Here is a 43,232-nt window from a genome sequence, read left to right on the forward strand (position 1 = left end):
GCTCAACCCGGCGCATTTCGCGCTGCATCTGGAGTTCTGAGCATGGCGGCCGACGCGATCGACCGGGCGATGGGCGCGCTGATCGGCGGCGCGCTTGGCGATGCGATGGGCATGCCGACACAGCTTCTGTCGCCCGCCCGCATCGCCGAGCTCTATGGCCATGTCGAGGGTTTCGTCGCGCCCGCCGTCGACCATCCGGTGTCGAAGGGGCTGCCGGCAGGTGCCATCACCGACGACACCGAGCAGGCCCTGCTGCTCGGCCGCATCCTGGTCAGCTCCGGCAATCGCTTCGACCATGCGCGATGGGTCAACGCGCTGCTCGACTGGGAGCGCGACGTCAAGGCGCGTGGCAGTTACGACCTGCTTGGACCGTCGACCAAGCGGGCCATCGACGCCATCAATAACGGCGTGCCGGCGGAAGAAGCGGGGCGAGGCGGCGACACCAACGGCGCCGCGATGCGGATTGCGCCGGTCGGCATTATGATCCGCCCGGAGCCGCTCGATGCCCTGGTTGCGAAAGTCGCGGAAACCTGCCGGGCTACGCACAATACGTCGATTGCGATTGCCTCCGCTGCCGCGGTTGCTGCCGCGGTCAGTCTCGGTGTTTCGGGCGCCGACTGGCGCGCTGCTTCCGGCCATGCCGTCGCGGCGGCAAAGCTTGGTGCCGCGCTCGGTCACTGGGTCACCGGCGGCGACATCGCCGAACGCGTCCTCTGGGCGAAGGAACTTGTGCGCGGGAAGGGCGACAAAGAGGCGATCCGGTTGATCGTTGACCTGATCGGCACGGGGGTCGCCAGCCAGGAGTCGATTCCTGCAGCATTCGCCGTGCTGGAGGTTGCCAACGGGGATGCGTGGCGAGCGGCAGTGATCAGCGCCAATCTCGGTGGCGACACCGATACTATAGGCGCCATCGCCGCCGGCATGGCGGGCGCCTGTTCGGGCCTGTCGGGCCTGCCGCAAGATCAAATCGCGGGACTGAAGGGCATCGATCTCGCGGAGGTCAAGGCGTTGGCCAATGATCTTGTTGCGGCGCGCATGCCGAAGGCCCGTGGCGGCAAGGAGGACGCCGCATGAGCGGGCGCCTCGTTCATGTCGGCAGCGCGGTGGTCGACTATGTCTATCGCATCGACGCTCTTCCGGCGGCGGGCAGCGAAAAGACCGCGACGAGCTATTCGCGCGTCGCCGGCGGCGGCTTCAACATGATGGTCGCGGCAAGCCGCACCGGCATGAAGGTGGTGTTCGGCGGACAGCTTGGCATCGGGGCAGACGGCGACTTCCTGCGCGCGGCTTTCGCCGCTGAAGGCATCGAGACGCTGACGCCGCCGTCAGCCTTGATGGACAGCGGCAATTGCGTCGCCATGATCAGCAGCGATGCGGAACGTACCTTCGTCTCATGGCCGGGCGCAGAGAGCGTGCTGACACCGGACATGATGGCGCCCGTCCAAGTCATTCCGGGCGATTGGGTTTTCACCTCCGGCTATACGTTGAGCTACCCTGGCAGCCGCGAAGCGCTCGTCGACTGGATCGAGGCGCTGCCGGAGGAAGTTCCCGTGGTCTTCGATCCGACGCCTGTGATCGCGGAGATTCCGCGCCCGATCCTGGAAAGGGTGCTTGCCCGCACCGACTGGCTGAGCTGCAACGCCGACGAAGCCGCCGCAATAGCCGGCCGTGGCGACGCGCAGACCGTCGCGATCCGGCTTCTGGCCGAACACTGCCCGAAAGCCGCGGGCGTCGTGATCCGCGCCGGCGCGCATGGCTGCCTTGTGCGGCTGGCAGAAGGCGGCACGCACGCGATCCCCGGCTTCGCGGTCAGCGCCGTCGACACCAATGGTGCCGGCGATACGCATATCGGCGCCTTCGTCAGCGCATTGTCGCGCGGCCTGTCGCCCTGCGAAGCGGCGCGCTACGCGAACGCCGCGGCGGCCGTTTCCGTCACCCGTCATGGCGGCTCGTCCGCGCCGACCGACAGTGAGATCCAGGAATTCCTAAGTCATCGCGATCAAGGAACGATAGCGCATGGCCGGGAGGACGCGACTGTAACTTAACAAGCCCATCAACCGGGCCAACAATGAGAGGAAAAAACATGCGCATGCCCAGACTCACCGCTTTTCTGACGGCGACCGCCGTCTTCGTCTCAGCATTCACGTTTGCCGCCCAGGCCGCCGAAGAAGTGCATGTGCTCAACTGGAAGGGCTACGGCGCCGACGAGCCATGGGCGGTCGCCAACTTCGAGAAGGCGACCGGCTACAAGGTCGTCAATGATTTCTTCAACTCCGAACAGGAGATGCTGACCAAGCTGAGGACCAATCCCGGCCTCTACGACGTCGTCATGATCAATGCCGCCTTCAACGATCAGGCGATGGCCGGCAAGCTGATCCAGCCGATCGATACGTCGAAGCTCTCCAACTATGCCGATATCGCCAAGGACAAGGCCGGCTCGCCGATGCTGAACCATGACGGCAAGGTCTATGGCGTGCCGTGGGTATGGGGCCTGACCGCTCTAGCCATCAACGAGAAGTCGTTCGACAAGCCGCCGACGAGCATCGCCGAGATGTGGGATCCGGCCCATAAGGGCCGCGTCATCATCCGCGACGACGCCGTCGAGGCTGTGCAGTTCGGCGCCATCGCATCGGGGCAGAACATCAACGACATCAAGGATATGGGCGCGGTCAAGGCGAAGCTCACCTCGCTGATGCCGCAGATCAAGACCTTCTGGAGTTCGGAGAACGACTGGAACCAGATGGTTGCCTCCAACCAGATCGATATCGGCACCTACTGGAGCGGCTCCGCCGACCGCGCCAAGACGCATTTCAAGCTGCCGGTCTCGCTGGTCATCCCGCAGGAAGGCGCCGTCGCCTGGCTGGACGCCTTCTCCATCCCGGCCGGTTCCAAGAATGTCGCCGGCGCCGAGGCCTTCATAAACTACATGATCGACCCGAAATTCTATGTCGAATGGGTCACCAAGGTCGGCGCGCCGGTTTCGGCCAACACCAAGGCGGTCGAGGCGCTGCCCGAGGACGCATTCAACCGAAAGGTCATGGGCAGCCCAGAGGTCGCCAAACGTATCCAGTTCCAGGCGCCGGTCACGGATGAGCAGCGCGAGAAATACCTGGCACTTTGGCAGGAGCTGAAGGTCAACGTGAAATAGTTGGCGTCTTACGGGGAGGAGAGGCATCATGGCAGAGCAGCTCGCGACCGGTTCGCGCCGCGGACTGCGGCCAGCCCTGCCGCTTCTGCTTCCCGCTTATCTGTGGTTGACGGTGGCGATCTTTCTGCCGCTGTCGGCCATGGTGTTCTTCTCCTTCATGACCGATCTGCCGCTGGCCGGGAAAGAGTGGTGGTTCACGCTTGGCAACTACGCCGCCTTCTTCTCGCAAAGCCTTTATCTGACACTTCTTCTGGCTTCGCTGCGGCTCGGCCTCGAGGTCACGCTTTGGTGCGTCGTCATCGGATATCCGGCGGCTTACGTGCTGGCGAAGGTTCTTAAAGGCCGCAGCCGCGAGGCGATCTTTCTGCTGGTCATCCTGCCTTTCTGGTCGAACGGGCTGGTGCGAATCTTCTCCTGGGCCATGGTGCTGCGTGAGGGCGGCATTCTCGACACCACGCTCAATGCCGTCTTGCCGTTCAAGATCAATATCGATCTCATGTATTCCTACCCGGCGGTCATCATCGGTCTGGTGCACTCCTACGTGCCCTATATGGTGCTGACCTGTTACCTCACGCTGCAGGCGATCGACGACTCGCTGATCGAGGCGGGCCGCTCGCTCGGGGCTTCGCGGCTGCAGGTGCTCAAGCGGGTGATCATCCCGCTGTCGATGCCCGGCCTGATCGCGGGTGCGGCGCTGATCTTCGTGCCGGTCGTGGGTTCTTTCATGGAGCCGCGCATCCTCGGCGGCCGCACCGGCACTTTCTACGGCACCGTCATAGAGGACCAGTTTGTTGCCGTCTTCAACTGGCCGCTGGGCGCGGCGCTCTCCTTCATCCTGCTTGCCGTAGTGCTGGTCATCCTGGCGCTCGCGGCACCGGTCTTGCGGAGGGCCGGCTGATGGCGACGACGCGCATTCTGGAGTGGGTCGGGCGCTTTTACATCTTCCTGTTGCTCGGCTTCCTTTATGTGCCGATCATCATCATGGCGCTGATGTCGTTCAACGCCTCGCCTTTTTACCAGCTGCCGTTCGAGTGGACGACGGACTGGTATGCTTCGCTCTGGCAAAACGACCAGCTGATCGCGGCGACCTGGAACAGCATCGAGATCGCGATCATCACCACCGTCATCTCGACGGTGCTCGGGTCAGCCGCCTCGCTGGCGCTCTACCGCTACGAGTTCCGCGGCAAGAAATTCCTGCAGGCGCTGCTCTTCCCGCCGATCGCCATTCCGTGGCTGATCACCGGCACCGCGATGCTGATCTTCTTCTTCGGCATCGGCATCGGTCGCGGGCTCATCGCCATCCTGCTCGGCCATGTCGCGCTGGCGCTGCCCTACGTCATCGTGGTCGTGTCCGCCCGCCTGCAAACCTTCGCGCCGGAGCTGGAAGAAGCGGCGCGTTCGCTCGGCGCCAATCAGTGGCAGGTTACCGTGCGCGTAACTTTGCCCTGGATCATGCCTGGCGTGATCGCCGGCGGGCTGTTCGCATTCGCTGTCTCCTTCGACCAGTTCGTGGTCTCGTATTTCCTGTCGACGCCAGGCCAGACGACGCTGCCGGTCGAAATCTACGCCGCGATCCGCAAGGGATTCACGCCCGAGATCAACGCGGTGTCGACCATCATCATCGTGGTGTCGATGGCGCTCATGCTGCTGACGGCGCGCTTCTTCAAATTCGGCGGAGAGAAATAATGGCCGGCGTCCAGGTATCGAACGTCTCCCGCAGTTTCGGCGCGCACAAGGCGCTGGACCATGTCTCGATCGACTTTCCCGACGGTGGCTTCTATGCGCTGCTCGGGCCTTCGGGCAGCGGCAAGACCACGCTGCTCAGGCAGATCGCCGGCTTCGACTTTCCGGATACCGGACGCATCGCCATCGGCGGCGAAAGCGTCGAGCGCGTGCCGGTAGAAAAGCGCCGCATCGGCATGGTGTTCCAGAACTATGCGCTGTTTCCCAATATGAGCGTCGCCGACAATGTCGCTTTCGGCCTTTCGGTGCGCGGCGAGCCGAAGGCGACCATCGCAACGGAAGTGCAGCGGGCGCTGGATCTTGTGCAGCTCGGCAAGCTCGGCGGCCGCCGGCCGCACCAGCTCTCGGGCGGCCAGCGGCAGCGTGTGGCGCTGGCGCGCGCCATCGTCACCAAGCCGCGCGTGCTTTTGCTCGACGAGCCGCTCGGCGCGCTTGACAAGGCGCTGCGCGTCGACATGCAGATCGAGCTGAAGCGCATCCAGCGCGAGATCGGCATCACCACCATCTTCGTCACCCACGACCAGGAAGAGGCGCTGACGATGAGCGACCACATCGGCATATTGCGCGACGGCCGACTGGTGCAGGAGGGGCCGCCCGAGGAGATCTACGACAGGCCGCAAAGCGAGTTCGCCGCGACCTTCCTCGGCGACGCCAACATCTTTCGCGGCGATGCGACCGGCAACGGCATCAGGCTGCCCGACGGTACAGCAATCGCCGCTGCGTCGGGTGCGTCTCTCTCGGCCGGCGCCAAGGCGAGCTGCGCCGTGCGGCCCGAGCGCATCCAGATTTCAACCGGCTCTGCAACGTCCGAGGCGGGATATGCCAACACGGTCAGGGGCCAGGTTTCAAAACGCATCTTCGCCGGCAACAACAGCATCTATTTCGTCGACCGCGATGGACAGACGCTGAAGGTCATTGTCCAGAACACCGGCGCCGAGCGGCTGGCCGAAGGCCAAGAAGTGATGCTCAGCTGGTCGCCGGAGAGCACGGTGCTGATCGCCGCGTAAGCCGGATCCCCGGTCCCTGATGGGAAATGATGGCGCGGCCCTTGGCTGACCGCCTGATCCTGGCGTTAAATCCAGTCCTCGACGGGAGGAATGGATGGCGAGCATGGATTTCGAACCGGACGTGAAAGTCCGGGTCAAGGAGTATCGGATCGGCTGCATCGGCGCCGGCATGATCATGGCCGAGTGCCATCTCGCCGCCTACGCGCAAGCCGGCTTTCCGGTGGTGGCGATCGCCTCACGAACCAGGACGAATGCCGAAAAGGTCGCCGGCCGCTGGGGCATTCCGACCGTCTGCGATACGCCGGAGCGGCTGATCGAAGACAGCCGCGTCGAGATCGTCGACCTTGCCTTCCCGCCGGACCAGCAGCCCGCGCTGATCCGCCATGCACTGAAGCAGCCGCATATCAAGGCGATCCTGGCGCAGAAGCCGCTGGCGCTCTCGGTCGAGGATGCGGTGGAGCTGCGCGACGAGGCGGCGGCCTCCGGCAAGATCCTCTCGGTCAACCAGAACATGCGCTACGACCAGTCGATGCGCGTCTTGAAGCAGATCATCGATAGCGGCGCGCTGGGCGAGATCGTCTTCGCCGAGATCGACATGCATGCCATCCCGCACTGGCAGACCTTCCTCGCCGGATATGACCGGCTGACGCTCGCCAATATGAGTGTGCACCACCTCGACGTGCTGCGCTTCCTGTTCGGCGACCCTGACGAAATCACGACGCTGACGCGCAAAGATCCGCGCACCAAGTTCGAACATTCCGACGGCATCACCGTTTCGACGCTGCGCTTTCCCTCCGGCGTGCTCGCGGTGTCGCTGGAGGACGTCTGGTCCGGCCCGCGTCAGGAAGGCTATTCCGACGACCAGCACATCGACTGGCGCGTCGATGGCACCAAGGGTGTCGCCAAGGGTACGATCGGTTGGCCGAAGGGCGTCGCCTCGACGCTGACCTACGCCTCGACAGAGACGACCGGCGGCAAATGGGTCAGCCCGAGCTGGGAGACGATGTGGTTTCCGCATGCCTTCATCGGCGTCATGGAGCAGCTGCAATATGCGCTCAAGACCGGCACGCCGCCGGCGCTTTCCGTTGCCGACAACGTCAACACCATGGCGCTGGTGGAGGCCGGTTACCGGTCGATGGCGGAGGGTCGCACCATCAGGCTGTCCGAAATCCCTGTCGACCGGGCGACTAAGAAACAGGGCAATTGAATCGCTTATCGGGAGGACTTCACCTCATGATGCAGGCAGGTATCTTCACAGGCTATTTTCCGTATGAGCTCGAGGAGGTCGCCAGGCGCATCCGGGCGCTCGATTTCAACACCGTGCAGCTCGACCTGCATTTCAAGGATATCGACCTCTCGGCCGGACAGATCACCAGGGACAAGGCGAGGCGGGTGCGCGATACGTTCCGCGACCACAATCTGCCGGTTTGCTGCGTGTCCGGCTACACGAACATCATCCACCCGGACAGGGCCGAGCGCGAGCGGCGGCTTGCCTTCCTGAAGGAGGTCATCCGGAACGCACGCGATTTCGGCTCGCCTTACGTGATCTCGGAAACCGGCACCTACAACACCGAATCCGACTGGGTGCATCATCCGAAGAACAAGACCGAGGAGGGTTTTGAGGAGTGCCGCAAGGTGATCTCGGATCTTGCCCAGACCGCCTACGACCACGGCGCGGTGTTCCTGCTTGAAACCTACGTCAACAACGTTGTCGGCTCGGTCGAGGAGACGGTCAGGATGTTCGCTCAGGTCGACCATCCCGGCCTCGGCCTGTTGATGGACCCGACGAACTATTTCGAGGCGCACAACATCGACCGCATGGATCAGGTGCTGAACCAGGTGTTCGACACGCTGACGGACAAGATCAAAATCGCGCATGCCAAGGACGTGAAGCGTTCGGGCGGCGACAAGACGGAGAAGCATGCCGATATCGGGGACGCGGAGGCGCATGAGGGGCTGACCTTCCGCGGCGTCGGCGAGATCGAACTGCCGGCGCCGGGGCTCGGCGCGCTGAATTACGATCTCTATCTCAAGCGTCTCAGCGAAAAGCACCCGAACATCCCGGTGATCATCGAGCATCTCGACGAGGAGGACGTGCCGCGCGCCAAGAAATTCCTCGACGGGAAATTCCGCGCCAACGGGCTTTAATGACGATGACGACCACCGGGACGAAGCGCGACTACAGCCTTGTCGGCGAGAGCACGCGGCTTGCGATAGAGACCGGACTTGCATCGGCCGAGTGGTACCACACCGACGTGCCGCGCAAGGTGATGAAGGAGCTGATGCAGCGTTGCGACGGGCCGGCGATCCGCGATAGCGTCATCTGGATCTCGGCGATCCTGGGCTCAGCCGCCGGCATTATCTGGTTCTGGGGCACGTGGTGGGTCGTGCCATTCATGTTCGTCTATGGCGTGCTCTATGGCTCGTCGAGCGACTCGCGCTGGCACGAATGCGGGCACGGCACCGCGTTTCGCACGCGCTGGATGAACGATGTCGTTTATCACATCGCCTCGTTCATGCTGATGCGAAACCCGGTGCAGTGGCGCTGGAGCCATGCCCGTCACCACACCGACACGATCATTGTCGGCCGCGATGCCGAGATCGCCGTTATGCGGCCCCCGGACCTCATCAAGGCTGCGCTCGCCTTCACGGGCATTCTCGACTTCCGCTATTCGCTGCCCACGCTGGTGCGCCAGGCCTTCGGCAAGCTGTCGGACGACGAGAAGAGCTACATTCCGGAGATGGAGCAGCACAAGGCGGTGATCGCGGCGCGCTGGCACATCGCGGTATACGTCGCGACGATCGCTGTCGCGATCGCGCTTAGGTCATGGATACCGCTGGTGCTGATCGGCCTGCCGCGGCTCTACGGCACCTGGCACATGGTAACGACCGGCCTGCTGCAGCATATCGGGCTGGCCGACAACGTCACCGACCATCGGCTCAACACGCGCACGGTCCATATGAACCCGATCAGCCGGTTCATCTACTGGAACATGAACTACCATGTGGAGCACCACATGTTCCCGATGGTGCCCTACCACGCGCTGCCCAGGCTGCATGAGCTGGTCAAGCACGATTTGCCGGAGCCGAACCCGTCGATGTGGCATGCCTATCGCGAGGTCTGGCCGGTGCTGCTCAGGCAGCTGAAACACGAGGACTACTTCCTCAAGCGCGAATTGCCGCCGACGGCCAAGCCCTACCGCGGCGAATTCCACGATCTCGACGTAACGGCTGCGGCTGCCGAATAAGGTCGGTGCGCGCGGCAGTTGCGCGAACCCAATCAGGAGAACACAAGATGGCGGAGTGGGTCGAAGCGTGCGCGGTCGACGACGTGGATGAGGAGGACGTGATCCGCTTCGACCATGGCGGCCGCACCTTCGCGATCTACCGCTCGCCTGACGACGAGTTCTTCGCCACCGACGGTTTCTGCACGCATGAAAAGGCGCATCTGGCCGACGGGCTGGTGATGGACGACATCATCGAATGCCCGAAGCATAATGGCCGCTTCAACTATAAGACCGGCCAGGCCAAGGGCGCGCCGGTCTGCGTCAACCTCAAAACCTATCCAGTCAAGGTCGAGGCCGGCAAGGTGATGATCGATATCGGCTGAAGGCAAGCGGAGCGCATCGCGGCGTTCTCGGAAAATGTCGGCGACGTCAACAGCGGCGCCTATCCGGAAGACCGGCACATCGTGCATATGGATCCAGACGAGCTCAGGCGTTTCATGAAGAAAGTGGACGCAAGAGTCTGAACGGGCACTGCGATGGGTCTGCCTGGTTCGCCGCCAAGTGCGGCAGGTATTGGGCCGGCCTCGCGGCCCGAGCCGGTAAGCTTTCGTCGAGAGATCGGCGCCTATTTCCGTGCCTTGACCACGCCCATCAGGACCTCCGGATAGGTTGCGGCCATCATCCCCTGGTCGGCCTGCGCGGCAAAGATGGCGGTGCACCGTTCGGCGTTGAAGCGGAAACGGCGTCTGTATTTTTCCTTATTGAGAATAATCCCGGAGAGGCCGTCGAATTTGCGGAGCAATCGCTTGCGCAGACCTCTCGTCCAGAGCGGACGCTTGAACCGATCGAGCCAGGGCGTATCTTTCGCCAGGTTGCGATAGATCGCCATCGCGGCGAGTTCCACTCCTTCAGGGCTTGGCCACCACGGCTTTCCGAAGGTGAAATGACGCGCGAAGGCTCTACTGAAGGGTATCTGGCTGGAATAGTTGGTCTGCAGATTCCAGAGCGGATGCATCGTTTGCCAGCGTCCGGCAAACGCTATGTTGAGCGCTCCCTGATCGAGCTTCGGTACGCGCCGCAGCGCCAGTTCGCGCGCCCGCTCCAAGAGCCCCTCGGCGCGGATCATTGGCATGTTCAGCACCAGTATGCCGGCGTTGAAATGCGATGAGCCGGGCTCCATCTCAAGAGACACACGGCAGCTCGGATCGAAATAGGTCTGTTCGTCATGGGCCGCCAAGAGTGGGGCATTCAGTTCAACATCGGCCAAGTCGGTGATCGACCGGTTGAAGATAACATCGGTGTCCACATAGACGAGCCTGTCGTAGGGCTCGAATACCGCCAGCTTGTCGGCAAGCAGGCGAATGTAGGTTGCTACGCTGAGGTGACCGGGATCGAAATCGAATTCCTTCATGAGATCGGACACGTCGACGATCTTGACGGCAGCGCCGAGCAATCGGTCCGCGACCGGCAAATCCTCAGTTCCGGCGCCGATATGAAGGATGAAACCGTCGATAGGCGCAGATACGTCCAGTATGCGCCGCGCGCCCAGAACGGCGTATGGGAAATTTTTTGCGTCTGCCGCCAAGACGAAGCAGGAACGATGCAATTGAGCCACCCCTTATATGCCCTTGGCTCTTCATATCCGAACTCATCGTGCAACCCAAGAGGGTGCCGAGGGGCGCGGCCAGCGGGCCCATAAGCGGCGGAGCCCGGCCATCCGATTCGGGGCGAGCGGCCAGTTGGCCTGAGGGTTGGCTTGGGCGGGTGGTGATCTCGATCTGTCGTTGGTGGTCCGCAACGATGCGGTGCCCTGATCTCGTCTAATCGAGCAGTATTTGGTGCACCGCAGGGAGCCAATACCCGTCGGCGAGCACCGCGTGGAGCGCATCGGCATGGGATCCGAGCGGCCGGTCTTCCTTAAGCGTCGGCACATGGGCGCGGACGGCCGCGTGGATCGCGCTGGTGGCCGGTGCAAGAATGAGCCCTTCGCGAAGATCGACGGCCTGTGCGGCGGCCATAAGCTCCAGGGCGATCAGCCGCCGCCACAGCACGATCATCTCGGCGCATTTGGCGACGGCGAGGAGAGTCTGCGTCGCATGATCCTCGACGCCCTCGGACACGGGCAGGAAGTCGAGCATCACCGGATTGGCCTTGTGGCGGATGGCGGCCAGGATCGCCGTCACCGTCTTCTGCAGCGGCACGAAGCCGGCGGACGCGCCGCCGATTGGCGACAGATATTTCGGCAAGCCGTGGCGAGTTGAGCCGGTGAGCTGGATGAAGCGCGCGGCCGACGCCGCCGCGCATTGCGCAATCGCCAGACCTAGCGTCTCGAAGGCCAGCGACAGCGAGGCGGTGTGGAAATTGCCGGTCGACAGCACGAGTGAGTCGTTGGCGAGCACCAGCGGGTTGTCGGCGGACGCGTTGAGCTCGATCTCGACCGCGAGCCGGGCATGGTCGATCGCCTGGATGAGCGCGCCGTGGATCGAGGGCATGCAGCGGATCGACAGCGGATCCTGAAGGGTGGTCGGCGCGGGCGTCCCGTCGCGGGTGAGCAGGTCGCGCAACGCCTTTGCCGCCACCTGCTGGCAGGCGGCTGGACGCGCCAGATGCAGGCGCGGGTCAAGGATGGTGCGGTTGGCCCCGAACGCTTCCATGGTGAGCGCGCCGGCCTGCTCCTGCTGTTCGAGTGCCGACAGCGCGTCGAGGAGCGCCAGCGCGCCGGCGCCGGTGGAAACCGCGGAAGCGTTGATCAGCGACAGACCATCCTTCGGTGCCAGGCTGACCGGCGCAAGCCGCGCCATCATCAGCGCCTTTGCCGAAGGCATGCGCCTGCCCTGATAGTCTGCATCGCCTTCGCCGATCAGCGTGTGGGCTATCGCGGTCATCAGCACCAGGTCGCCGGCGCCGATCGAACCCAGCGACGGCATCACCGGATGGATGCCGGCGTTGAGCAGATCGACAAGCGCGGTGAGGACATGCGGCGACAGGCCGGAGCCGCCGGCGGAAAGCATGGCGATGCGGGCAAACATTGCGGCGCGCACGAGCTGGGCGGGCAATGGGTTTCCCACCGCAGCTCCGCGTCCGTCGAGAAGCTGGCGCTGGAAGGCACCGGCATCGCCTTCGACAGCCGTGCCGAGATTGGCGCCCAGCCCGGTGTTCAGCCCATAGATCTGCTGGCCGCCGGCGGCGGCGTCATCGAGGACCTGGCGGGCCTTGCCGAGTTTCTCGATGACCGCCGGCGTGATCTCGACCTTGCCTGCACTGCGCGCCACGGCGGCCACGTCCTCGATGCTGACGCCGGCGCCGGTGAGAACGAGCGGGGTCATGCGAAACGCAGCCTCTGGCCGATGCCTTGTTCCGCGGCTTTGGCCAGCATCGCCTTGCCGAGCGCGATGTCGGAGAGCGACAGACCCCGATGCCAGAACAGGATCGTCTCGCCGTCGCTTTGCCGGCCCGCTTTGTGCCCGGCAGCGATCTGGCCGAGCTCGGCATGCAGCGTCGCCTCGCTCAGCCGTCCCGTCTCGACATGGGCGCGTAGCGAGCCGAACTTGCCGGCCTTGCACTGACCCCAGTCGTCGACGACGATCTTTTGCATGATGTCGGTAAGCGAAAGCTCCACCGCGCTCATTGTGCCGTAGGGCACGACCAGCGCGCCGCGCTTGATCCAGGCGGTCTTGAGCAGGGGTTGCGGTTCCGGCAGCCGCGAGGCCTCGACAACGATGTCGGCGCCTTCCACGCAGCTCTTCCAGTCGGCAACGGCGATAACCGGCTTGCCGAGGTCGGCGGCAAGCTTCGCGGCGAAAGCGTCGCGGCTTTCGGGGCGGCGCGAATGGACGCGGATCTCGTCGAAGTCGAACAGGTGATCGAGCAGTCGCACGTTCCAATAGGCGGTGCCGCGCGCGCCGATGTGACCGAGCACCCTGGATGATTTCTTTGCCAGATGCTTGGCGCCGATGGCGGTGACCGCGCCGGTGCGCATATCGGTGATGACGGTGGCGTCGAGGATGGCGCGTGGCGCGCCGGTGCGCGGGTCGAACAGGTTGAGTATGCCGAATTCGGACGGCAGGGCGTGCAGGTAGTTGTCGACATAGTCGCCGACGATCTTGACGCCAGCCGCATCGAGCGGCGCCACATAGCCGCGCAGCACGTTGAAATGACCGCGGAAGGACGGATCCGGCTCAAGATGGACGCGCGGCTCGATCACCGTCTGGCCCTTGCCCTGGGCGACGAGCCCGGCTTCGACGGCGCCGATGATCTCGGCATCGCTCAGGGCAAGGGCTTCAATGTCGAGAGCATTGAGGTAGTCGATATAGATCGGCTTCATGCATTTCCCTCGTCCGGCCCGCGCTCATCCATAACAGGCGGCGGGGCGACACGAAAGTTTGTTGGATAAGCTCTGGACTGGTTCAGCCTTATGCTGTTCAACCGGCGCGTCATGACCAGCATCCCCGACAATGAGGCCGTATCCCAGCTCGTGCCGACGGCGGCGCGCCAGGCGCGGCGCGTCGCGCTGATCGTTGCCGTCGCCTTTTTCATGCAGTTGCTGGATTCGACGATCATCTCGACGTCGCTGCCGCAGATGGGGCAGTCTTTCGGCGTGCCGGCAGTGGCGATGAGCATCGGGATCACCGCTTACATGTTGACCATGGCGGTGTTCGTGCCGTTGTCGGCCTGGCTTGCCGACCGGTTTGGCGCGCGCAACATTTTCCTCGTCGCGATCGGGCTGTTCACGCTGGCGTCGATCGCCTGCGGCTACTCACAGAGCCTGACGCAATTCGTTGCCGCCCGCATCGTTCAGGGCCTCGGCAGCGCCTTGATGACGCCGGTCGGCCGCATCCTGGTGCTGCGCAACGCCGCCAAGTCCGAATTGCTCGCCGCCACGGCGCTGATCACCTGGCCGGCCTTGTTCGCGCCGGTGATCGGGCCGATGCTCGGCGGCTTCATCACCACCTATCTGTCCTGGCACTGGAACTTCTTCATCAACGTTCCGCTCGGCCTCGCCGGGCTGCTGCTTGTCGCGCGCTTCGTTCCGGGCGATCGCGAATCCGAGACCAGGCCGCTCGACGGGCCGGGATTCTTCCTCACCGCGCTCGGCCTCGCCGCGATGCTCTATGGGCTGGAACGGCTTGCGCATCCCGAGGATGGCATGCTGCCGACAGTGGGCCTGGTTGCCGCCGGCGTCGCGGTCGGCTGGTTCGCCGTGCGGCACTTGCGGCGGGTGACGCATCCGCTGCTCGACCTGTCCCCCTTCAAAGTGCCGACCTTCGCCATCTCGACGCTCTCGGCGGGCACGATCTTCCGCGTCGCCATCAACGCCACGCCTTTCCTGCTGCCGCTGCTCTTCCAGGTCGGCTTCGGCATGCGGCCGGTGGACGCCGGCCTGCTGATCCTGGCCTACTTCCTCGGCAACCTCGGGATGAAAGCGGTGACCACGCCGACGCTCAGGCTTTTTGGCTTCCGCCGGGTGCTGGTGGTCAACGGGGTGATTGCCTCGGTTGCAATCGCGGCGTGCGGCGTGATTTCGCCGCAGACGCCGCTGGCACTTGTCGTGGCGTTGATGCTGGTCGCCGGTCTGACGCGCTCGATGCAGTTCACGGCGCTCAACACGCTTGCCTTCGCGGATATCGGCGCGCCGCAGCGCAGCTCGGCCGCGACTTTGTCCAGCATGCTGCAGCAGGTAGCGATGCTGTTTGGCGTGGCCGTGGCCGCGGCGATCCTCAACCTGTCGCAGATCGTGCGCAGCGGCGCGGCGCCCAACCTAATAGACTTCAGGATCGCCTTTTTGGCGATCGGCCTGCTCGGGCTGGTGGCAGCGATGCGTTTCCTGACCCTGCCGGCCAGTGCGGGTGCAGAGGTCTCAGGCCATACCGGGCGGGACTGAAATGGGCTTGGAAGGCCGGCCTGCGCACGCCCGCGGCGGCACCGAAACTGTCGGGGCTCGGCACTTTTGTGCATCGCAATGACCGGAGCTCATCGCCTCTGGCCCCGTCAAGGCGTGGAGGAATGACGGCCGCTCCGCACCGACCAGCTGGGCGGATTTTCAGACTGAGCGGGGTCTCCCCTTCTCCATAAGAAGGGAGAAGGGAAGGTTTGCTCTCTAATCGCTGCGCCTAAAATTACGGATGCGGTCGAACAGCACCGCCAGGATGATCGCGCCCCCGATGAAAGTGCCTTGCCAAAAGGCATTGATGCCGAGCAGGCCGAGGCTGTTGCGGATGACCTCGATCAGGGCGGCGCCGACGATGGCGCCGAACGCGGTGCCGACGCCGCCGGCGAGGTCGGCGCCGCCGATGACGGTCGCGGCAATCACCTGCAGCTCCATACCGTTGCCGAGATTGGTGGTGACGGCGCCTAGCCAGCCGGTCTGGATGATGCCGGCCAGACCCGCCGAGAGCGCCGAGATCATGTAGACTGCGACCTTGATCTGGCGCACCGGAACACCGGTCAGCGTGGCCGCATGCTCATTGCCGCCGATGGCGAAGATATGCCGGCCGAACTTGGTCCAGCGCAGGATGAAGCCGGTGATCAACGCCAAAAGGATCATGTAAAGCACCGGATTGGCGATGCCGAACACCCAGGCGCCGCCGCCCAGCGCCAGAAGCTTGTCGTGGTCCGGCCCGAACTGGAAGACGACGGTGTTGTTGGAGGCGACCATGGCGAGGCTGCGCGCCACCGACAGCATGCCGAGCGTCACCACGAAGGGTGGGAAACCGAGATAGGCGATGAGCACCCCGTTGAAGGCGCCGATGGCTAAAGCGGTGACGATCGAGGCCAGGATGCCGATTTCGATCGAATAGCCGGCATGCATGGTGACGGCCAGCACCATCGAGCACAGGCACAGCACCGAGCCGACCGACAGGTCGATGCCGCCGGTGATGATGACAAAAGTCATGCCGAGCGCCACGATGGCGACGAAGGTGATGTTGCGGGTGATGTTGAAGAGGTTCTTCTGCGTGGCGAAAGCGTCGGTCGCGAAGGACAGGAACAGGCAGGCGAGGATAACCGCGATCACCACCCAGAAGGTCTGGTTGGCAAAGAGCCGTGAGAAGAATGTGTGCTGCTTCTGCGCGATCGTCTGGTCAAGGGTGACTGCCATTATCGACCTTTCCTGAGGCGTTGGACGCCCGATCCACGCGATTACGCAACCTGTTCGATGGCGCCGGTGATCAGCCCGGTGACTTCTTCCGGCGAGCTCGAGGCGATCTTCTTGTCGGCGACTTTCCTGCCGCGCCGCATAACGATGACGCGGTCGGCGACATCGAAGACGTCGGGCATGCGGTGGCTGATCAGCACGACGGCGATGCCCTGGTCGCGCAAGTGGCGGATCAGGTTCAGTACCTCCGCGACCTGCCTGACCGAGATCGCCGCCGTCGGCTCGTCCATCAGCACGATCTTGGCTTGCGACAGCATGGTGCGGGCGATCGCCACCGCCTGGCGCTGGCCGCCGGACATCTGCTTGACGAGGTCGCGCGGCCGCGTCTCGGATTTCAGTTCGGCAAAGAGCTGGCCGGCGCGCTTGTACATCGCGGCGTAGTCGAGAATGCGGAAGGGGCCGATGCCGCGGCGCAGTTCCCGGCCGAGATAGACATTGGCGGCGGCCGTCAGATTGTTGCAAAGCGCCAGGTCCTGATGGACGATCTCGATGCCGTGCTGGCGGGCCTCGGCCGGCTTGTGCAGAATCAGCTCCTTGCCGTCCATGTGCATCGTGCCGTGACTGGGGCGGAAATTGCCGGCGATCATCTTGACCAGCGTCGACTTGCCGGCGCCGTTGTCGCCCATCAGGCCGACGACCTCGCCGGCCTCGAGCGTGAACGAGACGTCGTTCACCGCCTGGATGGCGCCGAAATGCTTCGAGATGTTGGCGAGTTCGAGAACCGACACCAGCCTTAAGCCTCCCCGTTTTCGTCCCTCGACTGCCTTGCCATAATTGCCGGCGCCGCAGGGGCCTCGCGCCTCCAACTCCTCCCGAGCAGGTGCGATAGACTCATTTAGGCAAATGCGGCCGTGGGCGTCAATCAATTGTCGGGCGATTAATTTCGAGTCCCGTCGAAAAATCGGTTTTGTAGGACAAATAGCAATTGACGTTGGCAGCGAGCCGTTATTAGCTAGCTTTGGAGGAAGAATTTTTCCGTCGCGAAATCGCTGCTCGGCGTGACGCGATGGGCAAGATTCAGGATCCGGCCGGCGCCCATTCGAGCTGGAACGGATCGGCAAATGCTTGTCGGCCCGGCTTGAGACACGAACTTTCGAGCCTATTCCGCGTGTTGCTTGCATCCGGGCCGATCGGTGTGGCGGGCACGTCGTGTCCGTCTGTTTTCAAGGGAGGACTGATATGAGGAAATCACTTTTGCTCGCCGCCGTCGCCGCCATGGCGCTGGGCGCCGGGCCGGCTTTGGCCAAGAAACAGCTCGTCATTGTCGTAAAGGGCCTCGACAACCCGTTCTTCGAAGCCATCCATCAGGGCTGCGAGAAGTGGAACAAGGAGAACGCGAGCTCCGAGTATGAATGCTTCTACACCGGCCCGGCATCGACATCGGACGAGGCCGGCGAAGCACAGATCGTGCAGGACATGCTGAGCAAGCCGGACACGGCCGCGATGGCGATCTCGCCGTCCAACGCGCCGCTGATCGCGCAGACGATCAAGAGCGCCAATCCATCGATCCCGATCATGACGGTCGATGCCGATCTCGCCAAGGAAGACGCCGCGCTTCGCAAGACCTATCTCGGCACCGACAACTATCTGATGGGCAAGCGGATCGGCGAATACATCAAGAAGGCCAAGCCGAATGGCGGCACGATCTGCACGATCGAGGGCAATCCGGCCGCCGACAACATCCTGCGCCGTGCGCAGGGCATGCGCGATGCGCTGTCGGGCAAGGAAGGCCTGCCGGCGCTCGCCGGCGAAGGCGGCTGGACGGAAGTGGCGGGCTGCCCGGTGTTCACCAATGACGACGGCGCCAAAGGCGTGCAGGCGATGACCGACATCCTGGCCGCCAATCCGAAGCTCGACGCTTTCGGCATCATGGGCGGCTGGCCGCTGTTCGGCGCTCCGCAGCCCTATCGCGACCTGTTCAAGCCGATGGCCGACAAGATCGCCAAGAACGAGTTCGTCATCGGCGCCGCCGACACGATCGGCGACGAGGTGGCGATCGCCAGGGAAGGCCTTGTGACCGCACTGGTCGGCCAGCGGCCGTTCGAAATGGGCTACAAGGCGCCATCGGTGATGCTCGACCTCATCCAGGGCAAGAAGGTCGACGATCCGGTCTTCACCGGCCTCGACGAATGCACCAAGGATACGGTCGACACCTGCATCCAGAAGTAGGCTTCGATCCCGGGGCGCCCTTCGAAGGGCGCCCCTCCACCTTTCGCCAGGACTATGGACGCGGCCTTGCCGGGGCAGCGGAGCCAAGAGTTTTGCGCCCAGAATCTTCTTATGCGGCAGAGTTTTTGCGGGCGTCTTGGAGCCCGCGACAGGAGGCACCGGAACGCGGATGCCACGGGAAAAGTCTGGGAAGCGCTTAGCCGAGCCTGCACAGGCGGCCACGATACGACGACCCGAGGCGACGCGGATCGCCGGCCTCAGCGTGCACGCGTCGCTCGCCGGCGAGATCGGCCTCAGGATCGTGCGCGGCGACTATCCGCCCGGAACTGTCCTGCCCAACGAAGCCAAATGGTCGGAAACGTTCAATGTCAGCCGCTCGGCGGTGCGCGAGGCCATCAAAATGCTGATGGCCAAGAGCCTGCTCGCGTCCCGCCCCAAGATCGGCAGTTGGGTCGAGCCGAGGGAGCGCTGGAACCTGCTCGACCGCGACGTGCTCGCCTGGTACGCGACCTCGCCTGACCGCGAGGTGTTTCTCAGAACGGTGCAGGAGTTCCGCCATATCATCGAGCCTGAGGCGGCCGCCTTCGCGGCGCTGCGGCGCTCCGACGAGCAGATGGTCGAAATCAGCCAGGCATGCCGCGAAATGGGAGAGGCGGCGCATATCCAGGAGCGCACGCGCGCCGATACGCGGTTCCATCTCGCCATACTGCGCGCTTCGGGCAATGAGCTGCTGGTGCCGCTTGGCGTACTGATCGAATCGGCGCTCGATCATCTCTTCGTCTTCGTCACGCGCGAGCACAGCGACCAGCGGCGGGCCCAGTCCCTGCACGAGGCGATCGAGCGGAACATCCGCCTGCAGCGCCCGGCCGCGGCGAGAAGCGCGGTGCACAGGCTTCTGGCCAATACCGACGAGGTGATCGAGCTCTCAAGACGCTGAGAGGCTTGGTCGCGGCTTTCAGATCGTCTGCTTTTTGCCGTCCTTCGACGGCATCAGGTCGACGCCGTTGAGCTTGCCGATATGGGTGGCCAGCATCGGCACATACTGCTCGGCCGGCCCCGCCGCGAAGGCGGTCGCGAACGAATTCTTGGTGGCGTTGCCAAGCGGATTGGCGATGCCGGCAGCGCCGGCCATCGATTCCAGATAGGTCAAATCCTTGAAGGCATTGGCGATGGAGAATTTGTGGGCGTCGCGGTCGCCTTCCAGCGTCCAGCGCATGAAGGTCTGGTAGAAGCCGCAATCCATGCGGCCGTTGCGGATCACGCTGTCGAAGCGGGGCGGCGAGATGCCGACCTTCTGCGCCAGCGCCAAGGCTTCCGAATAGATCGCCGCGTAGCCGAGCGAGATGAAGTTGTTGAGCAGCTTCATGCGGTGGCCGTCGCCGGTGTCACCGATATGGACGATGCGGCCGGCCCAGGTGTCGATCACCGGCTTCAACCGTGCGAACACCGCGTCGGGCGCGCCGACCATGGCGTCGAGCGTGCCTTCCCAGGCCTCCTTCGGCGTGCGACTGAGCGGCGCGTCGACATAGTCGACGCCGAGCGCCCTGAGTTCGGCTGCCAGCGCGACGGTGGAGACGGGATCGGATGTCGAGCAATCCACGACCACGCAGCCTTGCTTCAGACCTTCCTTCAGCCCGCCGGGACCGCGGATGATCGCCTCGACCTCACGCGAGCCGGTGACGCAGATGAAGACGATGTCGGAGGCCGCTGCCACTTCTTTGGACGTGGCCACTTCCTTTGCGCCGCGGCCGAGCAGGTCATCCGCCGGCTTGCGGTTCTTGCGGCCGAGGAAGGTGAGCGGATAGCCCTTGTCGACGATGTTCTTGGCGATGCCATGCCCCATCAGGCCGAGGCCGATGAAACCGATGTTTTCGCGGGCAGCGGTGGTGGTCATGTCGTTTCGTCCCTGTCTTTCCTGATGGTCGGCGCCGGCGCGACCGGCCGGCGAGCATTGCTGGAGAAGGTTTTCGCGGATCGCGGTTGGCAGGCCGTTGCTGAATGCCATATTGTCTGACAATACACACAATCCTTGAGAAATGTGGAGAGCAAAATGACGAAGCGCATCATGTTCACCGGCGGCAGCGGCAAGGCCGGCCGCCATGTCGTGCAGTATCTGGTCGAGCATGGCTGCCAGGTGCTCAACATCGACACCAAGCCGCTCGACAACCCGAAGGTGCGCACGCTGATCACCGACATTACCGACAGCGGCCAGGTGTTCAACGCGCTGTCGAGCTATGCCGGGCTGCATGAATTCGATCCATCGCTGCGCGCACAGCCGGTCGACGCCGTGGTGCATTTTGCCGCCATCCCGCGGATCATGATCACCCCGGACAACGAGGTGTACCGCATCAACGCGATGGGCACCTACAACGTCATCGAAGCGGCGGTGAAACTCGGCATCCGCAAGGTGATCATCGCCTCCAGCGAGACGACCTACGGCCTGGTCTTCGCCAACGAGCCGCGCAACCCGACGCATTTCCCGCTCGACGAGGACTATGACGTCGATCCGATGGACAGCTACGCCCTGTCCAAGATCGTCAACGAAAAGACGGCGCGCGCCTTCGCGCTGCGCAGCGGTTTCGACATCTATGCGCTGCGCATCGGCAACGTCATCGAGCCGCATGAATATGCGCTGTTCCCGAAATGGTTTGCCGATCCCGGTTTCCGCAAGCGCATTGCCTGGAGCTATATCGACGCCCGCGATCTCGGCCAGATCGCCTTGCGCGCCATCGAGAAGGATGGGCTGGGCTACCAGGTGTTCAACGCCGCCAATGACGAGACCTCGTCCGATCTGCCGACGGCCGAGCTCCTGAAGCGTTTCTATCCAGGCGTGCCGGTGAAAGCCGAGCTCGGTGAATTCGAGACGCTGCTGTCCAACCGCAAGGCGCGGGACGTGCTCGGCTTCCGCCCCGAACACAGCTGGCGCAAATACGTCAAAACAGCGTGAGGGCCGACAAACATAGGTTGAGCTGTGCACAGCGCGGCGTCTGGCGGCAAAGCCGGCCTTGCCGCGCTTGACAGCTTCTGAAAACCGGACTTTCTGGGCATATGCGGGACGCAAAGCCGAACAACGAAAAAAGGCCGACGAAAGCGGCATCCGCCGAGCGTATGGCTGGCCTTCGCCGGCCGGACGCGCCGCGCATCCCTGGCGCCAGCGTGCATACCTCGCTGGCCAGCGAAATCGGCCTTCGGATCGTGCGCGGCGACTATCCCCCGGGCACCATCCTGCCCAACGAAGCCAAATGGTCGGAGACTTTCGACGTCAGCCGCTCGGCGGTGCGCGAGGCGATCAAGATGCTGATGGCCAAGAGCCTTCTGGCATCACGTCCGAAGATCGGCAGCTGGGTTGAGCCGAAGGAGCGCTGGAATCTGCTCGACCGCGACGTGCTATCCTGGTACGCGACGTCGCCGGATCGCGAGGTGTTCCTGAAGACGGTGCAGGAATTCCGCCACATCATCGAGCCCGAGGCGACGGCTTTTGCCGCAATGCGGCGCACCGATGAGCAGATGGCCGAGATCAGCCAGGCCTGCCGCGAGATGGGCGAGGCGACCAATCTGCAGGAGCGGACGCGCGCCGACACCCGCTTCCACCTGGCCATTCTCCGGGCCTCCGGCAACGATCTCCTGGTGCCCCTGGGCGTCCTGATCGAATCCGCCTTCAATCATCTCTTCGCCTATACGACACGCGAGCTGGACGACCTGCAGCACGCCCAGAAACTGCACGAAGCGATCGAGAGGAACATCCGGCTGCAGCGGCCGGATGCTGCGCGCAACGCCGTGCGCAAGCTGCTCGCGAATACCGACGACGTCATCCGCTCGCGCTAAGGCCTACCGATACCCGGGTGAGGCCCGGTCCGACCTCGACAAGTCCTTAGTCTTCCTTCTCGCGCCCGAAAGCGACGCGCAACTCGTCCTTGGCCTTTTCCAGAACTCGCTTGCGCTTCTCCGGCAGGTTCCTGCCGGCGCGGTTGATGTAGAAATTCAGCATCGACATCGCGGATCGGAACGGCTCAGCCTTGCGGCGATGGCTGTGCTCAGCCGAGCGCTTCAGCGAGGTGGCGATCCTCTTGGCATCGTCGGATTCGAAAATGTGCTCCTCGAGATCCAGCGCATCGCTGTGCGCGGTCACTTCGGCCGACCATTTTTTTCTGGCGGTCATGGCGAACTTCCTTCCTGGGGCACAACTCCCCTTGGCCACACGCTCTCCTGGGGCAAGAACTCTGGGCGGCATGGCCGGTTCCCGATTTCTGGAGCCACGGATTTGTCCCTTGTGGCGCTGCTCGGCACCGGGAATGCGCCGATACTTGGTGGTTTGAAACCGCCCGATCACCAACAAGCGCGGACAGGAAAGGTGTGACGACAACCGTCTCCAGCCGGGCAGATGGCCCCAGCATCGACAGCGCCTATGCATGGATACGGCTCGGCGTCTCGATGCTTTTGTCGACGATCGGCGGCGCCGGCATGTGGGCGGTGGTCGTCGTTCTGCCCGCCGTGCAGGCCGAATTCGGCGTCGACAGGGCCGCGGCTTCGATGCCTTATACCGCGACCATGGTCGGCTTCGCCGCCGGCAATATGCTGGTCGGACGCGCCATCGACCGCATGGGTTACTGGATCCCGGCGCTCGTCTCTGCGATTGCGCTCGGCGCGGGCTTCCTGCTCGCCTCGCTGACCAGCTCGATCCTTGCGTTCACCCTTGTCCAGGGGCTTCTGATCGGACTCGGCACATCGGCGATCTTCGGCCCGTTGATCGCCGACATCTCGCACTGGTTCAACCGGCGCCGCGGCGTCGCGGTGACCGCGGCCGCATCCGGCAGCTATCTTGCCGGAGCAGTCTGGCCGACGGTGATGCCCTATGTCATGCAAGGCGAAGGCTGGCGGTTCACCTATGCCGCGATCGGCATCTTCTGCCTCGCCACCATGGTGCCGCTGGTGCTGATGCTGCGCCGCGGCGCGCCGCGCGAAGCCACCCATGGCTCGCCGGGAAGCCGGCCGACGCAGCCAATCTCGCTGTCGCCGGCGGCGTTGCAGATGCTGCTGGTGATTGCCGGCTTCGGCTGCTGCATGGCAATGTCGATGCCGCAGGTGCATATCGTCGCCTATTGCATGGATCTCGGCTACGGCGTCGCGCGCGGCGCCGACATGTTGTCGATCATGCTGGCGGCGGGCGTTGTCAGCCGCATTGGCTCAGGTTTCCTCGCCGATCGCATCGGCGCGGTGAAAACTTTGATCATCGGCTCGGCGCTGCAATGCCTGTCACTGCTGTTCTATATTCCCTTCGACGGGCTGGCTTCGCTCTATGTGGTCTCGCTGGTGTTCGGCCTCTCGCAAGGCGGCATCGTTCCCTGCTATGCGATCATCGTGCGCGACTACATGCCGGCCAAGGAAGCCGGCCAGCGCGTCGGCATCGTCCTGATGGCGACGATCTTCGGCATGGCCGTCGGCGGCTGGATGTCGGGCTGGATCTACGATCTAACCGGCTCCTATGCCGCCGCCTTCCTCAACGGCATCGCCTGGAACCTGGTCAATCTCGCGGCGATTTTGCTGCTTGTGTGGAAGGCGAGGCGAGGCGCGGAAGCGCCAGCCTGATTTCCGCCGGCAACCTTGGCCATTGCAAGCTTGTCTACCGGCGCAAAGGGAGGGGTCAGGTGGATAGTCGTCCGTGCTCTTTCGCATGACGTCGCGCCCGAATACTGGGTGCAGCAGGCTATTTACTTGGAAAGGCTTTCGGCGGAATATCGCGAAAGTGGGAGGAAGCACTCGGAAAATCTCCTGAATAATGCGCTCGAACGGCTTCCGCCCGTTGAATGCAAGGGAGGATAATCATGAGACGTACTTTCCCGCTCGCGGCATCCGCCGCGGCGTTGTTGCTCGGCGTGCCCTCCGCCTTCGCGCAGTCCGGCGGCGTCGAGAAAGCAGTCGGCGGCTACAGCTTCGAGGAAGCCGCAAAGGAAGCCCCCACCACCAAGGATTTCCATTCGGCCGATGGCCATCTCACCTTCGCCATCGTCACACATACGGCCGGCAACGGCTTCTTCGATCCGGTCTATGTCGGCGCAACCGCCGCCGGCAACCTGATCGGCGCCAAGATACTGCTGCTCGGCTCGGAATCTCCGACCGACGACCCGGCCCGCGAGATCGAAATCCTGAATCAGATCGTGCAGGATCCGACGATCGACGGGCTGATCATGACAACGCCCCAGGTCGGCGCCTATAACGACATCGTCAAGGCCGCCGGAGCCAAGGGCATACCGGTAGCAACGACCAATTCCTTCGACGGCACGATCCTCGACCGCAGCGGCATCAGCCACACCGGTCAGGACGCCTCCGCCGCGGCGATCGCCGGCGAGGCACTCGTCAAGTGCCTGGCGGACAAGGGTATCGAGAAGGGCTCGATCGTTCTGCCGTCATCGACCGCGATGGGCAACATCGAGGTGAACAATCGCGTCACCGCGGCCTTCAACGCGATCGTCAAAGGCCTGAAGGATGCCGGCAAGCTCGAGGCCTTCAAGGTCGACGCAGGTCCCGAGAACACCGGCATCGACACCAATCCGAACGATCCGGTGAACGGTATCGTGACGCTGTTCGAGTCGCGCGGTGACGTTGTCGGCGCCTTCGCCGGCAACAACGTGTTCACGCCTGCGCTGGCCAAGGCCGTCGCCCAAACCGGCAAGACCGGCAAGATCTGCGCCTATGGGTTCGACCTCGGTCCGGCGCAGCAGGATGCGTTGAAGAGCGGCGACCTGACCGGCGCGCTCGGGCAGCAGCCCTTCCTGCAGGGCTTCTATCCGGTCATGCAACTCTATCTGCAGATCGATCGCGGCATCGCGGCCGCCAATCTCGACACGCGCGCCCAACTCGTGACGCAGGAGACCGTTGGAAAGGTCGGCAAGCGTTTCGAGAACTGAATGTCAAAGCGACACTGAACCGGCGCGGGAGGGCTGGTGTCCTCCCGCGCATTTTGGCCTTCGGGACCTTTTATCAAAGAATGCCCGCTGAAGCTCTCGCTCGTCGCCTTCCACCCCAGCTCATCGGCGGCTGGGAAATGGGATTGCTTGCCCTGCTGGCGCTGATCTATCTCGGCGGCGCTGCCGTCAATCCGACGTTTTTCGGCTCGCCGGAGGCGTTCCATGCACTGCTTCGCGATACCTCTCGGGTCGCCATCATCGCCGTCGGAATGACCTTCGTCATCATCAACAAGGACCTCGACCTTTCGGTCGGTTCCATCTACGGCCTTGTGGCCGTCGTTTTTGCGAGGCTGTTCGCGCCAAGCTTCGCCGATCTCGGCATCGTCATGTCGGTGACCGTCTGCGTCCTTCTTGGGATGGTGATCGGCCTCGTCAACGGCGTGCTCGTTACCATCCTAAAAGTGCCGGCGTTCATCGCCACCTTGACCACGCTTCTGATCGGCCGCGGCTTCGTCCTCGCCCTGACGCACGGTCAGGCGATCTACTATCCAGGCAAAGCGAAGGAGGCCCCACTCTTCTTCCATCTCGGCGAGACGAACGTCTTCGGCTTCAACAACCAGATCGCAATCTTCGCGGTCGTTGCCGTGATCGGCGCCTACGTGCTCGCCAACACTCGCTGGGGCTACGAAACCTTTGCGACGGGCGGCAACGAGCAGGCAGCAGTCTATGCTGGCATACCGACGAACTGGGTGCGCATCCGTGCCTATCTGCTCTCGTCGCTCTGCGCCGCCGTTGCCGGCCTCCTGTCGGCCGCTCAGGACAAAGGGGTGACCCCGCTTTACGGCGTCAGCGGCGAACTGACCGTCATCGCCGCGGTGATCATCGGCGGCGCTTCCATTCTAGGCGGTCGCGGCCGCGTCGCCGGATCCTGCCTCGGCGCCATGCTGGTCGTTCTGCTCGACAAGGTGCTGCGCGAGGGTTTGCCGATCACGCGCACCATCAAGATCGGCGAGGAGGAGGTGACGGTCAACGCCGTCTACTCCCTGCCAGTGGGCGCGGTTCCGGTCTTCCTCGGACTGCTGCTTGTCATCGCCGTGCTGATCGAACCCTATCTCATCCGCCGCCAGGTCGCGGCGCGCCTCTGGGCATGGCTGCGCGGCAGGCCGCCGCCGCCGGCCTTCGAGATCGGCGGCGTCGCGCTCGAGGGCGTGGTGACCAAGGGCGCGATGGCGACCGACATCGCATTGTCGGCGACCGGGTTCGGCAAGTTCCTCGCCCGGCGCGATGCCCTCGCCGTCATCCTGACAGTGGTGCTGTGGCTCACGGGTCTTTTCCTCAGGCCGGATTACTGGTGGAACCTGTCCAACACTTTCGCGATCCTGCTCAACTATACGGAACTGGCGCTGATCACGGTCGGGCTTACCTACGTCATCGCGGCCGGCGATATCGACCTCTCCGTCGGAGCCGTCCTGGCGCTCGCCGGCAGCGCGGCGGCCTATTTCCTGAAGGTCCTGGGTGCCGACCCCGTCACCGCTGTCGCGATGGGCCTGCTTGCGGGAATGCTTGCCGGCCTCGTCAACGCCGTCGTCGCCGTTGGCTTGAAACTGCCGGCCTTCATCGCAACGCTTGGCATGTTCTACATCGCCCGCGGCCTCGCGGCCTGGTTCGTCGCCGGGCAGCAGCTTACCGGCTGGCCGGAGGGCTACAATTTGCTCGGCCGCAAGGTGAATGACATCCTCCTCCATTTCAGCATCGTGCTTCCGGATGGCATCCTCAGAACATTGGCCGAGGTGGTCAGCGTGCAGACGGTCTGGATGATCTTCGTCGCCGTGATTGCCGGCGTCGTGCTCGCCTACACGCCGTTCGGGCAAAAGGTCTATGCAACCGGCGGCAACATCCGCGCCGCCGCCTATGCCGGCATCAACACCAACAGGGCGCGCTTCATCTCGCTCATGCTGGCGGCGTTTTGCGCGACGATGGCCGGGATCATCAACGTCGCCTATTTCCGAAGCTTCAACCCCGTTGCAGGCCAGTTCCGCGAACTCGACGCCATCGCGTCGGTGATCATCGGCGGCGGGTCGATCTTCGGCGGCTACGGCACCATGCTGGGTTCTCTGGCCGGTGCAGCCGTGATCACCCTCGTTCGGGCGCTCCTGCAGCTCAATGTCCAGGGCTTCAGCATGCCGCAGCATTGGATCAATGTGTTCATCGGCGTCATCCTCATTGTCGCGGTGCTGATCGACATCTGGGTGCGCCAGGCCAATATCTTCGGTCGCCTGCGAGCCCGCCTCGCGCGAGGCGTACGAACCCGGGAAACCATTCATGCCTGATGCTGCGTTGCCTCAACCGATCGTGGAAATGCGAAGCATCGAAAAAGCCTTCGGTGCCGTTCAGGCGCTTCGGAAAGTCGATCTGGTGCTCTATCCCGGAGAGATCCTTGGACTGGTCGGCGACAACTCGGCCGGCAAGTCGACGCTCATGAAGATCCTGACCGGCGCCTATCAGCGCGACGCCGGCGAAATCCGCGTCGCCGGTCAACCGGTGCATTTCAAGAGTCCGCATGAGAGCCGCGACGCGGGCATCGAGATGATCTACCAGGATTTCGCTCTTTGCGGAAACATGGATGTCGGCCAGAACATCTTTCTCGGCCGCTGGCCGCGCAAAGGCCCTTTCGTCAATCGCCGCAAGATGTACGCGGAAGCCGATAGCGTGCTGAAGCGGCTCAAGGTGGACGTGAACTCCGTTTTCCAGAAGGTCGAGAGCCTGTCGGGCGGTCGCCAGCAATCCGTGGCGATCGCCCGCGCGATTTCGTTCGAGCCACGCGTCGTGATCCTCGACGAACCGACCGCCAATCTCTCGGTGATGGCGACCGAGCGGCTCCTCGAGACCATGCTGGAACTGAAAAGACAGGGTGTTGCCCAGATCATCATCTCGCATCGGCTGGTCGACATTTTCGCCGTAGGCGACCGTGTCATGGTACTCAAGCGCGGCGAGAATGTCGGCGACCGTCATGTCAGGAACACCGACGAGCACGAGGTCCTTGAGATCATCGTCTCCGGCACGCGGGAGCAGGCGCTTACGGCCGATCAGGCGAGGGCGGTCTGACGACCGAGGCATTGACCTGGGGGGGTTATCGCCTCTGCCGGGGTGGGCTGAACCAATATTCGTCGGCTTGACAACGGCCATGGCCTGCGCGACCCAACCGGAATGGGACGGGCTGCGAAACATGGTCGCTGTGGCTAAACTGTTGATCGTCAACTCGCCGCTGCGCTCCTTTCGTGCAAAAAGGACAAGGCGGTGACAAGGCCGCGCTCGCGGCGCGGCGGCGGCCGCCCGACCATCGCCGACGTGGCGCGCAAGGCGGGCGTCGGCGCCATCACCGTGTCGCGTGCGCTGCGCGAGCCTGGGCGGGTCTCGGAAGATCTGCGCCGGCAGATACAGGTCGCCGTCGACGAGCTCGGCTACATCCCGGACCCCAATGCGCGCGCATTGGCCTCGGCGCGCGCGGAGGTCTTCGGCGTGCTGGTGCCGTCGCTCACCAACAATGTCTTTGCCGAAGTGGTGCGCGGCATCTATGACAGTCTTTCGGACAGCCCTTTCCGTATCCAGATGGGCAATACCCACTATTCGGGCCTGGAAGAGGAGCGGCTGCTGCAGCTGTTCGCCTCGCAGCGCCCGGCGGCGCTTATCGTCGCCGGCATCGACCAGACGCCGCAGTCGCGAAAGCTGCTGGAGACGGCCGGCTGCCCGGTGGTGCAAGTGATGGAAACCGGACACGATCCGGTCGATATGCTGGTCGGCTTCTCGCATTTCGACGGTGGCCGCGCTGCCACCGAGCACCTGATCGAGGCAGGTTATCGGCGCATCGGTTTCATCGGCGCGCGCATGGACCCGCGCTCGCAGCGGCGCCTTGCCGGCTATCGCGCGGCCATGGAGGCGGCCGGCCTGTTCGATCCCCGCCTGGTCACCACCACGCCGCTATTGTCCAGTGTGACGCTCGGCCGCGAGCTTTTGCGCGATGCGCTGGCCAAGATGCCGTCGCTCGACGGCGTCTTCTGTAACAATGACGATATCGCGCTTGGGGTCTTGTTCGAATGTCGCCGCGCCGCCATCGCGGTACCGAAGGCCATCGGCATCGTCGGCTTCAACGACCTCGACATGATGCAGGCGGCGTTCCCGTCGGTCACCAGCGTTCGCACGCATCGTTATGAAATCGGACGGCAGGCAGTGGCGATGGCGCTGGCGGCGATTGCGGGCCGGAGGCCCCAGCAGAGGGTTGTCGATCTCGGTTTCGAGCTCATTCGCCGCGAGAGCACCGCACGTTGAAACACGCAAAGACGACTGTGCAAATGCCGGTTTACTACCTTGCATGGTAGCGCTACCATCTTCAGCATCGAGTAGTACGGTGGGTGGGGGGAAGGCGCTGTTTATTATACATAAGAAAACAGTCCTTACTTGTTTATTATGTATAATATGATAGTTTGCGGAATTGCCCGCAGGCGAGGCAAGAGGAGGCAGCGGGCAGCAAAGGCCGGCCGGCAGGCGATTGGATACGGCAGGAGGTGCCGGCCAAAACGCCAGGACTTAATCAACAAGCAGAACTGCAACTGGGAGGAATACTGATGATCAAGTCACTTGTTGGCGGTGTGGTTGCCGCCACTGCATTTGTCATGCTGAGCTCGTCGGCGATCGCCGATCCGGAAATCGTCAAAGGGCCCTCGGCCGAGCCCGACTGCTTCGCGCCCTGGGCGGCCGACACACAATTCTTCAAATATCCGAAGAAGGAAGGGCCCTATCGTATCGCGCTCGCGAACGGCTATATCGCCAATACCTGGCGCATCCAGATGATCCAGACGGCCAAAGCCTATGCCGCGCAGCCGGACGTCGCCAAGAAGCTGAAGGAATTCAAGGTGGTATCGACCGGCGAGGATGTGCCGGCGCAGATCTCGGCGATCAATAACTTCATCGACTCCGGCTTCGACGCGATCGTCGTCAACGCCCAGAACCCGACCGCGTTCGGGCCCGTGATCAAGCGCGCCAAGGAAGCCGGTGTCATCCTGGTTGCCTTCGACAACATCCTCGACACCAAGGACGCCATCAACGTCAATGTCGACCAGAAGGGGCTCGGCGAATTGTGGGGCAAATGGCTGGTCTCGCACGTTCCGAACGGCGGCAAAGTGCTTGAGGTGCGCGGCGTCGCGGGTACCTCCGTCGATACCGACCGGCACAATGGCATTCACGAGGTTCTCAACGCGTCGGGCAAGAAATGGGATGTCACCGAGGTCGTCGGCAAGTGGGACGACGGCGTGGCGCAGAAAGCCACGGCCGACGCGATCGCCACCAGCGGACCGTTCGACGGCATCACAGGGCAAGGCGGCGATACCGGCATCGTGCAGGCGATGATCGACGCCAAGCATCCGTTCGTGCCGTTCGGCGGCGAGACGGAAAACGGCTTCCGCAAATTCTGCGCGGCGCATGCGGCGGACGGGCTGAAATGTTCGTCGGCCGGTACCGGCCCGGCGCAGGTTGCCGTTGCCATCAAGACGGCGATTGCCGCGCTCGAAGGCAATGTCGTGCCGCAGTCGGTCAAGCTGCCTTTGGCCATCGTCGAGGATCCGAACTTCAAGGCAGGGCAGGACTACTTCCCCGATCAGTCCGACAATTTCTTCGTCGGCAATTCCTTCCCGACCTGCGGCATCAATTTCACCGCGCAGGAAATCATGGGCCAGACCAAGGAAAACAAATAGTCTGACGGACCGGCGTCGCGGAAGCCGCGGCGCCGGCCGCTTGATGCCAATCACGAACTGGCCTGGGGAGGGCTGATGAACGGCGCGGCTCCGCTCTTCCGCATGGAAGGCATATCCAAGCGCTATGGCGGCGTGCGCGCCCTGGAAAAGGCCGATCTCACCGTCACGGCCGGCAGCATCCACGCCATTCTCGGTGAGAACGGCGCCGGCAAATCGACTTTGATCAAGGTCATGGCCGGTGTCGTCGCGCCGGATGAAGGTACCATGACCCTGGACGGCCGCGAGGTGACATTTGCTTCGCCCGCCGCGGCAAACCAGGCCGGCATCGTCTGCATCTTTCAGGAGCTGTCGCTCATTCCGGAGCTGAGCGTCGCCGACAACATCGTCATATCCGATCCGCCGAAACGCTTCGGCATGATCGACCGCAAGGCGCAACGGCGCCTCGCGGAACAGGCGCTTGCCCGCGCGGGTGCCGCCGATATTCACCCCCTGGCGCTGATCAAGGACCTGCCGCTCTCGCGACGACAGATGGTCGAGATCGCCAAGGCGTTGGCCAGGAAGCCGCGCATCCTGATCCTCGACGAAGCGACGTCGGCGCTGACCGCCGCCGATGTCGCGAAGGTCTTCGAGGTGCTGAAGCGGTTGCGCCAGGAAGGGCTGGCGCTGCTCTATATCTCCCACCGAATGAACGAGATCTCCGAGCTTGCCGACCAGTGCACGGTGTTTCGCAACGGCCGCAATGTCGCCAGCTATCGGGCTGGATCGAAGAGCGACAACGAAGTCGTCGAGCTGATGATCGGCCGGGAATACAGCCACATCTTTCCGCCGAAGCCGACCAGGCCCCAGACGGTTGCGGCTCCTGTGCTGGACGCGCGCAACCTGTCCTGGAGCGATAGGCTGGACAATATCTCGCTCTCGGTTGCGGCCGGCGAGGTCGTAGGATTGGGCGGGCTCGACGGCCAGGGTCAGCGTGAGCTGCTGCTGGCGTTCTTCGGCGTTCTGCGAGGTCTTTCCGGGCAGATCCTGGTCGACGGCAAGCCGGTTTCGATTGCCAGCCCCGCAGCCGCCAGCGATGACCGTATCGGCATGGCGCTGATCCCGGAAGACCGCAAGACGGAAGGGCTGATGCTGCCCATGACGGTGCGCGAGAACCTTTCCTTCGCAGCACTCGACAGGCTGTCAAAGGCCGGCGTCATCGACTGTGCCGCCGAGCAGCAGCTGATCGATGACATGGTCGAATTGCTGGCCATCAAGACGGCGGGGCTCGATATCCCTGTCGGGGCGCTGTCCGGCGGCAACCAGCAGAAGGTGGTGATCGCCAAATGGCTGATGCGGCAGCCGCGCATCATTCTGCTCAACGATCCGACGCGCGGCATCGATGTCGGCACCAAGCAGGAGCTCTATCAGCTGATGCGTAAGCTCGCCGACGCCGGCGCCGCGATATTGTTTTATTCGACCGACTATGACGAGCTGATCGGCTGCTGCGACCGCGTGCTCGTGCTTTATGACGGCGCCATCAAGCGCGAGCTGGTTGGCGCCGATATCACCGAGCACGCGCTGATCGCCAGCGCGCTGAATATCCACGGCGGCAGCGAGCGGGCAGAGCAAGGAGAGGGCGCGTGAAGGATTGGCGCTATTGGCTGGCCGAGCAGCGCGGGACGCTGCTGGCGTTCGCCATCTTCATCGTCATGTTCGCGATCTACAGCGGCAATCATCCAGCCGGCTTCACGGCCAATGTCGTGCAGACAGCGGCGAACAAGGGCGTTCTGCTTGCCTTCGTCGCGATGGCGCAAACGCTGGTTGTGATCACCGCCGGCATCGATCTCTCGGTCGGCATGATCTTCACGCTGACCAATTGCATGGCTTCCTGGCTCGTCATCGGCACGGGTCTCGAGACCGCGTTTGGATTGGTGGCTGTGCTTGGCACCGGGCTCGTCTGCGGGGCGATCAACGGCGCCATCGTGATCTACGGGCGCCTGCAGCCGATCGTCGCCACGATAGCCACCGGCGCCGTCTATTTCGGTCTCGCGCTGCTTTTGCGACCGGTTCCCGGCGGATCGGTCAACGAGGATGTCGCCGATTTCCTGACAGGGCGCTTCTTCGGCGTTGTGCCCGCAAGCCTGATGGCGCTGTTCGTCGTCGTGCTCGTCGTGTGGGTGCCGTTCCGCCGCTCCGAGCTCGGCCGCGCCGCTTACGCTGCCGGCTCGTCCGAGACGGCCGCCTATATGTCAGGTGTGCCGATCCGCAGGGGCAAGTTCCTTGCCTACACGCTGGCCGGACTGCTTGCCGCGATCGGCGGCCTGTTCCTCACCTTCTTTACCTATACGGGCGAGGCCGCCTATGCGAGCGGCAATGCCTACACATTGTTCTCGATCGCGGCTGTTGTGCTCGGCGGCGTCTCGCTGTTCGGGGGCAAAGGCAGCGCCATTGGCGCGATCTTCGGGGCGCTCGCCTTCCGCACCATCGGCGACCTGCTTTTCGTCTTCGATTTCGACCCGCTCTGGCAGCCGCTGTTCCAGGGCATCATCCTGTTGATCGCGGTCAGCCTCGGCGCCTTCGCGCTGTTTCGGGTGCGCAACCGGCTGGAGTGGTTCCTGTGAGCGAAACGACGCTTGGCGGCATCGCCAGCCGCATGCCGAAATTCATCCGCCGCGCCGATCCGGCGGTGGCGACCGCCTTTGCCTGCATCGTTATCCTGCTTCTGCTCGGCAGCCTCTATTCGCGCAGTTTTCTCTCGCCGGAATATCTCCTGCAGCAGCTGAAGGTCGCGTCGTTCCTCGGCGTGATCGCCACCGGCATGATGCTGGTGATCCTGCTCGGGCAGATCGACCTTTCCGTGCCGTGGTCGGTGGCGACCGGCGCGATGATGGCCTGTGCCGCTGCAGCCTACGGTTCGGTCGGCGTCGCGCTCGCGATCCCGTTCGGCGTTCTGTGCGGGGTCGCGATCGGCATCGTCAACGGCGTCGGCGTGGCTTATCTGCGCATTCCCTCGATGATCATCACTCTGGCCACCAACGCCGTCGCGCAAGGATTGATGGTGGTCTATACGGGCGGGTTCTCGCCGCAGGATTCGGCGACGGCGGCGATGCGCTACCTTGCGACCGGCTTCACCATTCCGGGGGTGCCGAATGCCGTGATCATCTGGGCGCTGATAGGGGCGGCAATGGTTTTCGTGCTGACCCGCACCTCCTTCGGCCGCGCCGTTTACGGCATCGGTAATCGCGAGCGCGCCGCCTATCTTTCCGGCATCGACACGCGCCGCGTGGTGCTGATTGCCTTTGCCGTCTCCGGCGGGCTCTCGGCCTTCGGGGGCGTCCTGCTCGCGGGCTACGCATCGAAGGCGGCGCAGTCGATGGGCGACGCCTATCTGTTGCCGTCGATCGCCGCCGTGGTGCTGGGCGGCACTTCGATCCTCGGCGGCCGCGGCTCATATCTCGGCACGGTCGCCGGCGTGATCCTGATCACGCTGCTGCAATCGATCCTGTCGGTCATGCAGATGCCGGAGGCAGGGCGTCAGATCATTTACGGCGTCGTGATCGTGGCCATGCTTTTGCTCTATGGCCGTGCGCCGGCAAGCCGCTGACTGGGGATGAAGGATCGCAAGGTCACAGCCGTCGGAGGTTTCCATTGAACGACATCCGGTCAGCGCCGGCCATAGTCGTGATGGGGGTCGCCGGCTGCGGCAAGACGGTGATCGGCGAAGCGCTGGCCGAGGCGCTGGGCGCGGTCTTCATCGAGGGCGACCGGTTGCATCCGCCGAAAAACGTGGCGCGCATGGCTCGCGGCGAGCCGCTGACGGATGCGTTGCGCGAGGGTTGGCTCGATGCCATCGGCGAGCGCATGGCAGCTTCGGTCGGCGAGGGACACAAGCCGGTGGCGGCCTGCTCGGCGCTGAAGCGCAGCTACCGGAACCGGCTGCTCAGCTTTTGCCCGGGCATCGTCTTCCTCTATCTGAAGATCGATCGCGAGACTGCCCGGCGACGGGTGTCGGGGCGCAAAGGCCATTTCATGCCGGCGAGCCTGGTCGACAGCCAGTTCGCGACCTTGGAAGAACCGGAGCCGGACGAAGCGGCGGTGACGGCGGATGGCGCGCGGAGCGTCGCCGCCATCCTTAAACAAGCACTGAGTTCAAGCCCCTCGAGTTGAACAGGTTCCGGCGACGCAGTTTTCAGTCTTCGTTCTGATGCATGTCGTTGATCCAAAACCGCTGCGCATTTGGGCGACATGCACTATGCGGCGTCGGCGCCGATCGCGGCTTGATCCTGTTGTCCGGTGAGCCGGTTGGCGCTCGACCAGGCCATCATCTGCTCGGGGTACAATTTGACCGCTTCCAGCAGCCGGTCGCGCTTGAGCAGGATATAGGCCGCTTGCAGAACGAGGTTCTTTGCCGCCACGTCCTTTGCCGGCCGGGATGCAGGCTGGGCAGCGTTCGGCTTCAGTTCGGGACTGACGATCGCCCGGTATTCGCGAAAGGGCACTGTCTCCAGGGTCGACATGCCAAACAGCGCAGCGCCGGCGCGCGCCGCAAAATTCGCCGGCGCAGAGGCGAGGTGGGTCCAGCCACGCTCGCCCATGGCGCTCTCGGTGAAGGTAGATCCCGCGTGGATGGTGTTGGTCATCAGCACGACTCCGTTCTCCTTCAGTGCCTTCTGGATGCGCGCCGTAACCTGGTAGGCTTCGGCGCGCTCGAAGACGATGCGGCTCTTCAGAAACCGGTTTTCGACCTCGACCAGCGGCCTGTTGATCACATGCAGGCCGAATTTGCTTTCCGAAAAGCCGTGAAAGTTGACGCTCACCTGGTGTGCTTCGATGCCGGCTTCGAAGAGGGCGCGCTTGCCCATGATGGTCTGGGCGATGAACTGATCGCACCAGACGATGGCGCCGCGGCCGCGCTGCAAGGCCTCGCGCAAGCCGTCGATGCCTTCCAGCCGGATTGCCGGCGACCAGCGCCTGCTAGGCGCCAGATGAGCGGCAAGCATCAGACGGCGGCGATGCGCGGCGGCGAGATGTCCCCTGAAAAGGCTTCGCGTGTCGGCATCATCGCCAAGCACCGCTTTGATCGCCACGTCATAGCGCGCGAAATCCTTGCGAAAATGACGCTTGCGTCGAAGCGTCGAAACCCAATCGCAGATCGGCGCCCACCAGGCTACCGGCAACACCGCCGCCACGCCGAGATAGAACAAGGAAAGCAGGCTTTCGCGCAGATCCTTGTTGGAGACGCTGCGCAACTTACCGGGGCGGAGGAGCTTGCGGCTGAAGAAGCGGACGGTCTCGCCGCGCTCCGGCACTGCAACGTCGGCGATGATCTCGGTATGATAGATGCTGGCGGATGACGGTTGCCGGTTGGCCCTGCGGGACTTGCCAAGCCGAGGCAGCCTCATGCGTCAGATACCCCCAAACCTTGATCCATCCGTCAGCCGATTTACAGCGTCTGTCGCGGACAGACAACCAACGGCGAGGCGGCGCGGCTGAGCGATCAGATCTGCGACGTGAGTTCGACCGGGAAATCGTCGTTGTCGGCGTCGCGCATGGCGGCAAGGCTGCGGTTGTCGAGCACCTCGGCGATCGCCTGGCGCACTTCCAGCATCATGTGACGGACCTGGCACGTCGCCTCGTCGCAGTCCTCGCAGCGCTGATATTGCGTGCGGCTGGCGCAAGGGATCGGCGCCAACGGCCCGTCGAGCACGCGCACGACATGGCCGATCTTGATCTCGGAAGCGGGCCTGGCGAGGCGATAGCCGCCTTCCTTGCCCTTGCGGCTCTGGACGAAGCCGGCATTGCGCAATTCGCCCAGGATGGCGTCCAGGAACTTCTTCGGGATGTTGTTTGCGACCGCTATGTCGTTGACGAATGCAAGCTGGCCAGCCGGCAGGCCGGAAAGATGCACGAGGGCCTTGAGGCCGTATTTGCCTTTTTTGGTCAGCATGCCCGATTCAGTTTATCAAACCCCAATCGCCTGCATCTGGCGGTTGTTTGTGTGCAAATCATGACAGTTTGGCCGCGCTACGCGGTTTGGCACAACAATTCTTCGACACAGGTTTAGGCACAAACGCCTTGATTCTTCGTAACGTTTTTCACATTGGCCGCGTTGATTTCGTCGGCAAAGTGATGCCGGCTCCAGATTGAAAAAAGCCGGCGATGGCGACGGCGATGACGGCTTGCCACTTCTTTTGATTGTAAGCGCTACCGGCTGCCATAGGCCTGATCGAGCAAGCCGCCTGCCGCGAAATGCTCTTTCTGCACCCTGTCCCAGCCGCCGAAGACCTCGTCTACCGTCAACAGGCGCACGTCGGGAAACTCGGCCTTGTATTTGGCGGCCACTGCTGCGTCGCGGGCCCGCAGGCCGTTGCGGGCGGCAATGTCCTGGCCCTCGGGCGAATAGAGGAATTCGAGATAGGTCTTGGCGAGATCGCGGCTACCGTGCTCGTCGGCGATCTTATCGACGATCGCCACCGGGAATTCGGCCAGCAGGCTGACTGAAGGCGTGACCTGCTCGAACTTGTCGTCGCCATATTCCCTGCGGATGCCGCGCGTTTCGGATTCGAAGGTGATCAGCACGTCGCCGATCTCGCGCTGCACGAAGGTGGTGGTGGCGGCGCGGCCGCCGGTGTCGAAGATCGGCACGTTGGCGAACAGCTTGGCGATGAACTCCTTCACCTTGGCGTCGTCGCCCTTGAAGGCCTCCTTGGCGTAAGCGGTGGCAGCGAGATAGGTATAGCGCGCATTGCCTGATGTCTTCGGGTTGGGGAAGATCACCTGCACGTCGTCACGCACCAGATCGTTCCAGTCCTTGATGTGCTTGGGATTGCCAGCACGAACAAGGAAGGACGGCAGCGAATAGAAAGGCGATGCGTTGTCTGGGAAATCCTTCTGCCAGTCCGCGGAGATCAGACCCCTCTTGACCAGGAAATCGACGTCGGTGACCTGGTTGAAGGTGACGACGTCGGCTGCCAAACCTTCCGCGATGGCACGAGCCTGCGCCGAGGTTCCGGCGTGGGACTGATCGACGGTCACGCCGGGATGCTGAGCGATGAAAGCCTTGTTGATGTCGGCAAACAATTCGCGGCCGACGTCGTAGGAGGCATTGAGCAGCTTGTCGGCCGACCAGGCTTGGGAGGACGCGAGGACGACGAAGCCGGCAAGCGTGGCAATACCCAGCAATAAGCGCTTCATGAAAACGGTCCTCCTCCAGACAATCAGAACTATGGTGTGACCATAAAAAGGAAAGCCTGGCTGCGCGAGGCACGCGGTCCGGGGGACGCACGAGCAGCGGGAAAATCTCCCGCCCGAACAGCCGCTTGGTAGGATTTTCTTCCAACCTGATTCATCGGGGCCACTGCCGCGCGCCCGGAAGCGGCAGGCGGCAAACAGGTCAGGAGGCCGGGAAAAGCTTCCAGCGCCTCGGCCTGAAAGCCACCCGGCTCTTCTGTGCCGCCGGATGATCGACCGGCAGCTCGATCTCGACGCGCTGACGCTCGCCGCCGATCTCGAGCTCGACCCGCCTTGTGCCGGCGACGCGGCGGCTTGCGGCGACCGTCCCGGCAATGCAGCCGCTGCAGCCGTCGAGCAGCTCGACATCGTGCGGACGAAAGTAGAGCAGGGCCTCCCCGGACGGCGCATGCGGCGCCTGCAGGCCGACCGGTCGGTCGGCGAGCCAGATCTCGCCATTGTCGACCTTGACCGGCAGCGAGCTCGATTCGCCGATGAAGCTGTAGACGAAAGGCGAGTTCGGCGTGTCGTAGATCTCGTCGGCCGAGCCGACCTGCTCGATGCGACCTTGGCTCATGACGACAACGCGGTCGGCGAGTTCGAGCGCCTCCTCCTGGTCGTGGGTAACGAAGACGGTGGTGTGGCCGGTGGCGTCGTGGATTTCGCGCAGCCAGCGGCGCAGCTCGCGGCGCACCTGCGCGTCAAGCGCGCCGAACGGCTCGTCGAGCAAAAGCACCTTGGGCTCGATGGCCATGGCGCGGGCGAGCGCGACGCGCTGGCGCTGGCCGCCGGAAAGCTGTGCCGGATAGCGCTTTTCCAGCCCCGACAGCTGGACGAGGTCGAGGAGTTCCGAGGCACGGCGGCGGATCTCCTGCGCCGAGGGACGCGCGGCGCCATGCCGGACCTTGAGGCCGAAGCCGATATTGTCGGCAACCGTCATGTGGCGGAACAGAGCGTAATGCTGGAACACGAAGCCGACATTGCGCTCCTGGATCGACTTCTGCGAGGCATCCTCTTCGCCGAAGAAGATGGCGCCCTTGGTGGGCCGCTCCAGGCCGGCGATCAGGCGGAGGAGCGTCGTCTTGCCGGAACCGGATGGCCCGAGCAGCGCGATAAGCTCGCCCGACCTGATGTCGAGCGAAACGTCGTGGAGCGCCGGAAACCGCTCGAACTCCTTGCGCACGTTGACAACGCGAACTTCCATACAGATCCCTCAATCAGCTGATGCATGCTATGCGGTTTCGGGCGGCATGCATCTAATGTCCGCGCGTCGCGGCAATCTCGGCGCCGTAGCGCATCTCCAGAAGTGTTTTCAAGACCAGCGTCACCAACGCCAGGCCGGCAAGCAGCGAAGCGACTGCGAAGGCGCCGACGGCGTTATACTCATTGTAGAGAATTTCCACATGCAGCGGCATGGTGTTGGTGAGGCCGCGAATGTGACCTGAGACCACCGACACGGCGCCGAACTCGCCCATGGCGCGCGCGTTGCAGAGTAGCACGCCGTAGAGCAGGCCCCATTTGACGTTGGGCAGCGTCACATACCAGAAGGCCTGCCAGCCATTGGCGCCGAGTGACAGGGCCGCCTCCTCGTCGCCATTGCCCTGTTCCTGCATCAGCGGGATCAGCTCGCGGGCGACGAAGGGGAAGGTGACGAAGATGGTTGCGAGCACAATGCCCGGCACGGCGAACAGGATGACGATGCCATGCGCCTTCAGCCACGCGCCGAGCAGGCCTTGCGCCCCGAAGAGGAGCACATAAACCAGGCCGGAAATGACGGGCGACACCGAGAACGGCAGGTCGATGAGGGTGGTCAGAAAGGCCTTGCCCTTGAACTCGAACTTGGCGATCGCCCAGGCAGCCGAGATGCCGAAAATGAGGTTGAGCGGCACGGAGATCGCCGCCACCAGCAGCGTCAGGCGGATCGCCGAGCGCGTGTCGGGGCTGGCAAGCGCCTCCGTGTAAGCGCCGATGCCTTTGCTAAGCGCCTCGTGGAAGACAACGATCAGCGGCAGAAGCAGGAAGACGGCGAGGAAGGAGAAGGCTATTCCCATCGCCACCCAGCGCACCGGCCGGCTTTCGGTCACCGCGGCCGATTGGCTTTCGTGGTGCGGTTCGTAGGATTTGATCTCGGGATCAGCCATAGCGCTTGCGGCTCCATGTCTGGACGAGGTTGACGACCAAAAGCATCACGAAGGACAGCGCCAGCATGATCGCGGCGATCGCGGTCGCCGCCTCGTAATTGTATTCCTCGAGCCGGATGACGATGAGGAGCGGCGCGATCTCCGACTTGAAGGGCAGGTTGCCGGCGATGAAGATGACCGAGCCGTATTCGCCGACACCGCGCGCGAAGGCGAGCGAGAAGCCGGTGACGATGGCCGGCGCCAGTCCCGGGAAGAGCACGCGGGTGATGGTCTGGAAGCGGTTGGCGCCAAGCGTGGCGGCAGCTTCCTCGACCTCCCTGTCGAGCTCCTCCATGATCGGCTGGACGGTGCGCACCACGAAGGGCAGGCCGATGAACACCAAGGCGATGACGATGCCGAGCGGGGTGTAGGCGACCTTGATGCCGAGTGGCATCAGAAGCTGGCCAATCCAGCCATTCGGCGCATAGAGCGTGGTGAGCGCGATACCGGCGACTGCGGTGGGCAAGGCGAAGGGCAGGTCGACCATCGCATCGGCGATGCGGCGGCCGGGGAACCGGTAGCGGACCAGCACCCAGGCGACGATGGTGCCGAAGACGACGTTGATCGCGGCGGCCAGGAAGGCGGTGCCGAAGCTGATCTTCAGCGCATTGAGGGTGCGCCGGTCGACGGCGATCGCCCAGAAGTCGGTCCAGCCGAGCGCGGCCGAACGCCAGACCAGCCCCGAAAGCGGGATGAGGATGATAAGCGTCAGGTAGGCAAGCGAGAAGCCGAGCGTCAATCCGAAGCCCGGAATGACACTCGGCTGTCTGAACCGCCACCCCGCCTTGGCGGGTGCTGTGTTCATGCTGTTCTGGATCGTCCCTTCTTACTCAGACCAGAGTGCCCTTCGCCTCGGCTCGGGCACTCGTACAATAGACCCAATCAGGTTCCATCCGGCCCATGGCCGCCATGCTTCATTGGGCGGGCTTGTAAATCTGGTCGAATATACCACCGTCGCCGAAATGATAAGGCTGCGCCTTCTTCCAACCGCCGAATTGCGGATCGTCGATGGTGACGAGCTTGATTGCCGGTAGCTTGGCGAGATCCTCGGCAGGCACCAGGTCGGGCTTGGCCGGACGATAGTGGTTCTTGGCGATGATGGTCTGGGCTTCCTTCGAATAGAGCCAGCTCAGATAAGCCTCGGCGACCTTGCGGGTGCCCTTGGCGTCGACATTGCCGTCGACGACGGCGACCGGCGGCTCGGCCAGGATCGAGGTCGGCGGGTAGACGATGTCGAAATTGTCGGCGCCGAATTCATCGAGCGCGAGATAGGCTTCGTTCTCCCAGGCGATCAGCACGTCGCCCAGCCCCTTCTGCGCAAAGGTCACGGTCGAGCCGCGGGCACCGGTATCGAGGACCGGGACATTCGCATAGAGCTTGCCGACGAACTCCTTGGTCTTGGCTTCGTCATTGCCGTCATTGGCATTGGCATAGGCCCAGGCGGCGAGGTAGTTCCAGCGCGCGCCGCCCGAGGTCTTGGGGTTCGGCGTGATTACCTGGACGCCGTCCTTCACCAGATCGCTCCAGTCATGGATGCCCTTGGGATTGCCCTTGCGCACCAGGAAGATGATGGTCGAGGTGTAGGGGGCCGAGTTGTTCTCGAACTTCGTGCGCCAGTCCGGATTGATCTTTTTCGTCTTTGCGGCAATGGCGTTGATGTCGCCCTCGAGCGCGAGCGTCACGACATCGGCGTCGAGACCGTCGATGACGGCTCGCGCCTGGGCGCCGGATCCGCCATGCGACTGTTGGATGGTAACGGTTTCCCCGGTCTCCGCCTTCCAGTGCGCGGCGAAGGCCTCGTCATAGGCTTTGTAGAGCTCACGGGTCGGGTCGTAGGACACATTGAGAATGGTCGTATCGGCAAACGCGAAACCGAGGGTGCCGAACTGGACAGATGTGGCGACCAGCGCGCCGAGCAGTTTCCCGAAATGAGGGTTGGTCATTTCCGCCTCCGTTGAACGGCCCGAACTCTAGCGAATTTATAGAAATTAGATGCACTGAATGTTGCCTTTTTCATCTCCTTGCAGCAATTTTTCGCTGAGGGGTGGCCAGTCGAGGAAATATCTTCCTCACGTGGCGGCAACATGGATCCTCGTCAGCGGGCCTAATTAGAAGCGGTCGCGGTCACGGCAAGCCGTGTGGCCCTAGTCGGCGGTCACCGGAAAATCGAAGCGCTGCTTGGGAACGGCTCGTCGGCAAGGGTGAAATGCCACCATTCGCGCGCATAGTTGCCGAAGCCGGCGGCGCGCATGGCCGAAAGCAGCATCGTGCGGTTTGCCGTCGCTTGGAGGGGCAGCGGGCGGTGGGCCGTCTCGCTCGCCGAATCGAAACAGTCGAATCCGGTGCCGAAGTCGAGGGTGCCGGGGTCAGTCGCGCCGCAGGCGCGATGAGCCGCGGTTGTCTCGTCAAGCTCAGCGACGGCGAGGTCAACGGTCGAGCCGCGCGAGTGGCTGGACAGTTCGCCGACATAGCCTCGGAGATGAGGTCGCCGCGGTCGACCTTCGGATACCACTGCGGGTCGGGCGGGCCGCCTTGCCATGTCCATCTGCCCATGTCGGCGACGGCGCGTGCCGGGCGGTAACAGTCGAAGAGTATCAGCGTCAGGCCCTTGGCCGTTGTTGCTTTCTGGACGACGGACAGCGCCTTCGCCGCCGGCGCGGTCAGGATGCAGACCGGCGCTTCGTAGCCGTCGACCTTGCGCTGCAGGAAGTTTTCCAGCCCGGCATAGCGGATGTCCTGGCGAA

40 protein-coding genes and 2 pseudogenes are annotated in these 43,232 nt (G+C 63.6%); 26 read left to right on the forward strand and 16 right to left on the reverse strand.

What is annotated here, in order from left to right; all coding sequences use genetic code 11:
- Nucleotides 1-42 precede the first annotated feature (42 nt).
- From EOA32_RS04755 to EOA32_RS40760, 11 genes and pseudogenes are all read left to right on the forward strand, one after another.
- Complete coding sequence (locus EOA32_RS04755) at nucleotides 43-1,074, forward strand: ADP-ribosylglycohydrolase family protein (RefSeq protein ID WP_128371014.1); 1,032 nt, start codon at nucleotides 43-45, stop codon at nucleotides 1,072-1,074.
- Complete coding sequence (locus EOA32_RS04760) at nucleotides 1,071-2,045, forward strand: PfkB family carbohydrate kinase (protein WP_128371015.1); 975 nt, start codon at nucleotides 1,071-1,073, stop codon at nucleotides 2,043-2,045. The genes EOA32_RS04755 and EOA32_RS04760 overlap by 4 nt, the downstream gene beginning before the upstream one ends.
- Before the next feature lie 38 nt (nucleotides 2,046-2,083).
- Complete coding sequence (locus EOA32_RS04765) at nucleotides 2,084-3,148, forward strand: ABC transporter substrate-binding protein (protein WP_066992230.1); 1,065 nt, start codon at nucleotides 2,084-2,086, stop codon at nucleotides 3,146-3,148.
- A gap of 28 nt (nucleotides 3,149-3,176) precedes the next feature.
- Complete coding sequence (locus EOA32_RS04770) at nucleotides 3,177-4,046, forward strand: ABC transporter permease (RefSeq protein ID WP_095824974.1); 870 nt, start codon at nucleotides 3,177-3,179, stop codon at nucleotides 4,044-4,046.
- A complete protein-coding gene (locus tag EOA32_RS04775; RefSeq protein WP_095824973.1) occupies nucleotides 4,046-4,834 on the forward strand; it encodes an ABC transporter permease in 789 nt (262 codons plus the stop codon). The genes EOA32_RS04770 and EOA32_RS04775 overlap by 1 nt, the downstream gene beginning before the upstream one ends.
- Complete coding sequence (locus EOA32_RS04780; RefSeq protein ID WP_128371016.1) at nucleotides 4,834-5,898, forward strand: ABC transporter ATP-binding protein; 1,065 nt, start codon at nucleotides 4,834-4,836, stop codon at nucleotides 5,896-5,898. Before EOA32_RS04775 ends, EOA32_RS04780 begins: the two co-directional genes overlap by 1 nt.
- Nucleotides 5,899-5,992: 94 nt before the next feature.
- Nucleotides 5,993-7,105 carry a Gfo/Idh/MocA family oxidoreductase gene (locus EOA32_RS04785; RefSeq protein WP_128371017.1) on the forward strand — a complete coding sequence of 371 codons (1,113 nt, stop codon included), beginning with the start codon at nucleotides 5,993-5,995 and terminating at the stop codon, nucleotides 7,103-7,105.
- Nucleotides 7,106-7,131: 26 nt separating this feature from the next.
- Complete coding sequence (locus EOA32_RS04790; protein WP_128371018.1) at nucleotides 7,132-8,046, forward strand: sugar phosphate isomerase/epimerase; 915 nt, start codon at nucleotides 7,132-7,134, stop codon at nucleotides 8,044-8,046.
- A 5-nt stretch (nucleotides 8,047-8,051) separates the two neighbouring features.
- Nucleotides 8,052-9,146 carry a fatty acid desaturase family protein gene (locus EOA32_RS04795; protein ID WP_189406915.1) on the forward strand — a complete coding sequence of 365 codons (1,095 nt, stop codon included), beginning with the start codon at nucleotides 8,052-8,054 and terminating at the stop codon, nucleotides 9,144-9,146.
- A gap of 47 nt (nucleotides 9,147-9,193) precedes the next feature.
- Nucleotides 9,194-9,508: a MocE family 2Fe-2S type ferredoxin gene (locus EOA32_RS04800; RefSeq protein ID WP_128371020.1), complete on the forward strand. Its 315-nt coding sequence runs from the start codon at nucleotides 9,194-9,196 to the stop codon at nucleotides 9,506-9,508.
- Between the two features lie 3 nt (nucleotides 9,509-9,511).
- Nucleotides 9,512-9,649, forward strand: a pseudogene (locus tag EOA32_RS40760) (3-methyl-2-oxobutanoate hydroxymethyltransferase); the annotation flags it as partial.
- Nucleotides 9,650-9,750: 101 nt separating this feature from the next.
- On the opposite strand, the gene EOA32_RS04810 reads toward EOA32_RS40760, so the two are convergent.
- From EOA32_RS04810 to EOA32_RS04820, 3 genes are all read right to left on the reverse strand, one after another.
- Nucleotides 9,751-10,596: a glycosyltransferase gene (locus EOA32_RS04810; protein WP_128371021.1), complete on the reverse strand. Its 846-nt coding sequence runs from the start codon at nucleotides 10,594-10,596 to the stop codon at nucleotides 9,751-9,753.
- Between the two features lie 349 nt (nucleotides 10,597-10,945).
- A complete protein-coding gene (hutH, locus tag EOA32_RS04815; protein ID WP_128371022.1) occupies nucleotides 10,946-12,451 on the reverse strand; it encodes a histidine ammonia-lyase in 1,506 nt (501 codons plus the stop codon).
- Entirely contained in the window at nucleotides 12,448-13,449 is a 1,002-nt protein-coding gene (locus EOA32_RS04820; protein ID WP_128371023.1) for an ornithine cyclodeaminase family protein, read from the reverse strand. Before EOA32_RS04820 ends, hutH begins: the two co-directional genes overlap by 4 nt.
- A 111-nt stretch (nucleotides 13,450-13,560) precedes the next feature.
- On the opposite strand from EOA32_RS04820, the gene EOA32_RS04825 reads away from it, so the two are divergent.
- Nucleotides 13,561-15,006 (forward strand): MFS transporter, encoded by a 1,446-nt coding sequence (locus EOA32_RS04825; protein WP_128371029.1) that lies wholly within the window; start codon nucleotides 13,561-13,563, stop codon nucleotides 15,004-15,006.
- A gap of 216 nt (nucleotides 15,007-15,222) precedes the next feature.
- Here EOA32_RS04825 and EOA32_RS04830 read toward each other — a convergent pair whose 3' ends face one another.
- Together EOA32_RS04830 and EOA32_RS04835 are read right to left on the reverse strand one after the other, a co-directional pair.
- Nucleotides 15,223-16,221, reverse strand: coding sequence for an ABC transporter permease (locus EOA32_RS04830; RefSeq protein WP_066992267.1), 999 nt, complete (start codon nucleotides 16,219-16,221; stop codon nucleotides 15,223-15,225).
- 41 nt (nucleotides 16,222-16,262) lie between these two features.
- Nucleotides 16,263-17,006, reverse strand: coding sequence for an ATP-binding cassette domain-containing protein (locus tag EOA32_RS04835; protein ID WP_066992363.1), 744 nt, complete (start codon nucleotides 17,004-17,006; stop codon nucleotides 16,263-16,265).
- A 451-nt stretch (nucleotides 17,007-17,457) separates the two neighbouring features.
- Between EOA32_RS04835 and EOA32_RS04840 the strand changes: the two genes are divergently transcribed.
- Both EOA32_RS04840 and EOA32_RS04845 read left to right on the forward strand, forming a co-directional pair.
- A complete protein-coding gene (locus tag EOA32_RS04840) occupies nucleotides 17,458-18,447 on the forward strand; it encodes a sugar-binding protein (RefSeq protein ID WP_066992270.1) in 990 nt (329 codons plus the stop codon).
- A gap of 169 nt (nucleotides 18,448-18,616) precedes the next feature.
- Nucleotides 18,617-19,384: a FadR/GntR family transcriptional regulator gene (locus tag EOA32_RS04845; RefSeq protein WP_066992273.1), complete on the forward strand. Its 768-nt coding sequence runs from the start codon at nucleotides 18,617-18,619 to the stop codon at nucleotides 19,382-19,384.
- Nucleotides 19,385-19,402: 18 nt separating this feature from the next.
- Here the strand turns inward: EOA32_RS04845 and EOA32_RS04850 are convergent, their stop codons facing one another.
- Complete coding sequence (locus tag EOA32_RS04850; protein WP_066992365.1) at nucleotides 19,403-20,341, reverse strand: NAD(P)-dependent oxidoreductase; 939 nt, start codon at nucleotides 20,339-20,341, stop codon at nucleotides 19,403-19,405.
- A gap of 156 nt (nucleotides 20,342-20,497) precedes the next feature.
- On the opposite strand from EOA32_RS04850, the gene EOA32_RS04855 reads away from it, so the two are divergent.
- Nucleotides 20,498-21,394 carry an NAD(P)-dependent oxidoreductase gene (locus tag EOA32_RS04855; RefSeq protein ID WP_066992368.1) on the forward strand — a complete coding sequence of 299 codons (897 nt, stop codon included), beginning with the start codon at nucleotides 20,498-20,500 and terminating at the stop codon, nucleotides 21,392-21,394.
- A 101-nt stretch (nucleotides 21,395-21,495) separates the two neighbouring features.
- Nucleotides 21,496-22,272: a FadR/GntR family transcriptional regulator gene (locus EOA32_RS04860; RefSeq protein ID WP_066992276.1), complete on the forward strand. Its 777-nt coding sequence runs from the start codon at nucleotides 21,496-21,498 to the stop codon at nucleotides 22,270-22,272.
- 46 nt (nucleotides 22,273-22,318) lie between these two features.
- Here the strand turns inward: EOA32_RS04860 and EOA32_RS04865 are convergent, their stop codons facing one another.
- Complete coding sequence (locus tag EOA32_RS04865; RefSeq protein ID WP_066992279.1) at nucleotides 22,319-22,606, reverse strand: DUF3175 domain-containing protein; 288 nt, start codon at nucleotides 22,604-22,606, stop codon at nucleotides 22,319-22,321.
- Between the two features lie 194 nt (nucleotides 22,607-22,800).
- On the opposite strand from EOA32_RS04865, the gene EOA32_RS04870 reads away from it, so the two are divergent.
- The 10 genes from EOA32_RS04870 to EOA32_RS04915 all read left to right on the forward strand — a co-directional run bounded on the left by EOA32_RS04870 (nucleotide 22,801) and on the right by EOA32_RS04915 (nucleotide 35,245).
- Nucleotides 22,801-24,033: an MFS transporter gene (locus tag EOA32_RS04870; RefSeq protein ID WP_245499157.1), complete on the forward strand. Its 1,233-nt coding sequence runs from the start codon at nucleotides 22,801-22,803 to the stop codon at nucleotides 24,031-24,033.
- A gap of 236 nt (nucleotides 24,034-24,269) precedes the next feature.
- Complete coding sequence (locus EOA32_RS04875) at nucleotides 24,270-25,352, forward strand: substrate-binding domain-containing protein (protein ID WP_066990516.1); 1,083 nt, start codon at nucleotides 24,270-24,272, stop codon at nucleotides 25,350-25,352.
- A gap of 80 nt (nucleotides 25,353-25,432) precedes the next feature.
- Nucleotides 25,433-27,682, forward strand: coding sequence for an ABC transporter permease (locus EOA32_RS04880; RefSeq protein WP_128371024.1), 2,250 nt, complete (start codon nucleotides 25,433-25,435; stop codon nucleotides 27,680-27,682).
- On the forward strand, nucleotides 27,675-28,457 hold the full coding sequence (locus EOA32_RS04885; protein WP_128371025.1) for an ATP-binding cassette domain-containing protein: 783 nt from the start codon (nucleotides 27,675-27,677) through the stop codon (nucleotides 28,455-28,457). Before EOA32_RS04880 ends, EOA32_RS04885 begins: the two co-directional genes overlap by 8 nt.
- Nucleotides 28,458-28,649: 192 nt before the next feature.
- Complete coding sequence (locus EOA32_RS04890) at nucleotides 28,650-29,678, forward strand: LacI family DNA-binding transcriptional regulator (protein ID WP_066990526.1); 1,029 nt, start codon at nucleotides 28,650-28,652, stop codon at nucleotides 29,676-29,678.
- Nucleotides 29,679-29,974: 296 nt separating this feature from the next.
- Nucleotides 29,975-31,099, forward strand: a complete 1,125-nt coding sequence (locus tag EOA32_RS04895) for a sugar ABC transporter substrate-binding protein (protein WP_066990529.1) — start codon at nucleotides 29,975-29,977, stop codon at nucleotides 31,097-31,099.
- Between the two features lie 75 nt (nucleotides 31,100-31,174).
- A complete protein-coding gene (locus tag EOA32_RS04900) occupies nucleotides 31,175-32,722 on the forward strand; it encodes a sugar ABC transporter ATP-binding protein (RefSeq protein WP_128371026.1) in 1,548 nt (515 codons plus the stop codon).
- Nucleotides 32,719-33,699: an ABC transporter permease gene (locus tag EOA32_RS04905; protein WP_066990536.1), complete on the forward strand. Its 981-nt coding sequence runs from the start codon at nucleotides 32,719-32,721 to the stop codon at nucleotides 33,697-33,699. The genes EOA32_RS04900 and EOA32_RS04905 overlap by 4 nt, the downstream gene beginning before the upstream one ends.
- On the forward strand, nucleotides 33,696-34,682 hold the full coding sequence (locus EOA32_RS04910) for an ABC transporter permease (RefSeq protein ID WP_128371027.1): 987 nt from the start codon (nucleotides 33,696-33,698) through the stop codon (nucleotides 34,680-34,682). Before EOA32_RS04905 ends, EOA32_RS04910 begins: the two co-directional genes overlap by 4 nt.
- A gap of 80 nt (nucleotides 34,683-34,762) precedes the next feature.
- Complete coding sequence (locus EOA32_RS04915; protein WP_128371031.1) at nucleotides 34,763-35,245, forward strand: gluconokinase; 483 nt, start codon at nucleotides 34,763-34,765, stop codon at nucleotides 35,243-35,245.
- 83 nt (nucleotides 35,246-35,328) lie between these two features.
- On the opposite strand, the gene EOA32_RS04920 is transcribed toward EOA32_RS04915, so the two are convergent.
- The 9 genes and pseudogenes from EOA32_RS04920 to EOA32_RS40515 all read right to left on the reverse strand — a co-directional run.
- The gene (locus EOA32_RS04920; RefSeq protein ID WP_128371028.1) at nucleotides 35,329-36,480 is read right to left on the reverse strand and encodes a hypothetical protein; all 1,152 of its coding nucleotides are present in this window, start codon (nucleotides 36,478-36,480) and stop codon (nucleotides 35,329-35,331) included.
- Between the two features lie 95 nt (nucleotides 36,481-36,575).
- Complete coding sequence (locus tag EOA32_RS04925) at nucleotides 36,576-37,025, reverse strand: Rrf2 family transcriptional regulator (RefSeq protein WP_013530871.1); 450 nt, start codon at nucleotides 37,023-37,025, stop codon at nucleotides 36,576-36,578.
- Nucleotides 37,026-37,282: 257 nt separating this feature from the next.
- On the reverse strand, nucleotides 37,283-38,272 hold the full coding sequence (locus EOA32_RS04930) for a sulfate ABC transporter substrate-binding protein (RefSeq protein ID WP_066990543.1): 990 nt from the start codon (nucleotides 38,270-38,272) through the stop codon (nucleotides 37,283-37,285).
- Between the two features lie 199 nt (nucleotides 38,273-38,471).
- The gene (locus tag EOA32_RS04935; RefSeq protein ID WP_066990546.1) at nucleotides 38,472-39,512 is read right to left on the reverse strand and encodes a sulfate/molybdate ABC transporter ATP-binding protein; all 1,041 of its coding nucleotides are present in this window, start codon (nucleotides 39,510-39,512) and stop codon (nucleotides 38,472-38,474) included.
- A gap of 52 nt (nucleotides 39,513-39,564) precedes the next feature.
- Nucleotides 39,565-40,449: a sulfate ABC transporter permease subunit CysW gene (cysW, locus tag EOA32_RS04940; RefSeq protein ID WP_066990548.1), complete on the reverse strand. Its 885-nt coding sequence runs from the start codon at nucleotides 40,447-40,449 to the stop codon at nucleotides 39,565-39,567.
- Nucleotides 40,442-41,293, reverse strand: coding sequence for a sulfate ABC transporter permease subunit CysT (gene cysT, locus EOA32_RS04945; RefSeq protein ID WP_095779395.1), 852 nt, complete (start codon nucleotides 41,291-41,293; stop codon nucleotides 40,442-40,444). The genes cysW and cysT overlap by 8 nt, the downstream gene beginning before the upstream one ends.
- A 109-nt stretch (nucleotides 41,294-41,402) precedes the next feature.
- On the reverse strand, nucleotides 41,403-42,431 hold the full coding sequence (locus tag EOA32_RS04950; RefSeq protein ID WP_095779394.1) for a sulfate ABC transporter substrate-binding protein: 1,029 nt from the start codon (nucleotides 42,429-42,431) through the stop codon (nucleotides 41,403-41,405).
- Nucleotides 42,432-42,643: 212 nt separating this feature from the next.
- Nucleotides 42,644-43,033, reverse strand: coding sequence for a M15 family metallopeptidase (locus tag EOA32_RS39640; RefSeq protein ID WP_348632189.1), 390 nt, complete (start codon nucleotides 43,031-43,033; stop codon nucleotides 42,644-42,646).
- A pseudogene (locus EOA32_RS40515) lies at nucleotides 43,018-43,221 on the reverse strand (M15 family metallopeptidase); the annotation flags it as partial. The gene EOA32_RS39640 and the pseudogene EOA32_RS40515, both read right to left, overlap by 16 nt.
- Nucleotides 43,222-43,232 lie beyond the last annotated feature (11 nt).

This window comes from Mesorhizobium sp. M1A.F.Ca.ET.072.01.1.1, assembly GCF_004023325.1.
Taxonomy (GTDB): Bacteria; Pseudomonadota; Alphaproteobacteria; order Rhizobiales; family Rhizobiaceae; genus Mesorhizobium.

Coding starts and splice junctions, on each gene's coding strand:
- EOA32_RS04755 (WP_128371014.1), top strand. CDS start 43: ATGGCGGCCGACGCGATCGACCGGGCGATGGGCGCGCTGATCGGCGGC.
- EOA32_RS04760 (WP_128371015.1), top strand. CDS start 1,071: ATGAGCGGGCGCCTCGTTCATGTCGGCAGCGCGGTGGTCGACTATGTC.
- EOA32_RS04765 (WP_066992230.1), top strand. CDS start 2,084: ATGCGCATGCCCAGACTCACCGCTTTTCTGACGGCGACCGCCGTCTTC.
- EOA32_RS04770 (WP_095824974.1), top strand. CDS start 3,177: ATGGCAGAGCAGCTCGCGACCGGTTCGCGCCGCGGACTGCGGCCAGCC.
- EOA32_RS04775 (WP_095824973.1), top strand. CDS start 4,046: ATGGCGACGACGCGCATTCTGGAGTGGGTCGGGCGCTTTTACATCTTC.
- EOA32_RS04780 (WP_128371016.1), top strand. CDS start 4,834: ATGGCCGGCGTCCAGGTATCGAACGTCTCCCGCAGTTTCGGCGCGCAC.
- EOA32_RS04785 (WP_128371017.1), top strand. CDS start 5,993: ATGGCGAGCATGGATTTCGAACCGGACGTGAAAGTCCGGGTCAAGGAG.
- EOA32_RS04790 (WP_128371018.1), top strand. CDS start 7,132: ATGATGCAGGCAGGTATCTTCACAGGCTATTTTCCGTATGAGCTCGAG.
- EOA32_RS04795 (WP_189406915.1), top strand. CDS start 8,052: ATGACGACCACCGGGACGAAGCGCGACTACAGCCTTGTCGGCGAGAGC.
- EOA32_RS04800 (WP_128371020.1), top strand. CDS start 9,194: ATGGCGGAGTGGGTCGAAGCGTGCGCGGTCGACGACGTGGATGAGGAG.
- hutH (WP_128371022.1), bottom strand. CDS start 12,451: ATGACCCCGCTCGTTCTCACCGGCGCCGGCGTCAGCATCGAGGACGTG.
- EOA32_RS04820 (WP_128371023.1), bottom strand. CDS start 13,449: ATGAAGCCGATCTATATCGACTACCTCAATGCTCTCGACATTGAAGCC.
- EOA32_RS04825 (WP_128371029.1), top strand. CDS start 13,561: ATGACCAGCATCCCCGACAATGAGGCCGTATCCCAGCTCGTGCCGACG.
- EOA32_RS04830 (WP_066992267.1), bottom strand. CDS start 16,221: ATGGCAGTCACCCTTGACCAGACGATCGCGCAGAAGCAGCACACATTC.
- EOA32_RS04840 (WP_066992270.1), top strand. CDS start 17,458: ATGAGGAAATCACTTTTGCTCGCCGCCGTCGCCGCCATGGCGCTGGGC.
- EOA32_RS04845 (WP_066992273.1), top strand. CDS start 18,617: ATGCCACGGGAAAAGTCTGGGAAGCGCTTAGCCGAGCCTGCACAGGCG.
- EOA32_RS04850 (WP_066992365.1), bottom strand. CDS start 20,341: ATGACCACCACCGCTGCCCGCGAAAACATCGGTTTCATCGGCCTCGGC.
- EOA32_RS04855 (WP_066992368.1), top strand. CDS start 20,498: ATGACGAAGCGCATCATGTTCACCGGCGGCAGCGGCAAGGCCGGCCGC.
- EOA32_RS04860 (WP_066992276.1), top strand. CDS start 21,496: ATGCGGGACGCAAAGCCGAACAACGAAAAAAGGCCGACGAAAGCGGCA.
- EOA32_RS04865 (WP_066992279.1), bottom strand. CDS start 22,606: ATGACCGCCAGAAAAAAATGGTCGGCCGAAGTGACCGCGCACAGCGAT.
- EOA32_RS04875 (WP_066990516.1), top strand. CDS start 24,270: ATGAGACGTACTTTCCCGCTCGCGGCATCCGCCGCGGCGTTGTTGCTC.
- EOA32_RS04880 (WP_128371024.1), top strand. CDS start 25,433: ATGCCCGCTGAAGCTCTCGCTCGTCGCCTTCCACCCCAGCTCATCGGC.
- EOA32_RS04885 (WP_128371025.1), top strand. CDS start 27,675: ATGCCTGATGCTGCGTTGCCTCAACCGATCGTGGAAATGCGAAGCATC.
- EOA32_RS04895 (WP_066990529.1), top strand. CDS start 29,975: ATGATCAAGTCACTTGTTGGCGGTGTGGTTGCCGCCACTGCATTTGTC.
- EOA32_RS04900 (WP_128371026.1), top strand. CDS start 31,175: ATGAACGGCGCGGCTCCGCTCTTCCGCATGGAAGGCATATCCAAGCGC.
- EOA32_RS04915 (WP_128371031.1), top strand. CDS start 34,763: ATGGGGGTCGCCGGCTGCGGCAAGACGGTGATCGGCGAAGCGCTGGCC.
- EOA32_RS04920 (WP_128371028.1), bottom strand. CDS start 36,480: ATGAGGCTGCCTCGGCTTGGCAAGTCCCGCAGGGCCAACCGGCAACCG.
- EOA32_RS04925 (WP_013530871.1), bottom strand. CDS start 37,025: ATGCTGACCAAAAAAGGCAAATACGGCCTCAAGGCCCTCGTGCATCTT.
- EOA32_RS04930 (WP_066990543.1), bottom strand. CDS start 38,272: ATGAAGCGCTTATTGCTGGGTATTGCCACGCTTGCCGGCTTCGTCGTC.
- EOA32_RS04935 (WP_066990546.1), bottom strand. CDS start 39,512: ATGGAAGTTCGCGTTGTCAACGTGCGCAAGGAGTTCGAGCGGTTTCCG.
- cysW (WP_066990548.1), bottom strand. CDS start 40,449: ATGGCTGATCCCGAGATCAAATCCTACGAACCGCACCACGAAAGCCAA.
- cysT (WP_095779395.1), bottom strand. CDS start 41,293: ATGAACACAGCACCCGCCAAGGCGGGGTGGCGGTTCAGACAGCCGAGT.
- EOA32_RS04950 (WP_095779394.1), bottom strand. CDS start 42,431: ATGACCAACCCTCATTTCGGGAAACTGCTCGGCGCGCTGGTCGCCACA.
- EOA32_RS39640 (WP_348632189.1), bottom strand. CDS start 43,033: ATGGACATGGCAAGGCGGCCCGCCCGACCCGCAGTGGTATCCGAAGGT.